Raw genomic sequence first — 57,671 nt, forward strand, 5'->3', positions numbered from 1 at the left:
CATATTTCGTTGGGCCATTTTTCTTGGCGCCGTCATTCTCTCCACCCCCAGCCATGCCGCCCGCTGCGGCGGCGATTTCAATACTTTCATCGCGACGATGTCGCAGGAGGCAGCCGCGGCGGGCGTCTCGCAAGCGGTGATCAGCCAGGCCTTTGCCGGCATCGCGCAGGATCCGGCGGTGCTCGCCTTCGACCGTCGCCAGCGCGGCACCTTCAACAAGACCTTCGAGCAGTATGTCTCGACCCGCGTCGGCCCCGGCCGCATCAACATGGGACGGCAGATGCTACTGCGGCACGCCTCGCTGCTGTCGCGCATCGAGCAGAAGTTTGGCGTGCCGCCGGAGATCGTGGTCGCGATCTGGGGATTGGAGAGCGATTTCGGCAAGGGCGATGTCGGCAAGCTGCCGGTGATCCGCACGCTCGCCACCATGGCGCATGATTGCCGCCGCACCGAGCTGTTTCAGGGCGAACTGCTCGCCGCGCTGAAGATCGTGCAGCGCGGCGATCTGCCTTTGCGCGACCTGATCGGCGCCTACGCCGGCGAAATCGGCCAGACGCAATTTTTGCCGTCGTCCTACATCAAGTACGGCGTCGATTTCGACGGCAACGGCCATGTCGACCTGCGCCACAGCGTCCCCGACGTGCTCGCCTCCACCGCGAACCTCCTGCACACTGCAGGCTTCAAGGCCGGCGCGCCCTATAGCGAGGGCACCGCGAACTTCGAAGCCATGCGCGAGTGGAACAGAGCAACGATCTACCGCAAAACGATCGGCTATTTCGCGGATCGCTTGATGGGGCGTTGATCACACACTGTATCGCCGCACGCACACTGCGCTCCCTCCCCCCTTGCGGGGGAGGGCGGGGGAGAGGGGTAGCCCCGAGCGATACTGCCCGTGTGGCTTACCCCTCTCCCTAGCCCTCCCCCGCAAGGGGGGAGGGAACGCACCGTCCGTAAGGCGATAGCAGGGCCCAACGCAATCGCACATCACTTCCCCCGCCCACCCATCTTCTCGATCCGTTTCGCCAGCACGTTCCAATACGTCGCCGGGCGAAACCGCTGCAGGAGGTCCATGAACTTCGCGTCGTTGCCGATCAGGATGCGTGGCTGATTTTTCTCGATGCCGGCGATGATGCGCTGTGCCGCCGCCGGCGGCGTTGTCTTGGCAACCGCATCGAAGCGATCGATCGAGTCGGCGCGGCGCGCATTGTCGGTGATGCCGCTGCCGGTGCGGGAGTTGCGTACAATGTTGGTCAGAACACCACCGGGATGCACCACGGAAAGTTTGACGGGGCTATTCGCCATCGCAAGCTCGTGCCGCAGGCTTTCCGAAAAACCGCGCACCGCGAACTTGGCGGCGCAATAGGCGGTCTGGCCGGGCGGGGCGACGATGCCGAAGATCGAGGAGAGGTTGACGATATGCGCTTCCGGCCTGCTCGACAGATGCGGCAGGAAGGCGCGCGTGCCGTGCACCACGCCCCAGAAATTGATGTTGATCAGCCATTCCATCTGCGCCTGATCTACCTCGTTGAAGGCGCCGAGCAGGGCGACGCCGGCATTGTTGATGACGATGTTCAGCCGCGGATGGGCGGCGATGGCCGCTTGTGCGAAGGCTTGGATCTCTGCGGGCACGCCGACGTCGACGCTATGCGTCGTGATCTTGCGCTTGTTCGCTTTTCCGATCTCGGCAGCCACTTGCTGCAGCCCCGCCTCGTCGCGGTCAGCGAGCGCCAGATCGCAGCCGCGCGCGGCCAGTTCTGTCGCGAGCGCGCGGCCGATGCCGCTGGCGGCCCCGGTCACGGCGGCGGCGCTTCCAGATATTGCAGTCATGTCGGGGGTGAGCTCCTTGAAGATGATAGCGGGCGGTTCCCGCAAACTTTCGCAAATTGGAACCGAACCGAAAAGCGGTTTCCGCGCTTAGTGTCGATTACCGGACAAAAATGACATCGCCCGATCGACGCGAATCCGAGGAGGCTCACATGGGACAATCAAAACCCTTTCGCGCAACGGCTCTGATCGTCGAAGACGATCCGATGCAACGGGACATGATCTGCCTGCTGCTGGAAGAAAGCGAGGTCGATGTCATCGAATGTGAGAGTGCGGAGGCCGCCGAGCTGGTGCTGGAGCGTGCGGCCGACAGTCTGGTCCTGATGATGACTGACGTGCAGCTTGCCGGCAACATGGATGGCGTCGAACTCGCGCACATCGCGAGGAAGTACAATCCCGAAATGGGGGTGATCGTCACCTCGGGCAAGCCGCTGCATCAGGAATTGCCTGACGGTGTGAAATTCTGGACCAAACCCTGGGTGCCGCTCGACGTGATCCGCGAGGCCGAGCGGATGGTCTATGCGCGGACGCACGGCGAGGGGCCGCGTGCAGGTTCGTAAGCGGCGGCGGTGCTTCCGCGGGCGCTGGGAGCATGATAAAGGCGAGGGATGACGCTGTCGTTTCTCCTGACCTCGCTGATCGTGGTCGCATCCCCCGGCACCGGTGTGCTCTACACGCTGGCGGTAGCGCTGACGCTGGGCGCGCGGCCGTCCGTCGTCGCGGCCTTCGGCTGCACGCTCGGCATCGTGCCGCATATGCTGGCGGCGATGCTCGGGCTCGCCGCCGTGCTGCACACCAGCGCGCTGGCGTTTGCCGCGCTGAAATGGTGCGGCGTGGTCTATCTGCTCTATATGGCCTGGCAGGCGCTGCGCGAGACTGGCGCGCTGTCGGTCGACACGCGCCCAGCCGCCGCCACGCGCTCCAGCCGTCGCGTCATCGTGACCGCGATCCTGATCAACATCCTCAATCCGAAACTGTCGATCTTCTTCCTCGCCTTCCTGCCGCAATTCGTGGCGGTCGACGAGCCGCACCCGCTTGCACGCATGCTGGAATTGAGCGCGGCCTTCATGGCGATGACCTTTGCAGTGTTCGCGGTCTATGGCCTGTTCGCAGCTTCCCTGCGCGACCGCGTCATTACCCGGCCAAAGGTGATGGCCTGGCTGCGCCGCAGCTTTGCCGCAGGCTTCGCCGCGTTAGGGGCGAAGCTGGCATTTGCGGAGCGGTAATTGTTCGCGCGGCCGTCATTGCGGATGCGGCGAAGCGATCCATATGCAGATCGTGCCCGGATGAGCGAAGCGACATCCGGGACCGGAGCCCGACGTCATCCCCGGATGTCGCTGCGCTCATCCGGGCTACACATTCATCGTTTGAAAATAAAAAGGCGGACCTGCGGCCCGCCATTCTCCAAAAACGTATCCCGGAGGTGGGTGCCCGGGCGGAGCTGAGCACTCCACCCGGGCGAAAATTCACTTCTTCTTCGCCTTCTTGGCCTTTTTCGCCTTCGCCTTTTTCGCCTTCTTCGCTTTCTTAGCCATAGTATCCTCTCAAGGTTTTCATGGATTGAAACGCGACACCGAGGCATGCTTGGCGGAGGGCCAGCCTCGCAACATCCTCGCGCATGATCCCAGCAGATTCGCAGGCCTCTGCCGCGTGTCGTCGTGACGTTGTCATCACGTTATCCACAGTTGTTATGCATTTTGATGCGATTTTGTGCCGAAACGCGCGTCACGAGCGCAGTTCGCATCGCGCGCATCATGCTTAACGATGTCCGAACGCGCGTGATCTTCATCAATTCAAAACCAAGGTTTGCATCGGCCGGTGGCGCTCAGAGTCCGTTAAGCGGCACGGTCCACCTTGTCCCTTAAGACGACCGGTATCGTCGCGGGGAGTTTTGAGGCGCGGCCGCCTCGCAAGTCGCGTTAGACAAGAGGGGAGACGGGACATTGCGCGTCCTGGATTCGCGATGCTGAGCGTTCCGACGCTGTGGACGGTGTTCGTCATCAACTTTTTGGCGCTGGGCCTGATCTGGGCCTATGTCATGCGCTGCTATCCCTCGTTCGAAGCCGCGCGGTTCTGGACCGGCTCGGCATTTGCCGGGGCGACCGGCGCAGCGGTCGCTATGCTGCGCGTGGTGATGCCCGATACGCTGGTGCCGCTATTGATCGCCGGCAGCCTGCAGGTGCTGGCAATCTGTCTGGCCGTAATGGGCATCCGCAAATTCTTCGACCAGCCGGTGTCATGGCGCGCCACCGCGTTGATCGTCGGCTTCGGCGCGGCCGGAATGTGCTTTTTCACATTCGTCCATGACAGCGTGCCGGGGCGGATGACTGTATTCACCATCGTCCAGATACTGCCGATGGCGCTCAGCCTGAAGCTGCTGCTCGGCCGCGATGACGGGCGCGTCAATCCGGGGGCGCGGCTGGCCGGCATCGTCACCATCGTCATCATGGTCATTTTTACGGCCAGGCTGTTCGTTACGCTGACCGGTGTGGCCGGTGGCTTCTCCTACATGCATTTCAGCCCGGCGCAGTCGGTGGTCGTCTTGGTGCTGGTGTTCCTGTCGATGGCCCTGAATTTCGGATTCCTGCTGATGGCGATGGACCGCTTGCGCAACGAGGTCGCGGATCTGGCGCTGCTCGACGATCTCACCGGCGTCGGCAACCGCCGCTATCTGCTGCAGCGCCTCACAGAAGAATGCGCGCGCTCCGAGCGCAGCGGCCGGCCGTTCGCGCTGCTCGTCATCGATCTCGATGGGTTCAAGGGCATCAACGACACCTACGGCCATGCGGCCGGCGACGCGTGCCTGCAGCATTTCACGCTGATGGCGCAGACCCGGCTGCGGCCCGGCGACATGCTGGCGCGCACCGGCGGCGACGAATTCTGCATCGTGCTGCCTTCCTCGACGCTGCGCGAGGGCGCCATGATCGCGCGCCGCGTGCTGGAGGTCTGCCGTGCGGATGCCGCACAATGCACCGGCAACGACATTCCGATCGCGGTCTCGATCGGCGTCGCGCAATGGACCCGAGAGATGGAGCTGTACCCCGACCGCCTGATCGCAGCAGCCGACCATGCGCTCTATGACGCCAAGAAGGCCGGCCGGAACGGCTTTGCGACCTATGACCCTGCGCCGCCGCTAGCGCCCGAGGCGGTCGATGCCCAAACGCCCGACATCGCCCTGCGCGAGCGGGCCTAAAGCGTTTTCGAGCGAAGCGGGCTGCCGGTTCGCATCAAGCATGTTATCAAGGCTCGTCACCGGGCCGTGAGACATGAACCTTCGCTTGCTTGTGATGTCGGTTGGCGTCCTCGCATTTTCCACATCCGCCGCTGCGCAGGCGCCTGACCTCGCCGCGATCGCGCGCTCGTCGGGCACACCGGACATCCCTGGCCTGAAGATGGTCTGGCTCGCGCCGTGGGGCGATCTTGCAAAAGCCCATCCTTGGCGAAACATCATCGTGCACCAGACCGAAGGGCCGGCGGGCTCGGCGCGCGGCGGCGCGCTGGCGCAGTCAAAGAATCCGACAAGGCGCGGCGTCATGGTCTGGGTCGAAACCGACGGCACGGTGTACTGGGCGGTCGGTGAACATCTCGTCCCAACCCATGGCGACGGCGCCAATCGCAACGACAACAAATACATCGACAATGGCCCGACCTACCGTCAGGTGGTCGGCAACAATTCGGTTGGCGTAGAGTTCGCCGGCAACTATCCCGATGTGACCCGCGGGCCTACCGATGCGCAGATCGCCGCATGGAAGATTTTGGTGAAGGTGCTGCGCGCGCGTTACGGCATTCCGCTCGACCGCGTCTACGCGCACAACTGGATCGACTATAAGGACGCCCGTTATTGCGAGGGCTGCGCGCTCGCGAAGATGGCGCGGGAGTGGGGGGAGTAGGGGCGGGCGATCGCTTCGCCTGAAGCACGCTCGACTCCACAAACTCGCTCGTCGTCGCCCGGCTTGACCGGGCGATCCAGTATTCCAGAGCCAGGAGTTATTGAGCGCCGCCTCACGGCCGCCGCGGCGTACTGGGTCCCCCGCTTTCGCGGAGGACGACAACGGAGTTGTTGAAGCCGCGCGCGCCCAAAACAAAAAGCCGGCGTTGCCGCCGGCTTTCGTCATCGATACCTCGCTCGCGCGATCAGTGCGCGGCTTCGAGTTCGGCTTCCTGCCGTGCAATCGTGCCCTTGACGGCCGACTGCACCTTTTCGAAGGCGCGGACCTCGATCTGCCGCACGCGTTCGCGCGACACGCCGAATTCGGCGGCGAGGTCCTCGAGCGTCATCGGCTCTTCCGCCAACCGCCGCGCCTCGAAGATGCGGCGTTCGCGCGGGTTGAGCACACCGATGGCGCCGGTCAGCGCCTCGCGGCGATGATCGTATTCCTCGCTCTCGGCCATGACGGCTTCCTGGTTGGGCGAAGTATCGACCAGCCAATCCTGCCATTCGCCGGCTTCACCGTCGTCGCGGATCGGCGCGTTGAGCGACGCGTCGCCGCCAAGGCGGCGGTTCATGTCGACCACGTCCTGATCCGTCACGCCGAGGCGCTTGGCAATCAGCTTCACCTGGTCGGGGTGGAGATCACCCTCGTCCAGCGCGGAGATCTTGCTCTTCGCCTTGCGCAGGTTGAAGAACAGCTTCTTCTGGTTCGCGGTGGTTCCCATTTTCACGAGGGACCAGGAACGCAGAATGTACTCTTGTATCGACGCCTTGATCCACCACATGGCGTAGGTGGCGAGACGAAAACCCTTATCGGGCTCGAATCGCTTGACCGCCTGCATCAGGCCGACATTGCCCTCCGAGACGACCTCGGAGATCGGCAAGCCGTAGCCGCGATAGCCCATGGCGATCTTGGCCACGAGCCTGAGATGGCTGGTGACAAGGTGATGTGCCGCGTCGCGATCGTCATGCTCGCGCCAGCGTTTGGCGAGCATGTATTCCTGCTGGGGCTCCAGCATCGGGAATTTGCGGATCTCGGCGAGGTATCTAGAAAGACCCGATTCTCCATTGAGAACCGGTAACGTAGCTGTACGGGCCATTCGAGCGCCCTCCAGTGGTTCAGGCCCCCGATAGCGGCGGGCCCGGCAGGTGACCGCTGTGTTAAAGCCAATCACGCTGCGATGTTCCGCGTTGGATATTCAACGCACATGCAACATAGCGGAAAACGAACAAATAGGGAAGGAATGCTGACGTCACGTCCCCGTGTCTCAGCTATAACTTATTGTCATAACTAAGGTTTCCTGAAACGGCTGCGTCATAGGGCCGCTTCCAGCGCGCTTTGCAGCCGAACCAAATCCTCCGGCAAAGCCGCCTCCCAGTGCAAAAGTTCCCCGGTCCGGGGGTGTTCCAGGGCCAGCAGATAGGCGTGCAGGGCTTGCCGACCGAGGGCGGTCAGCGCCGCCTGGCCTTGGGGGCCGAGGTGGCTAGCCTTGGTCTTGAAATGCGGACCATAGACGGCATCGCCCATCAGGGGGTGACCGATATGGGCGAGGTGCACGCGGATCTGGTGGGTTCGCCCGGTCTCGAGCTGGCAGGCGAGCAGGGAGGCGACGCCCTTGCCGTCCCGCCCCTGATAGGCCGCCTGCAATTCCCAATGTGTGACCGCCTCGCGGCCGCTCTGGCGCACCGCCATCTTTTCGCGGGCGTGCGGATGCCGGTCGATCGGCGCGTCGAACGTGCCGCGCTGGCGGTTCGGCACGCCCCAGATGAAGGCCATGTAGCCGCGCTGCATCGCTCCGGTGCGGCCGTGATCGGCGAATTGCGCAGTGAGTGATTGATGCGCGTGGTCGTTCTTGGCGACCACCATCAGGCCGGTCGTGTCCTTGTCGAGGCGGTGCACGATGCCCGGGCGGCGGACGCCGCCGATGCCGGAAAGGCTGGCGCCGCAATGGGCGATCAGTGCATTCACCAGCGTGCCGCTCTCATGGCCCGCGGCCGGATGCACGACGAGGCCGCTCGGCTTGTCGATGACGATGATGTCGTCGTCCTCATAAACGATGTCGAGCGCGATATTCTCTCCTAGAGGCTCCGGCGGGGCGGCTTCGGGGATGTCGATTGTGATCGTATCCCCTCGCGCGACATGATAAGCGGGGTCGCGGATGGGGGTGCCCCCAGCGGTGACGGAACCGGCCAGGATCAGCGCCTTCAGCCGCGAGCGCGACAGTTCCGGGCGGAGCACCGCGAGCACGCGGTCGAGGCGGGGCGATCCCTCGTCGCCGCTGACGGTGACCTTCAGCCTTTGACCGCTGTTTGATGATTCTTGTTCCAACGAAGAGCCTTGCATGACCGATACTGTCGCGCCCGATCCGACCCCCGAGCAGGCCGCGCTGATCGCGCGGGTGCGGCGGATGATGCTGATCGCGGGCCTGACCTCGGCGCTGGCGATCGCCGTGGTCCTGATTGCCGTCGGGTACCGTCTTTACCGCGGCGAGGGAAGCCCCAGCGCTGCTACGACCGATATCACCGAAACCCTGCCCAAGGGCGCCCGTATCGTATCGACCACGGTCGCGGGCGAGCGGCTGGTGCTGACGCTGGATATCGGCGGGGCGACCGAAATCCGCACCTTCGACGCCAAGACGCTGAAACCGGCCGGAAAGCTTAGATTCGTCAACGAACCCTAAAAGCAAGTGCAATCGGCTGGAATTCCCCGCCGGCCCGAGCACCCAAGGCAACAGATTTACCCAACTGCGCGGCCACCGTCAGACTTGCCTTGCCCGGCGCACATTTCGCGGCTATTCCCTGAGGCCATGCGCTCCCTTCGTCTAGCGGTTAGGACGCTTATATCCCCCACTGAACCTACCATGTGTGTAAGTTCAAAGGGTTGGATGTGGTAGATCTACCAAGCTGGTGGAAGGTAACGCGCGGTGAAATGTGCGACGAAAGCCTGGAATTAATATGTGATATCAATAGCTTAGCTCCCTTCGTCTAGCGGTCAGGACGCGGCCCTCTCAAGGCTGAAACAGGGGTTCAATTCCCCTAGGGAGCGCCAAAATGCATGATATTCCGCGATATTTTGCGACGGGAGTGCCGATCGGGAGTGCCAGCCCCTCGATCGATTGATCTTGCAGGCGATGGTGGGCAGGTGTCTTGCCCTGGTCGGTGATTGTTTGCCAGTTCTTCGAGGTCTCTTAGACGCCTGTCGACTCTAACGGCGTCCATTCGTCGCCGCACACGATCTGGCTCATTCCCGCTCCATCATGTCGGCGATCGCCTTGATGCGGCCTCGCGCGTATTTCGGCAGGCCGGCGCTCAGCGAATCGCCGCTGTTGAAGGAGCTGTTGCCCATGAGCAGTTGCGCGGGCACGAGGTTTCGCAGAACGGGAGTTTTGCTGTGTTCCCTTTGCTTGTTCAGCACATCGTTTCTGACCGCAATCAGAATGTAGACTGTCGCGATGGCCGCCTCCCGCTCGGTCGAATGCTGTTGCACAACCGCTAGCAGCTTGCCGAACTGGATGACCTGATTGACCCAAAAGATGTTCTGCTCAAGCCCGCCGGTGACTGTGGAGTCGAGCCCGGTCAGGCTCGGCAGCTCGGCAAGCTGCGGCTGCTTGACCAACATCATCTCACTCTGGAACTCGATAAAATCCGGAATGGGCTTCTTGCTCTCCTCGCGCAGCTTGTTGGCAAGCTGGATGCCCGCCGGAATTTTGCCTTCGAACATGTAGCGTGACTGCACGCAGATCGCCTTCGCGCCCTCGCACCAGCGGCGATCCGGTGGACGGTTGTGCGCGGCGCCCGCGTCCTTGTTGGGAACAGCATCGCCCGCCGTGATCGGCCGGTGCTTGACTGCCGGATCGATCTGCTCGAGGAACGCGACATTCGCATACCGCGACAGATCCAATGCCGCTGCCGGTCTTGGAAGTCGAAACCGCGCCTCCGCCTGGTAGACCGAGAGCTTCAGCTTCGTTTGTTGATTGATCGTAGGCTCAGCGAAGCTCGGGTAGAGCGAGAGGAAGCGCCGCTGAACCGGACGAGCGCGGGCCCAATCGTCGAAAGGAATGAGCCCGGTCGAGGAATCGGCGAGCTTGTCGCTGCGTTGGTCGGCGAAAATGACCGTGCGCGGTTTGATTTGTGCGATCGGAACGCTGGCGACGGCGGGCACGTCCTCCAGCTGGAATTCCTGCGCGGCCGCGCCCGTGCAAGTGGCCACGCAGGCGGCGATGAGGATAGCGGCACCGTGGAGTCTCATGGCGTCAATGCTCAGTTCAGCCGCCGCCAGAAATAATCGGGATCGACCCGGAGCGGCGGTCGCGGGAGGCGGTCCTCGTCATCGGGATATCCGCGCCAGGAGGGATATTCGCGCGGACCAAGACGCCAGCTCGGGAATGGAAAGGGCGGCCGGTTATCGCCGTAAAGGCGGTTATCGTGGAACCACTGCTGGAATGGCCCGCCGTCTTCTTCATAACCGCCACGATAGGCGTAGCGTTCTGCACGCGAGACGATCCGAAATTGCGTATCATTGATTCTGCCCGCCGGATCCCTCTTGAGGTACTCGGTGAAAGCGCGCCCGGAGCCGGCCGGTGCAGGATCGCCGGTGTGGGGATCGATCGACAGAGCAACGAGCTGATGCATGGCTTCGCGCGAAGGGCCGTTCAACGCCGTCTTGGGAGCGTGCAGCTCCCAGGCTGCCTGCACGATCGGCTCGAACATCGGCAGCGCCACTTTCGCTCCGGTCTGGCCGCGCCCAAGGGTGCGGCGCCCGCCGTCGCTGTTGTCGTAGCCGACCCAGATGGCAATGGTAACGTCATTTGTGAAGCCGACGAACCAGGCGTCGACCGAATTATCAGTGGTACCAGTCTTGCCGCCGACAAAGGGCGAGAGATGCTTCACCGCGCGCGCGGTTCCGCGCGCGAGCACGCCCTGCAGCATTGATTTCAACTGGTAGAACGATGCACGGTCGGCGGAGCCGATCCAGTCCACCGCACGCGGATCGTGCTGGTAGATGGGGCGGCCGTCCTGTTCGATCATTTCGATCGCATGGGGCCGGGGTCGTGCGCCTTCGTTGGCGATCGCTGCATAAAACGCCGCAAGGTCGATGAGCCGCACAGTTTGGGCACCGAGTACGAACGGGTAGTAGCGCATGCATTCTTTGTAGAGCTGCGCTTCCATCGCGATCTCGCAGACCCGGTCGAGACCTCGCTCGGCGCTTTCGTCGAGGCCGGTCGCGAGCAGTTGCGCGGTGGCGAGATTCCGGGAGTTTTCCAGCGCACGCCGCAGTGTAATGGGGCCCGAAGCGCCGCCGTCGTAGTTCTTCGGCGACCAGAAACCGCGCTGGCGCGCGTAGACTGTCGCGCCGATCGGTGCCAGCGTAATGGGTTCGTCCATCACCAGCGTGTTGGGCTGCAACCCCTTCCGAAGGGCGGCGAGGTAGGTCAGGGGCTTCAAGGTCGAGCCGGGTTGCCGCAGGCTCTGGACGACGCGGTTGAGCTGGCTTGCCGGATAAGAAAAGCCGCCCGCCATCGCGAGAATGCGGCCGGTTTCGTTCCCGAGTACGAGCGCCGCCCCCTGCACGGTCGGTCGAATGCGCAGATCGGCACGCGCCGCTTGCTTACCCTTGGCTTCGCGCACCTGCACATAGACCACGTCGTACGGCTTGAGACCGCGCCCGATCGCGGCGCTCCAGGTGTTCAGCGGCAGGATGCTTCCGTCGGTCAAACCGACGTTGATCGCATGGCCGCGCTTTCCACGCGTATTCTCCAGGACGACCGCCGATTGCCAGTGAACGTCATAGAGAGGTAGCCGCGTCGTCTTCAACGCCACGAGCCAAGCCGGTTCTGTGGTCCTCCGGTCAGCCGCAATCAGACGGACAGCATCGGAAATGTTCGCCTCGGGTCCCTCAAATTTGTAACGACCGGTGTTCAGCTCGTACCGCGCCAAGCCTTCCTGCAGCGTTGCTTCGACTATGCGCTGCAAGGCCGAGTTGACGGTCGAGTGCACCGTGTAGGAGGAATTGGTGAGATTATCGAGGCCGGCGACCACCTTTGCTTCGCGGGCAACGTGATCGACGAAGTGAAAGGCGAAGTCCCGCCGGGTCGGCCGGTACTCGACGAGCTGCGGCAATACTGCTTGCGCCGGGGCTGCGCCGATCATGGCGTCGTCCTGCATGCGGCCCAGCACGTAGGCAAGGCGCTCGCGCGCGCGCTCTGGGTGGTGGTCGGGATTGAAGTAGTTCGGTCCCTTGGCGAGCCCGGCGAGCAGCGCGCCCTCGACTGCGGAGAGCGCGTTGGCTGGTTTGCCGAAATAGCTACGCGCCGCCATCTCGATGCCCCAGGCTCCGCGACCGAGATAAATCGAGTTGAGATAGAGCTCGAGGATTTCCGCCTTGGTCAGGGCGCGCTCCATCCGCGAGGCAACGATCATTTCGCGCAGTTTTCTTTCGTAAGTGATGTCGTTGCCCACCAGCAGGTTCTTGGCGACCTGCTGAGTAATGGTCGAGCCACCCTGCGGCCGGCCCGGCTGCGTGAAGTTGCCGAGGAAGGCGCGGACCAGTCCGCGCTCGTCAATGCCGCTGTGCTGGAAGAAGCGCTTGTCCTCTGCGGCGATGAATGCGTTGCGCACCGCTTCCGGGATATCCGCAAGCTTGACCCAGATGCGGCGATTGTTCGGCGCGTAAATCTCGGCAACGCGCTGGCTCTTGTTATCGAGGATTACGCTGGTGCCAGGAAGCTTGAGATGCTTGATCTGCGCGGCGTCGGGCAGATCCTTGACTGCGCTGTTGTAGAAAGCGATGACCTGACCAAGATCGACCGGAGATCCTTCCACTTTTTCGCCTTTGCAGAACTGCTTGTAGGCCACGTGGAGGTCGGCCAGATTCAGTCCTTTGAGTGCCTTGATCTCGCTGCTCAACGCCTCCTTGTCATCCATGGCAGTGGCAATCAGATCGTCCAGGTTGATGTCCTCGATGTCGAAAGCCTTGCGCATGTGGGCGCAGCCGGCACCCAAAAGCTGCGCCACCTCGAAGCGGTCGCGCGTCGCATCGAATTCCGTCTTGACCTCATCCGGACGGGTAGTGACCTGGCTGAAGGCGAGCGCCGTGGCGAAGATCTTGATGAGAATCGAGTCCATGACCTGCCGACGGTCGCAAACCGCCTCCGTAAGGTCCCTTCTTGTAGGACAATATTAAACAAGGCGGTATTGAGGAAAAAGTTCCTTACGGCCCGGAACCGCCGCTGCGGCCAGTGCGTTTTAGAAAGACCACATCGGCAGCGCACTCATGAATGCCCCTCTCCCAGTCGTGCTTGCCGCGGCGCTTATCAGCGCCGCCATCGCGGCGATGCCTGCGGATGCTGCTCCTCGAAAGAAGAAAACCCGGGCTCTAGCCGCGGTCCCCCCTGCAGCCAGCGTCACTCAGCCGCCCACGGACAGATTTTTGGCCTGCGACGTCCGGGTGCGAGACTATCTTCGCGAAGGCGGAGCGGTGGCACAGGTGACCAAGATCGAAGTGGACGATGCCCGACTGCAGTTGAACATTCATCATGAGTACGGGGAGGCGGGAAAGTCGTCTCGAAAATACCTCCGCGGGGACACTGAAGAAGAAATGCGCAAAAATCTGCGCGGAATATTGGATGAGTTCGCGGCGGCTGCGAAGGCCGCGGCGGCGGGTCGCGCCTGGTATGTGATCGCTGCTCGCAAGGTGATGCCGGACCTCCGCGACGGTTCGGGCGAGAACGCGAGTCCGTGGACGGCTATTGTCCTCGCGGATTTCGATGGAAAATGCAGACCCATCACGTTCTATCAGTCTGTCGATCGGAATAAGCTCAATCCTGAACTGAGCAAGAAACTGGATGAATGAAGCTTTGCGCTTGAATTGATCAGCAGTCGTAGCGACTGCGCCAGGACGCTATGAGTATCTGCGGTCTTCGCCGGATGGTTAGATCCCTTCCAGCAGCTTCCGCGCTTCACCCAACAACGCCTGAATCTGCCTTCGCTCGGCGATCGCATCCTTGGTGAACAGGCCGTGCTTGCGCGCATTCTGGTTCGCCTTTGGCGCGCCGGATCCCGGTGCGCCGCCGTGCTACCATCATGCGGGCGCTGAATGTCAGGTTTTCAGTCGAAAGCAGGTTGCCGATGCGAGCGAAGAAGGCTCGCCGTGTGACGGCGCCTAGCTCACCGCTGTTTACTTCTTGGAGGTGTTGCCAGTCCAAGGAACACGAGCAATGCCTGATTGAGGCGCAAGACATCCTCATCGTCCAGGCGCCCGACGCGCGTCCCGATCTTGGATTTCGGAACGGTGGTTATCTTGTCCACCATGAGACGGCAAGGCACCCGCAATCCGTTGCGCTCATTCGGTGCGACAGGCAGCCGGAACAGTGGTGCATCGGTATCGTCCGTCTTGAACGCGCAGATCGTGATGGAGGCAGTTGCGTCGAAACTGTCGTCCTGAACGATGACGACGAACCTCGCCTTGCATATCCCTTGCCGCCGGCGACGGTCGACGTGTCGCCGCGCTTCATTCATCTCCATCCACGTCATCATTGAATGCAGAGACGGAATCGATGAACGCCTGATCGTCGCGGCCATGAGAACTGGCGGCAACGGCAAGCGACTGACGATGCGCAGCCGCGCGGAACGCCGGCGCACCTACGTCCGGGACCCAAATCTGGATCGGGCGCAGTCCTTGCCTGCGCAGCCTTTCGCGATGCTCCCGTACCTTCATTCGGGAAGACCTTGGCTTCTATGCCGACGCCACGAACACATCTGTGAGCGGCCGTGAGCCTAGCTAGCTAGTCGCGAGTTCGGCCACTGCTGACTGCCCATCGTCGCTCGATGCACGGGGGGCATCGACGGCTACATGAAGAAGCGAAATTGGTAGGGGGCTGAGCCTAGTCCGTCCATTCGTTTGACAACGCGCGCGAGCGTTTTGGCGTAGGCCATCGTCACCGGCAGCATGTCGTACAACGCGTCGTTGTTCCAATCCATCTTCGCGAGCGCGAGAGCCGAGCGGGCGGTTTCGTCCCACGGCCCGTGGCCTGCATGGCGGACCAGTCGGATCGGGCGAGGCGTGCTGCGGCCCCCCTGGTAGTACGAGCGCTCCGCAACTCCCTTCACGTCGCCGTGCATCCAGAGTAGGCACTCTCGGTCCCCGAGCGGGATCAGGGTGCCGCGGTCGACCGGATAACCCGTCGGCTTGCCTTTGCCGCTTTGCCGGTCGCGATCGATGCGGACCCCCCGCCAGCCGATGTCTTCCACGACCTGCACGAGGTCGACCGCTTCGCACAGATGCAGCGCTTCCATGCAGCCTTCGATCTCCTCCTTTTTGAACTCCGTCGTCTTGTGCACCGTCACTCTCCGCGGCGACCGACCTGAGTGCCGTCGTCGGTACAGGTCCAGCGATCGTCCCATCACTCGGAACATCTCCGTTCGGGACATGAACGGATTGTCCCGCTGCACATCGATTTCGTGAGCGTCGTAGGCGACGAACTCAAGACCGGCTCCCTCCGCATCGAACACTTGGCTACAGCAGGTGACGAAGCGCGGTCGGTCCGATTCAGTCGGGCGCAGCGCGTAGGATAGACCGACGTAGGCGGTCGCCGGATCCGAATCCGCGAGTTTCCAGGGAACGCCGCCCGCCTTCGCGTAGATCGCAAGGCCGATCCGCCACATGACGCTCGCACGGTCCGGATAGGCGAGCGCGCGGTCTTCGCGCACAAGCTGGATCGGAATGCGCCGCGCCGCGGTGGCGGCCTTCAGGTGGTCATGAAGGTCGAAGTCGTCGCCGTCCGCTCCCGAGAACCCCGTTGCCCAGCTTTGCGGAATGTAGATGAAGACAATGTCGAACGCGTCGCGGCGGGCTTCCAGCGATCGGATCGCGCGAAGCAAGCGGTCCGCCAGTACGACATGGGGCGCGGCCGAGTCTTTCATTTCGCCCTCGAGCCGATCGTCCAGCTCGATATGGCAATCCTTGACCGCCCCCCGCATGTCGAGATTGAACGCTTTCCGGAAACCGGGCCAGGGAGGCAGGTAGTCCTTGCGCTCCGTCGGCTTGTACAGGGACGCCAGTTCCTTCATGAAGCCGTAGAGTCGGTTTCCCTGCCGTGCCGGTGCGATCGTCGCGATCCGGATGGGATCGGGAACGAGACCGGATGAATAGGGTCCGAACCGCAGCAGTCCGCGTAGAGGATGGAGGTCCACGTCCGACGCGCGGTCCGGGTGGAATGCAAGCCTGGCTTCGGGAAAGAACAGGTGAGGCGATATCTCGCTCGTCATGGGCGGGCTCTCCCGGAGAATGCGGTGACGTCCCCAAGCCTGAAGACGGCATCCACGCCTGCGCTGACCCCGAGCGCCGGAAGGTCGCGCTGCGGGGACGCGAATAGCGTCGACCAGAACTCGAGCAGGGCATTGAGCGCCGGATTGTATCGTCTCACCGTCCGTTTGCGTGCGAAGTCGGTGGCCGCTGCCCGATTCGACTCCGTGAGGCCTTCGAACACCGTGCGCGGCTCGAGCAAAAGCCAAAGTCGCTCGTCCGCCCAATCGAGCCTGATCCCCAGGCCTTCTTGCCATCTCAGTTCGGCTTGCTTCGGCACCGTCCCGCCGAGACTTCCGATCAGCTTCCTCAGCGGCGCCCACTTTTCGTCGTCGATGGACGCCGGCGCCAGCAGGTCGGCGCTTCTGCGGCGGGTGGCGGTCATCCGATGTTCGCGGGTGAGGGCCCGGGTGAGCGCTTCGCGGAGCAGGCCGCGCTCGTGGCTGTCGTAGCGCAGCCGACGAGCTTCGATCGGATGCAGATCGAAGCTCACGATCTCGTATGCGGAGAGGACGGCTTTGACGTCGGCATCGGCACCGAACGCCAGCACGCCCGCTTTCGAACGGGTGCCGATGACCGACAGGCCCGACGCTTCGATCGCCGACTTGACCTCCGCCACGCCGCCGGCGTCGCACACAGCGCGGCGGCACACGGTGGGCGCCCCGGTCACTTCGAGCGCGTTGAGCCGGACGACCGGATAGCCCCGATTCCCGGTCGGGCGCGGGGCGGGGGACCAAACCCTCCGTTCGGATGCGATCTCGTCCAGTACCGTCGTGTCCAGGTCCGGCACGAGCCGCATGAGATCGCGCAACGTCTCGTCGAAATTCTCGATCGGCACGAGACCGCCGTCGATCTCCTTGCGCGCGGCGGCACCAAGAAGCCGTTGGACGCGTGGCAAGGGCAGGTCCTCGCCGCGATGCAGCCAAAAGAGGCCCGCGGGAAAACAGCCATCGCGTTCGAGCGCCGCTTCGAGCGTGTCCATCACGGACTCGTCGCGACCGCTGTAGCCGGCTGCGACGAGGCCCCACCGGCTGCAGGTATCGATCAGCAACGCCCTGAGTTTCGCGTCCTGTTCGCGCAGTTCGTCTCCGGTGTTCTTGAGCCGGCGGGATCGGAAGTCGCCGTGAATTTTGACCTCGACGGGCCAACGTCCCTCGTCGATGGCGTCTCGCCCGAGGCTCCCGGTCTCGATCGCCACCGTGGTCAACTGACCGGTCCCGCCGTAGACCTTCGCGCAACCGTCTGCGACCAGAGGGTCGAAATTGGTCGTCCAGACCAGACGGCAACGCGCGCCTTTCATCAGCGTCGCCAATGCAACGTGCCCGTAGGAAGGCTTGGCGCCGCTGATCTTCGAGGCGATGTATGTCCGACGGTCCGCCTCGCTCGGATAGACGGACTCGAAGAGCGCCGCATATTCGTCGGGCGAACCGGGGACCGGCAGGCTGCCGATGCCGTCGATGAACGTTTGCAGTTCGCGTCGGACGGCCGGATTGGCGAGGTCGGCGACCTGTTTCGGGGAGACGCGTCGTTGGCTGACGTAGAGTTGCTGCTTGAATTCCCAGATCATGTCCCCCGCCGTCGGAATGCCGGCGGCTGCCGAGGCACCGGCTCCGAGCAGCCACATGAGATTTCCGCCGCGCTGGGAGAAGCGGCGTGCAAAATCGTCCGTAGCCACGGTGGGATAGATCGAATCGATTATCACGTGAATATTCTAGTTTCGCGAGCTCGCAGATGCGACTGGGCCTCGCCTGCCCGTCGGGTTATCGCCGCAATCCCCAGAGGCGGTTCTTAAGATAGATTCCGATGTCATTCAGCCTCCCGAGCACATCTCCAAAACCTTGTTGTCGATTTATATAGTTATTTCAATGACACAGTTCGCAGTTTTGTTCTGAGCGGAGCGCCAGCGACCTGCGAAACCAGATCATTTCATCGCCTGCAAAAATTTCCGCGCTTCACCCAACAACGCCTGAATCTGCCTTCGCTCGGCGATCGCATCCCTGGTGAACAGGCCGTGCTTGCGCGCGTTCTGATTCGCCGTTGGCGCACCGGAGCCCGGTGCACCGCCGTGCATGCGGCAGCGCTTCTTGCCGTGCACCGCCGGCGAGCGGCACGCGCCACTGGTGCGGGTTTTGGCGCCACAACGTGGGCTCGCCAGCATCGGGCCGGTATTTCTGATGTGATCGCTCATGCCTGTGCTTCCCGCTTGGCATCAGCCGAACCGTGCCCTCGCCTGGAGCCTGCGGCCTTCCGCGCCGCGGATGCCGGCTTTTTGTCAGAGACGATCACGCGCGCATGCTGCGTGACGTTGCCGACAATGGCCTTGCCGCCGTCCCCGACCGACACGTTCTGCACGGTGATGGCAGGCTCGCCATGGCTCCGGTAGCGGTTCAGCGCCTCGATCTGGGCGGGAAACGTGCGGGCGAGCCTGCCCAGTGCGCGGGCGGCACTGTCGTGCTGGGCGAGATCGTCCGCATTCGCAAGGTGATAGGCACATCGCATCGCCATCACATGAACGGAAACCATCTGCGCCACCAGCATGGCCTCGACGGAATCCCGTGGGCGGATGCTCTTCACCATCGAAATCATAAAGGAGAGGTTGACCTCGTCAGGGCTCTCGCCGCTCACGCTGGCCTTTACCAATTGCCGGAGAATGCCATGCATCGCTTCGCGATCGGCAACCCCGAGCGCATTCGCCATGAGCTGTTCGCCGATTTCAGGGTCTGGATGGTCGATGGAGAATCCGTGCGACAGAAGCTTGATCCGCGGGGCTGCGGCAGCTTTGGTTTGGTCAGTTGCGGCGATCGCCGTTGGCACAGTGATATCAGGAGCGGTGTTCATGTCGAGATTCCTTAGGCCGCGCGCCGCAAGCGCGCGCGGTTCGGCCACGCGCGGCAATCGTCGCCGCGGCGGTCCGGTGCAATTTCAATAGTGGGTGAGGATTGTTCGGCTGCAATCGCGACGGACGCGCCCGCTATTGCGGGGCGACGGGCGTCTACAAGATTGCGGGATGATGAAGAAATGCCGCTGATTTGCCCGACGAGTCAAGTTGCTTTTTCGGATCGCGGCGGTCGCCCGCTACTTTGCATGGGGTTGTTTTCGATATTTTGGGAGCGCACACCTCGAAGCGGAGTTCTCCAACGTCATCCGCAGTCACGCCGGCAAGGACACCTGTACAGCGCCTCAGCTGAGAGACTGGTAGCGGCAGCGTCCGCAGGTGTCGCGTTCATGACGGGCTCGGCGGTAGAGAAGCGTAGGCAGTTCGGTCGGATCCAGCGGCAGAATATTTTATGGGATACCGCTCGCCAAGGGCAATTTCCCCTTTACCTTGGGAGGTTCGTCCAAGCCTCGCGGCGTACCGAACAGGGTCGATCAAGAAATGAGCCGGAAGAATCGCATTCCGCTTTCTGATCGCGTCACCAAAGCGGCCGAAGCGGCGCTTGCCGCGGATCACTTCGTTAGCGCCATCGACGTTCTCGTCGGAATCGGATGGCTTGACCCCGGGGCGGTGGAGCGTTGGCGTCGCGGGCAGATCGACTGCCTTGAGGAAGTTATCCAGACTGGCCCGTCGCGCATCTCCGAAGCCATGCGGTTGTTCCAAGCTTGGGCGACCGCCAGAGGATTGCTCCCAACGGAGACGGCATATGTCGATCGTACACCGCACCGCCGGACGCTGCGCTTCAGCCAAAGCGGAGATCCAGCGATCGAGGCGGCATATCGGACACACTGGGTCTCGCCCGAGCTTTCCGAGAAAAAGCGCGAGCGCATCGCAACAAAGGCAAGCCGCGCGCCGGAACTGGTAGTAATCCAGCCATTGAATACGGAATGGACATGCCATCGCTGCGGCGGCACCGGAGACCTCCTAATGATGGAGAAGCCGGGCCCGGCATGTCTGCGCTGCGTCGGTCTCGATGATCTCGAGTTTCTGCCGGCGGGCGATGCCCTGCTCACACGGCGCGTGAAGGCGAACAGTGCCCGATATGCCGTCGTCGTGCGCTTCAGCAGAACCCGCCGCCGTTACGAACGGCAGGGCTTGCTGGTTGAACCGCGGGCTCTAGCGGATGTGCGGTGATCGAGCCTGGGCATCACGCCTCAGCTTGAAGTGCCCGAACGCCGTAGCGATCGGCTTGGCCGCATCCTCCTGCCACGCCTGGGCCTGGAACGCGACGATGCGCTGGCCCTGCCTGACGATCGAGACATTGGCAAAGCTGTCCAGCGCGCGGCCCGAACGCAGATAGTTGATGGTTAGGCCGATCGGCTTTGGCGGCGTTGCAATGCCGAGCTCGCGCGCCACGCCGACGATCGCCGTGGTCTCCAGGAAGGCGCCGGTGATGCCGCCATGGATTGCGGGAAGGATCGGATTGCCGATGATCTTTGGTGAGAAGGGCATGTGGAGTACGCCGTCTTCCACAACGCGAATGCCGAGGCAGCGGGCGAAGGGGCTTTTGGCGAATGGCCCTGAAGCGTCCTCGGGACAATCCAGAACAGGCACCTCATACGCTTCCCTGTCCTGCAGCATGTTGGTGCGGTTGGCGCCGATCATGAAGCAGGCGGCGGCGGTCGCGATCGGGTCTTGCTCGGTCTCCTGATAGGCAGTCGAGCGCACGAAGGCGATCGAGCGCGTGACATGGTAGCAGATCGCATGCGCCTTGATGTCGAGGCCGGGTTTTGCCGGCTTCTGATAATCGATGCGCAGGTCGAGCGTCGCGATGGCGCGGCTGCCGTCGAGCGCCAGCTGCACGGCCATGCCGCAGCTTTCATCGAGCATCGCGGTGACCACGCCGCCGTGGATCACGCCGGATTCCGTGTCGCCAGCGAAGACGGATTGGTAGGGCAGGCTGGACCAGGCTTCGCCGCGCTCGGCGCGATCGATGCGAAGTCCGCTGGCGCGGCCATAGAGCGATCGGCGTTCTGCAATTGCCTTGGCCAGTTGGTCGAATGGCAGCGGCTGCCCGTCAAGTGTCGAGATTTCAGACATGCCGTCGTTTTAGACCAATGACGCTCGATCGGCCAAGGCCAATGGCTCGCGCGGTTGGCCTACAGGCCGAACGGATAGGTGTCGGGCAACCCCGGCCTGTGGTGCTCAGGGCCGAGGGGCGTCAACGCTGTCGTCTCGTCGAACCAGACATAGGCATCGAACTGCTGCGGCAGCGAGGCCTCCGCGTAGTGGCTGAGCACCTCGGTCTCGGGGCGATAGATCACGCCGATGAAGCGCTCGAGTTTTGGCTCGAGGAGGCGGCGGCGCACGGCCTCGTCGCGCTGCGGATCGAGCAGGAATTTTGCAATTCCTGCGTCGTGGCACAGCCGTTCGTAACTGTCGCGATGCGAGGGCCGCACCCGCTTGATCTCCATCTCGCCGTCCCAGTCGGAGGCGGCCGCCACTGTGCCCGTATGCGTCCCGAACCCGATCAGCGCGGCCTCGCTGCCAAAGCGTTCGCGACAGAGCTGGCCGACGTTCAATTCACCGCGGACCGATCCCATTTCGGTAGAGCGTGCGTCGCCGATGTGGGAGTTGTGCGCCCAGACGATCGCCTTGGACGCGGGCCCTCGCGCCTCCAGCAAATGCTCCAGCGTCTGGAACATATGGGTGTCGCGCAGGTTCCAGGATTCCGGCCCGCCATAATACATGATGCGGTAATAGCGCTCGGCCGAGGCGACCAGCCGCGCATTCTGTGCCGCATTCAGGAATTCATCGCTGTCGTGCGCAGCGTACTCTATCTGCTTTTGCAAGAGTTCCTGGCATTGCTGGACGATGGCCTCCTCACATTTTCGATAGCCGGCACTGAGCACGGCGCGGCCATAGGTTGATGGCTCGCGCTGCCACGGCGTCAGGCAGCCGTATCGCTCGCGCGCGATCTTCGCGGCCTGCGGGTCAACCTCATCCAGGTATTTGAGAACGGAAGCGATGGACGCGCTCATGTTGTAGATGTCGAGCCCATAGAAGCCGGCGCGGCGGTTCATCTCAGCAAGACCGCTGTTGTGATTGCGCATCCATTCGATCAGCGCCGCAACCTCCGTATTGCGCCACATCCAGGTCGGGAAGCGCTGGAACGGCGGTTGCGTGTCGGTACGGGCGTCGCGGTGGCGGACGTAGCGATCGACGACGGCCGCGTCCGGCCAGTCGGCCTCGACTGCAACAATGACGAAGCCGTGTTGCGCAATCAGGTGACGCGTGATCGCGGCGCGGGCGCGATAGAACTCAGCGGTGCCGTGGCTTGCTTCCCCGAGCAGCACCACGCGACGATCGGCAAAGCGGTCAAACAGCCGGCCGAAGGCGGGATCGTCAAAGTTGGGCAACGGCTCCGCGATTTCGGCGATCATCTGCGGCAATGTCAGATTGCGGCTGCGGCCCGGCAGATGGTTCGTGGCCGAGCGCCGCCCATCCTCGCTCCAGCCCTGTTCGCCGATCAGGGGCACGAACATCACGCCGCCGAGCTCTTCTTCCTCGAATTCGTCCTCGCCATGGCGCACGATCTTGATCAGGGTTTGCGCCGGCACGAGCGATCCGACGGGAATGATAAGGCGACCGCCGATCGCGAGTTGCTCCTTCAGCGCTTGCGGCACGGCCGGCCCGCCTGCCGCGACCAGAATGGCATCGAAGGGCGCGGCCTCAGGCCAGCCCAGCGTGCCGTCGCCAACCCGAATTTCGATGTTGTGATAGCCGAGTTTGCGGAAGCGGCCTTGCGCGGCCTGCGCCAACGTGGGCAGCCGCTCGATGCCGTAGATGCGCCGGGCGATCCGGCCCGCCACGGCCGCCGCATAGCCCGATCCGGCACCGACTTCCAGCATGCGGTCGTCCGGGCTCAATTCGGCCGCCTCGAGCATCAGCGCGACGATGTAGGGCTGCGAAATCGTCTGATCTTCGGCAATCGGCAGCGCCGCGTCCTCATAGGCGAATTCTTCAAAGCCGGGATCGACAAATTCTTCGCGGGGAACCTCACGCATGGCTTCGAGCACGCGCCTGTCGCGCACCCCGCGCCGGGCGATGATGTCGACCATCCGCCGGCGGGCCGACACCGTTTTCGGTGAGCCGGGCATCCCACTTTCCTCGATTCCTATTGTCAACTGGGCAGGGAAAAACCCGTTCCAAAGACGAAACGCAGAGCGGCGATATGGGCGGGCCGGTGATCAGCAGGCGTGGATCCGGCACTTGCAGGTCATCACGCGTGCGCTTGAAAACGGAGCGCGCGGATTCGTAGAGGTTAAGCCCCATGGTCCCCGACGAGTCCGCAACGACCGCGCCGCTTTGGTTGCCCCGCTGATAAGACTTGCTGATGTTTGCCGCAGAGTCTGTAGCGCAGCGAACACAGCAACGCTGAACTCAGCGATGTGGCAACGGAGTTACAGTTGGTTCCGGTTGTTGGTCCGCTGGCGAAGCATTCCGCAAGATGGGCAAGCACTTCGCGACCAATGCCAAAGCTCTGGGACCATACGCATGATGCGCCCGCGTCAGCGGAGGTGGCAGTCGGCCTGAAAATCTGCCTCTATTGGCCGAGAGACGGCTCGTGGTGTCTGCGGAGCTGTTGCCGGCCTTTCCGGACTGGCATTTCCGCGTACAGGAGTAGCGATATGGGTGGCTTGGTGATCAGCGGCGGCCGGGTAGTGGATCCCGCAAGCGGGATGGATGCCATCGGCGATGTTGCGTTGCTGGACGGCCAGATCTCCGCCGTCGGCACCGGGCTCGGCAGCGCCGAACGGGTGATCGACGCGACCGGGCTGGTGGTCGCTCCCGGCTTCATCGATCTGCACGCGCATGGCCAGTCCATTCCGGCGGACCGCATGCAGGCGTTCGACGGGGTGACGACAACGCTCGACCTCGAGGCCGGCGTATTACCGGTCGCATCCTGGTATCGGCGCCAGGCCGAAAAGGGACGCGTGCTGAACTACGGCGCCGCCGTCAACTGGGCCTTCGCGCGCATCGGCGCGATGACCGGCTCGAATGCGGAAAGCTCGCTGGAGGCGTTCGGCAATGCCATGCGCGATCGCCGCTGGATCGAGAACGTGGCCAGCGACAGCGAGGTGGCGGGCATTCTCGATCGCCTCGCCAATGGGCTGAAAGAGGGCGGCTTAGGAATCGGTATCCTCAATGCCTACGCTCCGGGGGCAGGCGTGCAGGAGCTGACCGCGGTGTGCCAATTGGCGGCCGCGCATAACGTGGCGACCTTCACACATGTCGCCTACATGTCCCGCATCGATCCGGAAAGCGCCGCCGAAGCCTATATCCGCCTGATCGGCTATGCAGGGGCCACCGGCGCGCACATGCACATCTGCCACTTCAACTCTTCGAGCAAGACGGACGTTGAGCGTTGCGCGGCGCTGATATCAAAGGCGCAGGCACAGGGCTTGCCGATCACGGTCGAAGCCTATCCCTACGGCACCGGCTCGACGGTGCTGGCGGCGGCGTTCTTCAGCGATCCCGACTTCGAGGCGCGCAATGGCACGGGCTACGATTCCGTGCAGCGCGTGACCGACGGGCGGCGCTTCCGCGACCGCGGGGAATTGCTGGCGGCGCAGGCGGAGGAGCCCTCGACGCTGGTGCTGTGGCATATACTGGATACCGAGAACAATCCGCACCATCGCGACCTCCTTGACATGTCGGTGCTGTATCCCGGCGGCGCGATCGCGTCCGACGCGATGCCCTGGACACTATCGGATGGCAGCGTCTACACCGGCGACGCCTGGCCGCTGCCAAAAGATGCCACCTCGCATCCGCGTTCCGCAGGTTGCTTCACGCGTTTCATCCGCGAGTGGGTGCGCGAGCGCAAGGCGGTATCGCTACTGGAGGGCCTGCGCAAATGTGCGCTGATCCCCGCGGAGATCCTGTCTGCAAGCACGCCCGCGATGCGCGCGAAGGGAAGGCTGCAGGTAGGCGCCGATGCGGACATCGTCGTGTTCGATTTCGAGACGCTGACGGACCGCGCGACCTTCTCGGCGATGAACCGCCCGTCGGAGGGCGTCCGGCATCTAATCGTCAGTGGCCAGCCGCTGATATCAGATGGCGTGCTGGATGTGTCGGCGCGGCCGGGCCGGCCGGTGCGCCGGCCGATTGCGCAAGCCTGATGTACGGGAGCTGATCGTGCCGGTCCCGATCCTGCTGGTCACCGGCTTCCTCGGCGCCGGCAAGACCACGGTCGTGAACCATCTGCTGGCGCATGCGGAGGGGCGGCGGATCGCCGCCGTGGTCAACGATTTCGGCGCCATCAATATCGATGCGGAGCTGATCGCCGGCGCCAGCGACGGGGTCGTCAGCCTGAGCAACGGCTGCATCTGCTGCTCGCTGGAAGGCGATCTGTTGCGCACGCTCGCCGCACTGCTGCGGCGCGAGCCACAGCCGGAGTTCATCGTGATCGAAACCAGCGGCGTCGCCGATCCCGCCGATATCGTCCGCAACCTGATGGATCCCCTGATCTGGCGCGAGGCGCCGCTGGAAACGGTGCTGTGCGTGGTTGACGCGACGACAACGCCGGAGACGCTGAACAGCGACGCGTTATTGCGGTCGCAGCTCCGGGCGGCAGATATAGTCGCGCTCAGCAAGCTAGACCTGACGGACGCAGCCTGTAGCGCGACGCAACTGCGCGGGGCCATCCGCGCGCTGCACCCGGCGGCGGTGGTGGTCGATGCCCTGCATGGTGAAGTCCCGGCTGAGCTTCTGTTCCCTGTTGACGTGGACCGCGCTCCGTCGCCCCGCGAGGTAGCGCCGCGACGGCCCTCGGCCGACCGGTTCGAGACGCTGAGCTGGACGTCGGACCGCCCGGTGTCGCTGCCGCGCTTGCAGCAAGCGATCGGCCGGCTCGCGCCGAAGCTCGCCCGTGCGAAAGGACTGTTCGAGACCTTGGAGCAGCCCGGGCGATTGATGGTGTTTCAGTTTGCCGGCGGGCGCGCGACATTGGCGTCAGGCGGTCCGTTGACAGCCGGGGTGCCGCGGACACGGATCGTATTCATTGCCGAGATCGGGGTTCTCTCGAAGGCCGAGATCGACAGCATCATGGAAGGGTGCGTCGAAGGAGGGTGAAGCATGCCAATGCATCGACCTCTACGCGATAGGCGCTGACGGCACGGAAGACGTCGTAGTCTCGACCGGCCCTAGGGTATACTTCATTCGGAAGCCGACCCCTCGCCATAACAGGCCATGCGGCGGCATTTGTCCCAAGGAGTCCCGAATGCATTTGCCGGCCTGCACGATTCTGACGATGGGAATGATTTTGGCCGCCGCGCCGGCATCCGCCCAAACCTACGACCCAAACTACCCCGTTTGCATCCAAACCTATGCCTTTGGAGGCGGACGTATCGATTGCAGTTTCACCTCGCTGGCGCAGTGCGCCGCATCGGCATCGGGCCGTTCGGCACAGTGCTACAATAACCCGTACTTCGCGCAACGTGACAGGAAACCGTCCCGGCAACGCGGCGTTGATTAGGGACGGTTGCCTCGGCTCGCCTCGCAGGCGTAAGGCGCAGTTTTGCCCGTGCCATTGCTTCTACGTATAATGCTGTGAAACCATCTATTCCGTGAGGTCATGTGACTGCCCCCAATCCCGCCGCCGGCAAGCCGGTCGATCCCGCCTCCCTCGTCAACGTACCGCAGCTGGTGACGGCCTATTTCGTATCGAAGCCCGATCCTGCCGATCCCACCCAGCGGGTTGCCTTCGGAACGTCGGGCCATCGTGGGACGTCGTTGAAGAACTCCTTCAACGAAAATCATATCCTGGCGACGACGCAGGCGATCTGCGATCACCGCCGTGAAACGGGGCTCACCGGCCCGCTGTTCATCGGCATCGATACCCATGCCCTCGCCGAGCCGGCGCTGGCGAGTGCAGTGGAGGTGTTTGCCGCCAACGGGATCGACATCATGATCGACGAGCGCGGCGGCTACACGCCGACGCCCGTCATCTCGCATGCGATCCTGAGCTACAACAAGGGTCGCACCAGTGGCCTTGCCGATGGTGTCGTCATCACGCCGTCACATAATCCGCCTGAGGATGGCGGATACAAATATAATCCCCCGCATGGCGGCCCGGCCGATACCGACGTGACGGCCAAGGTCGAAAAGGCCGCCAACGCCTATATGGAAGCCGGCATGAATGGCGTCGCCCGGATGCCGTATGAGCGCGCCCGCAAGGCGCCCTCGACGCATCTGCGCGACTACATCCGTCCCTTTGTCGCCGATCTCGGCAATGCCGTGGACATGGCGCTGATCAAATCAGCCGGCGTGAAGATCGGTATCGATCCGCTTGGCGGTGCGGCCGTTCACTATTGGGCGCCGCTGATCGAGCACTACGGAATCAATGCGACCGTCGTGAACGACACGGTCGATCCGACCTTTCGCTTCATGACGGCGGACTGGGATGGAAAAATCCGGATGGATTGTTCTTCGCCGTTCGCGATGGCAAGCCTGATCCAGATGCGCGACAGGTTCGACGTCGCCTTTGCCAACGATACCGATGCCGACCGCCACGGCATCGTGACACGCACGGGCGGCCTGATGAACCCGAACCATTTTCTCGCGGCGGCGATCGCCTATCTGTTCGAGCATCGGCCGCAATGGGACGGCCGGGCGGCGATCGGCAAGACAATTGTCTCCAGCTCGATCATCGATCGCGTTGCAAGAAAGCTGAACCGCAAGCTGGTCGAAACCCCGGTCGGCTTCAAATGGTTCGTCGAAGGCCTCGGCACCGGTGCATTCGGCTTTGCTGGCGAGGAAAGCGCCGGCGCCTCGTTCCTCAAGCGCGACGGCTCGGTCTGGACAACCGACAAGGACGGCATGGTGATGGGGTTGCTCGCCGCCGAAATCCTGGGACGTACCGGGCGCGATCCGAGCCAGTTGTTTGCCGCGCTGACCACGGAGCTCGGCGTGCCCTTCTACGAGCGGATCGACGTGCCGGCGACGCCAAAGCAGAAGAGCGCGTTGAAGGCGCTCGGCCCGGAGCAACTCGACATGCGTCAGCTCGCCGGTGATGCCGTCACTGCGGTTCGGACCCGGGCGCCGGGTAACGATCAATCCTTCGGTGGCATCAAGGTCGAGACGGACGCCGGCTGGTTCGCTGCGCGGCCATCGGGCACCGAGGACGTCTACAAGATCTACGCCGAGAGTTTTCGGGATCAGACCCATCTGAAAGCCATTCAGCAGGATGCCCAGCGCGCCATCGCAAAGGTATTCTGAATTCCAAGCGAGGCGGTTACGACATTCGGGCGGCCGCAGAGCGACCGGGGAACCATTGCGCCAGGTGCGCCAGTTCGACACACCGATGATCAGGGGGGACTGCCGAGCTGGACTCGTGAGACGGCGCGCTTGCGATCACGCTGAAATCACGAAAGCCCACGCAGTGTTAGGCTCGGGACATTAGCTACCAGCAAGCTACCCGGAGGCGGGGGCCCTGTAAGCTTTCATGAGGTACCGGGGGATAAAGAAAATGAGTGCGGAATCGGTCGTTTATTATCTGAATCGCGAGCCTGAGAGCGATCCGAATGACCAAACCGAATGGCTTTTGACGGCGTTGGGGCAATACACCGGCGCGGAACTGCGTGAACTGCTCTATGTCGCGGAAGAGCCGGGCTTCTTTGAACTGATGCGCGCGCTGTTTGCGCTCTCCGATGAGAACCGGGCCGTGCTGCAGCATTTTCTTGAAGCCGGCCACCCGCAGGCCATGAAGGCGGCGATCGACCTGAAGGGACGGTTGACCATCGAGCAGGTTAACGCCGAGCAGCGGGTCAAACTGCTCCCTGTGATCGCAAATTAGCGTCCGAAGCTCTCTCGGGTTGTGTTAAGGTTTCCCAACCTTAAACGGTTGGGAGCCTGCCGATGGCAACGAGACAGTCTGGCCCGCTTGATGTGATGGTGGGTGCCAGGATTTGCATGTTTCGGGTCAACCGCGGCATGAGCCAAACCACGCTGGCGGAACGAATCGGCGTCACTTTCCAACAGCTACAGAACTACGAGCGCGGCACTAGCCGAATTGGTGCCGGCCGGTTGTCACTGATCGCGTCCGTGCTGGGCGTTTCGGTTGGCGAGTTGTTCGAATACTCCGGGGCCGGATCTTCCGGTTTGAACTCACCGATGCGCTTGCTTGCCGAACCGGACGCCTTCCGCGTCCTCAACGCCTATGCGCGAACGACCGATCCGCGCGTGCGGCTTTGCCTCAACAAGCTCGTTGAAGCATCGCCTACGGAGCTCTCGGAGCGAAGTCCACGGTCGAGCGGCTGAATACCGTCAGCCGGTCGCGCGAATCGCAAGCCGGTCCGGCCTGCTTCCCGGAATGAACTCACCGATCCAGTCACGGCGTGTCGCCTCGATATGCCAGGACATCGCTTCGGCCGAGTAGGGCGCGGGATCGGGAATATCCTTTCGGATCTCCTTGCCGTCGAGCCAGCCGCAGCTATGCGAGTAGCGGGCCTTGCAGACGAGGTGAATATCGCCATGGTCCTGCAGCAGCGCGTATCCATCGGCTGGAAAAAACGTGCCCGCAAGCTCGATCGCGCCCGGCGGCTGACGCACCAGCAGGAATGTGCTGGTGGCTTGCTTTTCCGATTCTGAAACCAGCAAACCGACCATACTATGAATCGGCGCAATTGACTGTGGTGCAACCAGCGCGAGAGACTCCGTGATGGGCCCCGCCGTTGCAATCGAAAGATACTCGCCCTCCGGTCCCCAACGGCAGGCGATCAGCCACTCGCGGCTTCGGCCACGAATCAAGGTCGGCTTGGCGTAATCCGATCGGGCAATATCTGCCGCCATGGCTATGACGAAGGCTTTCGCGAGCATAAAGTTCCTCCAAGGCGAGGGCGGGACTTGCCTCTCGCCCTCAAGTTTGCGCATCAAGTCGTGAGGTCACCGTGAGCGGTACCGTAAATTCGATGCAGGAATTGTTTGCGCAGGCGGCATCGTTGCTTCTTGGCAACGCATTGGACGCGGCCAAAAATCACGAAGCCAAAAGTGTGCTGGAGGCGCTGGAATATGGGGTGGAATCTGGCGAGCGAATTGATCCGAAGAACACGAATCGCGCGCATTTGCTTCTCGCGGCATCACGGTTCGCGCGGGTTTTCGAATTGGCCTCACCCGATGCGCCCGGTCTGATCAGCTTTGGTGCGCAATTCGATCCGGCGCTTGCCGATCCCTTGCATAGCGGAAGTCCGCTCGTCAGTGTTTCCGGCGTTGGTCTCACGTTGCAGGAAGCGTTTCAGGGCTGCATCGGCGAGGGAATCGAATATCTCTCTCAGTTGCAGACCGGAACTGACCTGTTGTTCAAACCGGGTGTCGACGATTGGAGTGGAAAACTCAATCCCAACGCGCTGGAATTGGTGGTACGCCTTTCGGAACGCCGCTTGCAACCGGAGCGGGCGCTTTCCTGGTGTCGTGCAACACGTCAGGCGGACGGCGGCGCGGTGTGGCTTCCGGCGGATATCTGCCTGCGCCGTCCACCTGTGCAACGCGACTTCGTACCGCCTTTCCCCTTGAGTATCGGATCGGCCGCCGGACCGTCGCGGGACGCTGCAGCACTGCATGGCCTTCTGGAGTTGATCGAACGCGACGCAGCCAGTCTCTGGTGGAGGGGCGGTCAGTTGGCGCGATCGATTCCGGCGCAGGATCCAGCCTGCATCGTGGCGGAAGAGTTGTTGGAGAAACTTCGGCACGGCGTATCGTCGCCGCGCAGGACGTGGCTGCTCGATATTACGACTGATATCGGCGTGCCCTGCGTCGCTGCCGTCTCCTGCCGGGCGGATGGCTCCGGCTTTGCCTGCGGCCTCGCCGCGCGGCCGGCGCTGGACACAGCCGCGCGCTCCGCGATTGTGGAAATGTGTCAGGGCGAACTGGCCGACGCCATTGTCGCGGCCAAACGCGGCGAGCGTGGTGATGATGCGCTGAACGTGCAGGATCGCACCCATCTGCGGCGTGCGGCGATCAACGCCGATCAGTGCAAACTGCTGCAACCGACCGCAGAGTACGCGGCCCATCTGCCGCTTCACGCAACTGAAGCGAGCGTCATATTCGAACTGATCGTGCAGCGTTTGGAACAACTGGGAATCAATGCATTTTGTATCGATCTGACACGCGAATGCTTCGCCGTTCCGGTGGTGCGTGTGATTGTCCCGGGCCTGCAGCTCGAGCCATCGGAAATCGTCACCGCGAGGCTGCAGGATACGGTTGCCCGAACCGGCGGCGGGTCAATCTATACCGGGGGTGTCCCTTTGATATAGACTGAAGCAATTAACCAACCGGTTCCGGAAAATCGTTGCAATGCCGGCCAGTGCTAACGCCATCACAGCAGACAAGACCGCGCCAGCGCCCGAAAGCACACCGCGTCTGGCGGTATCGCTGGTTGGGCGGCTCGGTGTGCGATTCAACGGCCGGCCCGTCGAACTGCGAACCCGCAAAGCCGGCGCAGTTCTGAGCTACCTCGCTCTATCGGAGGCGAAGCAGGAAAGCCGTGAGCGGCTGGTCGGTCTGCTCTGGAGCCGGTCGGATGAGGAAAGGGCGCGTGCCTCGTTGCGCCAGGTCGTTCGCGAACTGCGATCCATGCTCGAGGAGGCCGGCTATGACGGCTTTATCGCGGAACGGCTGATGATCGGCCTCGACGTTGAACGAATCGAAGTCGATATCGAAAGCGTGATTCAGCTTGCCGAAGGCGGACGCGTTCACCCGCTGCTGCTCGATACGCCGCAGCTCGACGGGCGGCTGCTCGAAGGAATGGACGATCTCGACCCTTCGTTCCGGGTCTGGGTGCTGGCCAAGCGTCAGACCATCCACGAACGGCTGATGCGAAGCCTCGACGAGGGCCTGACTTCTCCCAGCGTGCCCGCCGACGCCAAGAAAAGGATTGCGGCGGCGATCGTCAATCTCGATCCGACCCACGAATTTGCCTGCCGCTATCTGATGCGGGCACATGCGGAAGAAGGCGACACGGCCGGTGCGCTACGCATCTACAAGGCGCTGTGGGATCTGCTCGATCGCGACTATGCCATGGAGCCGTCATCGGCCACCGAAGAACTCGTTGCCAACATCAAGCTTGGCATTCTGGAGCGCGCGCCTGCTGATCGGGCCGCTTCGGCAGCGAACGACGAATTCGCCATCAGGATGGTCAGGGGCACCGCCCCGCAGCCGGTGATCCCGATCACGCCAGCGGTCAATCCGCCTGCGAAGACGCGCCTGGTCTTGCGGCCCTTTGCGATGCACGGGGTCGACGAGGATCACAGCCATCTGGTGCAGGGATTCTCCCAGCATCTTGCCGCCTGCCTCGTGCGCTTCCGCGAATGGAGCGTCGTCGACCGTCCGCCGGCTGCCGTCGTGCTTCCCGCGCCAGACGCGGCGCCGCAATATTGCATCGAAACCACCGCCTACCAGGCGGGCGCCGAAATCAATATCGTGATGGTGCTGCGGGATGACACCACCGGGATCTACGTCTGGAGCGAAAGCTTCCGGCTCGGCCTCGGCAACTGGTTCGAAACGCAGCAGCGTATTATCCGCCGGATCGCGACCGCGCTGAACGTGCAGCTCTCGACCGAACGCCTGATGCGGCTCGCCGGCGAGCCCGACGTGTCGCTCGAACTGCACGACCGCTGGCTGCGCGGACAGAACCTCATGTCGAAATTCGATCCCGAGAGCTGGCGGCGGGCGGTCGCGATCTTCCGCGACGGGATCCGCGACAATCCAGGGTTCTCGCCCTGCTACAGCAGCCTCGTGCAGATGAACAACATCGAGCATCTGGTGCATCCCGGGGTTTTCCGCGATCTCGACAAGGCCAAGGCTACCCTCGAACTGGCGAAGACCGCCGTTCAACTCGATCCGGTCGACTCCAGGGCGCATCTGTGCTGCGGCTGGTCATATGTGATGGCGCTGCGCGAGTCGGAAGCCGCGCCGCATATGGAGCTGGCGTGTGAGCTCAACGACAACGATCCCTGGACGTTGCTGTCCAGTGCGCACTACTCGGCAATCTGCGGATCGATCGATGACGCGCGCATTCGCGCCGAGCGGTCGCTCGCACTTTCACCGGCGCCGTCCTATTTGGAATGGGCCTATCACAGCACTGTGCGATTCTTCTGCGGTGACTATGAGGGAACTATCGAGGCGTGCGATCGTGCGCAAAGCATCAACAAGGTCGTGCCGGCATGGCGGGCCGCCGCGTTGTATCGGCTTGGGGAACGCATGCTGGCGCAGCAGGAAGTGCAGCGCTTCGTGAATGGCCTGCGTTCATTCTGGGTCGGATCGTCTCCTCCGACCGATGAGGCGGCGGCGCGCTGGGTCATGCAAGCGCATCCCATCAGCGTGAAGGAGCGATGGGAAGCCCTGCGCCAAAGTTTGGGTGGCGGAGGACTTCCTGTCGATGGCATCGTTCACCTGACACGGAGCTAGATCATCAGGCGCAGTAGCTGATCGTGTAGTCGCCGATACGCTCGGCATGCACCTTGAACTTTTCGGCTTCCGGAATCATCGGATCCATCCCGTTGAACAGCCGCTTGTAGAACGGCGGCAGAGGATAGGTCGCACCGGGCTTGCTCAGCTTCTCTTCGGAATCTGCGATTGCCGCGGCGGGCGGCAAGCGCACCACGATCGTGTCCAGCTCCTGTTCGACGAACTTCACCCTCTTGAAGCGGTCCGGAACCGTCATGAACACCTGGGCCTTGGCCAGCTGCTCCTTGAACTCGTCAACAGTAGTCGGGATCGGATACTCGTTGTCATCTTCGAGATAGTTCTTGCCCGTCGACCAGGTCTTTACCAGATTGCCCCAGCGCTCATGATTGGTGACTTGCATTCTCTCTAGTGCCATTGACGTTACTCCTCCGGGTTGCGTGAAGCGGAAAATCCGGCTTCACAGAAATGCGGGCACGGCCTGCCGCAGCTCGGCAATTTCGGTGGTGAACTCCACGAGCTGCGCCATGTTCGAGATGTCTGGAATTTCCTGAAGTACGTTCGCCAGGTAAAGTTCGCGGGAAACGATGTCGAATTGATCGGCGAGCGAGCCGCCAAGGACCGATTGCGGGTCGCTGGCGAGCGCGCCGAATATCACCTCCGAGACGATGATCGAACCGAGCAACCCGAGTTGCAGGCCATCCGTCTGCTGCATCGCCTCGAACAAGATGAAGAACGGCAGCGGAGGATCATTCGAAAGCGTTTCGATGTCCTCATCCGTGAGTGCACCGTAGGCCCGCGCCGAGACGAACCATTCGCGAAGCTGATCGACGCGGTAGGCGCGGTCGGCAAGCAGGCGCGACATGGCGATGAAATGCGGCCGCCGGGTGCCGATCTCGGCGATCAAAGCGTCCACCGACCACATGCCAGCGAGGCTCGCGCCGAGCAGATCGCGATAGAGCAGGCCGACGCGTTCGGTTTCGTCGAACGCCGGAAAGATCTGGTCATTGCCAAGCCCGTCGCTGAGATGCGGTCCGATGCGGCGGCTGAAGTTCGGTCTCGACCCGTTGATCTCGAAAAAGCGCGACCATTGTACCATCCATGTTTCGTCGAGCGGCATGTTTGCCGGGTCGTTCATCGAGCTCTTTTCGAGCGTGTTGTTGAGATCGTGGAGAGACAGGTCGTTGATCTGGTATTCGGGACGCACCATGGCGTGGCCGAAGCGGAACGCGCCGTGCGAAAACTCGAGCGGAATTTCCCAGTCGCCGATCGCTCCGTTCCTGGAGGGACCGGGACGGTCGATGAAGTCCGGAGCGGACCCGGAATAATTTGCGTGGATCGCCGGATGAAGTATCCGCCGCATCAGATCGTTACGGATGACGTTGTGATAGATCGCCGTCAATGCGCCGCGGGCGCACAGGAAGCGCTTGTAGGCGGCGCCGAACTGGCCATTCGGCCCCGCATTGCCTTCATGGTGGCGAATGATATCGACGAGTCCATTGTGCAGTAGCGCGAACAGCGCAGTGAGCTGCGACATGACGGCATGGTCGTCGTTGCGGGGATCAGCGACCAGTGCCTCGGTGAGGGCGACGCGAATGCCGGCAATGCTGCGGTCGACGCCTGTCACATTCTCGGCCTGGGCCCGGGCGATGTCGCGGAACGGGCAGCCGCTCGCGGGCTCGTTCTCCTTCCAGCGCATGCGGCCAAGCCGCAGCTTGGTGCGACGGTCGTCGTTCGGCGCGTCGAGAGCATAGATGTGTGGAGATCCGACAGGACCACTGCCGTACAGCGTCTCCAGCCGAAGCGGCGTGCGACGCGCGTTGGTCGTTCCGCGGCCGAGCCCTCCCGCCACCGAAAGCGGAATTGCCGAGTGAACCAGATCATGCGCAATGAACTGCAGCAGATAGGTGTAGCCCGAAGGAATGAGGGGATTTTCCCAATGTTCTGCCGATCGAACCTGGTGTGGCGGCCATTTGATTGCAGCGTCCATTCGCCGCGACAGGCGATGCATCAATCCGCGCAGCCTTGCATGATCCGATGGTGAACTGATCGGATCGACGCCGAAAGCGCGGAAGCGCTGCGAAGGAGACGGCGTGCCGAGGAAGTGACGAAAGCCGGAAGGCACGGCAGCGGGATTAGAGTCGTGCGCAGTGAGCTCGGAAGCTCGGAGAGTGAGTGTGTCAGCGACGTTCTGCACAGTCATCAAAACTGCTCTCGCGCTTGGTCAAGGCGACGAGGTTGCGAAGAAAGTCGTGAAATTATCGTGAGTTAAATCGGTAGAACCTGTGAACATCTGTGGACATCTTTTGGCCCTTCCACGCTGCCGGATAGCACGCAACGCGCGCGTCTCGTGATGGTTACCCGCTGAGCGATGCCACGATGTGATCCGACACTTCTTCGTGTCCGTTGCCAAAAGAAGCGCGCGTAAAACATACTACAACAGCATCCACAGCGCGATACATCCTCGCAATGCTCGTGTTGATAATTGTTATTTTCGACGTTGTGAAAAAGTCGAACCGGTCTTCTCTTGTCACGCCGGGCGAGTTGCCGAAGACAGCCGTTTCCGGATAGCCATGGCAAATGACGGCTTCCAGTGAGGCATCCTTCCATGGCTGATTTCCACGGCGTCTTTCCCTATCTGGTGTCTCCGATCGATGCTTCCGGTGAAATTCGCACCGAGGTGCTGGGTCGGCTATGTGACGATCTCATCAAGGCGGGCGTGCATGGATTGACACCGCTGGGGTCGACTGGCGAGTTTGCCTATCTCAACCAAGCGCAGCGCGCGGCCGTGGTCGAGACCACGATCGAGGCTGCAAGTGGTCGCGTGCCTGTTGTTGCCGGCGTTGCCTCGACGTCGACGGCGGACGCTGTTGCCCAGGCAAGAGAGTATCAAAAGGGCGGTGCCGACGGCATTCTCGCGATCATGGAAGCCTACTTTCCGGTCGCTGACGCACAGGCCGAGTCCTACTTCCGCGCGATTGCCGATGCCGTCGACATTCCCGTCGTGATCTACACCAACCCGCAATTCCAGCGGTCCGACCTGACGCTCGACATCATCGCTCGGCTCGCGACCCATCCGCGCATCGGCTACATCAAGGATGCTTCGACCAACACCGGCCGACTGCTGTCGATCATGAACCGTTGCGGCGACAGCATCAAAGTCTTCTCCGCTTCCGCCCATATCCCTGCGGCGGTGATGCTGATCGGCGGACTGGGTTGGATGGCAGGCCCGGCCTGCATCATCCCGCGGCAGAGCGTCGAGCTTTATAACCTCTGCAAAGCCAAACGTTGGGACGAGGCAATGGCGCTGCAACGCAAGCTATGGCGCGTCAATGAAGCATTTGCGCGCTTCAATCTGGCAGCCTGCATCAAGGCCGGGCTCGACATTCAGAGCTACGCGGTGGGCGATCCCGTTCCGCCGCAGGCGGCGTTGACGGCGGAGCAGCGCAAGGTCGTAGAGGCGGCGCTGCGCGATATTGTGTAAGAGCTTCCTGCGAGATGCCGTAGCGTGGGCAAAGCGAAGCGGGCCCGCCATCTATCAATGAAGCGACGTTAATGGTGGGCACGCTTCGCTCTGCCCACCCTACAATTCCTTCCTTCTTGGCTTAAACCGCCCGCAGCGCCTCCTTCGGCGTTTCGCGGATCAATGCCTCGAGATCGCTCTGCTCCAGCGTCTCCTTCTCGAGCAGCTTCTTCGCTGCCCGATCCAGGATCGCGCGGCGCGCTTTCAGGATGCCTTGCGCGCGCTCGAACACACGGTCAACGATAGAGCGAACCTCCTCGTCAACCGCAGCGGCAGTCTCGTCGGCATAGTCGCGCTCGCGCACGGGGTAGGGGCGGTCGGCACCCGCCAGGAAATTGCCGGGATCGCGCTCATAGGCGACGCCGCCGAGTTTTTCGGACATGCCGTAGCGCGTCACCATGCTGCGGGCGATGTCGGTGACGCGGCGAAGGTCGTCGGCGGCGCCGGTGGAGAGATGATTGAACACGATCAATTCCGCGGCGCGGCCGCCGAGCAGCACCGCCATCTTGTTCTCAAGTTCTTCCTTGGTCATCAGGAAGCGGTCTTCGATCGGGCGCTGGATGGTGTAGCCGAGCGCACCGACCCCTCTCGGAATGATCGATACCTTGTGCACGGGATCGACCCCGGGCAGCGACAGCGCGATCAGGGCGTGGCCCATCTCGTGATAGGCAACGATCTCGCGCTCCTTCGGATTAAGCAGTCTGTTTCGCTTCTCCAGTCCTGCCACCATGCGCTCGACCGCATTGTTGAAGTCGGTCATGGTGACGGAGCTGGCGCCGCGACGCGTCGCGAGCAGCGCCGCCTCGTTGACCAGATTGGCGAGATCCGCACCCGTGAAGCCGGGCGTGAGCGCCGCGACGGCCTCTGCGTCGACGCTTGTGTCAAGCTGCACTTTCTTCATGTGTACTTTGAGAATTTCGACGCGGCCCTTTTTGTCGGGGCGATCGACCAGCACCTGACGGTCGAAGCGGCCGGCACGCAGTAGTGCCGGGTCGAGAATTTCCGGCCGGTTGGTCGCGGCCAGGATGACAAGGCCCGAACGCGAGTCGAAGCCATCGAGTTCGACCAGCAGCTGATTGAGCGTCTGCTCCTTCTCGTCATGCCCGCCTGCGAAGGGGCCGATGCCGCGGGCCCGGCCCAGCGCATCGAGCTCGTCGATGAAGATGATGGCTGGCGCTTTCTCATGCGCCTGCTTAAACAGGTCGCGCACCCGTGCCGCGCCGACGCCGACGAACATCTCGACGAACTCCGAACCGGATATCGAGAAGAATGGCACCTTGGCCTCGCCGGCCACAGCCTTGGCCAGCAAGGTCTTGCCGGTGCCGGGCGGGCCGACCAGCAATACGCCCTTGGGCATGCGTCCGCCAAGCCTGCCGTAGTCGGTCGGATTCTTCAGGAAGTCGACGACCTCGCGCAATTCGTCCTTGGCTTCGTCCACGCCCGCGACGTCGGAAAAATTCACGCCGGTATTGGACTCGACATAGATCTTGGCCTTGCTCTTGCCGATCGCCATCAGCCCGCCGCCAAGACCCCCGCCTTCCGCAGCGCGTTTGGCGATGTACCACCACAGGCCGAAAAACAGGAGCACCGGCATGACCCAGGAGAGCAGGTCACGCAGGAACGTGCTCTCGATCTGGCCGGTGAATTTTACGTTATATTTCTCAAGCTCCTGTGCGGTCTCCTGATCGACGCGGGTGGTGACGAACTGCTTTTGTCCGCCAGGCAGCGGCTCCTTCAAGGTGCCCTGCACTGTGCGGTCCGAGATACCGACGCTCACGACCTTCCCGTCCTTCAGCAACTGCTGATATTCGCTGTAGGGAATGATCGCGATCTGGCTCGCCGTGGAGATGAAGTATTGAATCAAGAAAACGGTGAAGATCGCGGCGATCGCATAGCCGACATTGAAACGCGTCTTGTTGTTCATGATCGAACTCCGGGCGCACACCCCAACGGGAAACCGCGTCGGCACACTCGCCTGAATCGGAAAAGCCGTGTCAGGACCCTCGATTGCGGCCTCCTGACAATGGGAACAGACAGGTTTGGTTTCAATGGCTGCCGTCGCTTGCGCGACAAATCGCGCTACCCTAGATCATGCATAGCGCGCACCTCCAGTGCGCCAACAAGTCTCTGAAAGAGCAGAAACTTTTGGCCGGCCGACGCGTTTGGTCACGCGGACGCCCGAAAGGGCCTGCAAGTCCTGCCTCCCGTTTCGCTCCTTTTTGAGGCGAACGGCATTGCCAGATGAGTGATCGATGAGCCGTCGCTTCGCGCTTTCCCTAGCCGTCATCGCAGCCGTGCTGCTGGCCCTGACGATTTCCAATATCCGCTACAGCCCGTGGACCAATACTTCAGCCCGTAGTGTAGACCAGCGCGGGCCGCTCTCCGAGGGCGAGCGTGCCAACATCGAACTGTTCGAGCGCGTGTCTCCGTCGGTCGTGCAGGTCGCCGCGCGGTCTGCTGCCGCCAATCCCTTGGCCGAGGACGAAGGCGGCGGGGCCGGAGCCGCCTCGGGCACTGGCTTTATCTGGGACAATAATGGACATGTCGTCACCAACAATCATGTCGTGCAGAACGGCAGCGAAGTTGCGGTTCGCTTTGCATCGGGCGAGGTGGCGCAGGCCGAAATCATCGGCGTTGCGCCCAACTATGACCTTGCGGTGTTGCGGATCAGGAGTGCACGCAAGCTGCCGCCGCCGGTGGCGCTCGGCAGTTCAAGCGACCTGAAGGTCGGTCAATCGGCATTTGCGATCGGCAATCCCTTCGGGCTCGATCAATCGCTGACCAGTGGCATCATCAGCGCACTCAAGCGCCGGCTGCCGACCAGCAGCGGCCGCGAGATCGCCAACGTGATCCAGACCGACACCGCGATCAATCCCGGCAATTCTGGCGGGCCGCTCCTCGATTCAGCGGGACGATTGATCGGCGTCAACACGGCGATTATCTCGCCCTCGGGCTCCAGCGCCGGTATTGGATTTGCGATCCCCGCCGACATCGTCAATCGCATCGTCCCCGAGCTCATCAAGAACGGTCGCGTGCCGACGCCCGGAATCGGTATTGTCGCTGCCAGTGAGGCCGTTTCGACCAGGCTAGGCGTCGAAGGTGTGATCGTCGTGCGCACCGCGCCCGGAAGCCCGGCCGAACGCGCCGGCATCCGCGGCGTCGATTTCAACTCGGGTGCGCTCGGCGACGTCATCGTCCAGGCCGACGGCAAGCCGGTGCATCGGCTTTCCGATCTCACCGATCAGATCGAGCAGGTCGGTGCCGGCAAGAGCATCCGCATCAGCGTGAAACGGGGCTCGCAGACGCGCGATCTCAACATCGACATCGTGGACATCAGCCGCAGCTGATAGCCCTGTTCTTTGATGGCAGAGTCATACCCGGGCGGGCGCGGCGGGACCGCGCCGGTGAGCTGGTGCATTTACTGCAGTGAAATTGAATGCGTTGCCTCCTGCGGAAAAACCGCTAAAACCCCGGCCAATCCGACAAGAAGCTCGAAGGACATGCTGATGAATATTCTTCCCGGCAATATGCGTTTTGGTGCAGGCCAGCCGGTCAAGCGTTTGGAAGACCAGCGACTGCTCACCGGGAAGGGGCAGTTCATCGACGACAAGCCCGAAGAGGGGGCGCTGTGGCTCTATCTACTTCGCTCTCCCCATGCCCACGCGAAGATCGTCTCGATCGATACGGAAGCTGCGTCCGGGATGCCCGGCGTCGAGGCCGTCTATACGGGGGCCGACCTGATCAAGGACGACATCGGCACGATTCCCACACTCGCCATCTTCAAGCGGCCGGACGGCTCACCGATGACCGTGCCACAGCGGCGGCTGCTGGCGCACGAGGTCGTGCGGTATGCCGGCGAGGCGGTCGCCGCCGTGGTCGCGACCTCTCGGGTGCTGGCGCAGACGGCGGCTGAAGCCATCGTCGTCGATTACGAGGTGTTGCCCTCGGTGGTCGATCCCCTGGAGGCAATCAAGCCCGGTGCCCCGCTGGTGTGGCCGGAGGCCCCCGACAACGTCGTTGCCGCCATGAGTTATGGCGACGCGGCCAAGGTCGAGGAGGCCTTTGCCAATGCCGCGCACAAGGTCTCGCTCGATCTGGTCAGCCAGCGGCTCGTGCCGTCGGCCATGGAGCCGCGCTCGACGATTGCCGAGATTGAAAAGAAGACCGGACGCCTGATCCTGCACGTACAGTCGCAAACTCCCGGCTCGACCCGCGATCTGCTCGCCGAATCCATTCTGAAGCGTCCGAAGGACAGTGTGCGCGTGCTGGTCGGCGATATCGGGGGCGGCTTCGGGCAGAAGACGAGCCTTTATCCTGAAGACGGCGTCGTTGCTTACGCCGCGACCAAGCTGAACAAGAAGATCCGCTGGCGCGGCGACCGCACCGACGAATTTGTCGGCGGCACCCATGGCCGCGATCTCACTTCGACCGGCGAATTCGCGCTCGACGCCAAAGGCCGCGTGCTGGCCTATCGTGTGCGCTCGATCGGCGGCACTGGAGCCTATCAGTCGGGAACGGCGAACATCATTCCGCTTGTGCTTGGACCCTTCGTGCAGACCGGTGTCTACGACCTGCCGCTGGTGCATTTCGAAGTAAAGTCGGTGATGACACACACGGCGCCGGTCGGCGCCTATCGTGGGGCGGGGCGGCCGGAGGCCGTGTTCATCGTCGAGCGTCTCATGGACGCCGCCGCGCGCCAGATCGGAATGGACCCGCGCACCATCCGCAAGATCAACTACATCAAGCCGGCGCAGCTGCCCTACACCAACGCCGTCGGTCAGGTGTACGATTCCGGCGCGTTCGCGCACATGCTGTCGCGCGCCGCCGAGCTTGCGGACTGGGATGGCTTTGCCGCGCGCAAGAAGGCGGCGAAGAAGAAGGGCCTGCTCTACGGGCGCGGCCTCACCAGCTACATCGAATGGACCGGCGGGCGCGCGCACACTGAAAAGGTCAGCCTGCATGCGACCGCGGAGGGCCGCGTCATCCTGCATTCCGCCACTATGGCGATGGGGCAGGGCCTGCAGACCACCTACTCCCAAATGGTATCAGATACGCTCGGCATTCCCCTGGACAAGATCGACGTCGTGCAGGGCGATACCGATCTTGCCACCGGCTTCGGCAGCGTCGGCTCGCGCTCGCTGTTCGTCGGCGGCACGGCGGTGGCCGTCTCGGCCAATGACATGATCAACAAGGCGCGCGAGAAGGCGTCGAGCGTGCTGGAGACGTCCGTCGAGGATATCGAATATCGCGACGGATGGCTGACGGTAGTTGGCACCGACAAGCGCATCAGCCTGTTCGAGATTGCGAAGAAGGAAGACGGCGCGCGCCTCTCCGTCGATTCCGAAGGCGAGGTCGACGGGCCGAGCTGGCCGAACGGCACGCATATCTGCGAAGTCGAGATCGATCCGGAAACTGGCGTCACGCGGGTGGTGCGCTACACGACGGTCGACGACGTCGGCGTTGCCGTCAACCCGATGCTGGTGACGGGACAGGTGCATGGCGGCGTCGCCCAAGGCATCGGGCAGGCGCTCTGTGAGGGCGTCGCCTACAGCGAGGAAGGTCAGCTACTGACCGCGAGCTATCAGGATTACTGCATACCGCGCGCCGACGACGTTCCGCCGATCACGGTCACGCTCGATGATTCCGCGCCCTGCCGCACCAATCCGCTCGGCGCCAAGGGTTGCGGCGAATCGGGCGCGATCGGCGGTCCGCCCTGCGTCGCCAACGGCGTGATGGATGCCTTGAGCGAGCTCGGCATTACCCAGCTCAATACGCCGCTAACGCCGGCCAAGGTATGGCAGGCGATCCGCGATGCCAGGGCGGCGGGAATGTGATTTGTCCGTCATTCCGGGGGCGCGCATCAGCGCGAACCCGGAATCTCGATGTTCCGGGTTCGATGCTCCGCATCGCCCCGGAACGACGGTGCGAGTGGCCCTACAGCCCCAACACCATCTTCGCGACGATGTCCCGCTGGATCTCCGACGAACCGCCGAAGATCGTGTACGCCCGGCCGTTGAGATATTCGGGCACCACAGGCAGCATTTCCTCCGGAATGCCTGGCGCCTCGTTGAGGCGGTACAGCGGCCGCATCGGTTCGACGTAGAGACCGTCATTGCCGATCACGTCGACGCCGAGCCGCGTCACCGCCTGGCGGATTTCGCTGACGCGCAATTTCAAGAGCGACGACACTGCGCCGGGATTTTGTCCGGTCTGCAATGCGGAGAGCACGCGCAGCTCCGTCATTTCAAGCGCGTCGATGTCAACTTCGATTTCGGACATCCTGACCGCGATATCGGGATCATCGATGGCGCGGCCGGTGGATTCCGATTCAGCGAGATCGGAGATCGTCTTCAGCGCATCGCGCAGCTTTGCCGAGGCGATGCCGGAGCCGCGCTCGAACTCCAGCAGATACTTGCCGTAAGTCCATCCCTTGCCTTCCTCGCCGACCCGGTTGGCGACGGGCACGCGCACATCATCGAAGAACACCTGGTTAACCTCGTGATCACCGCCGATAGTAAGAATCGGCCGCGTCGTGATGCCCGGGCTCTTCATGTCGATCAGGATGAAGGAGATGCCGTCCTGCTGCCGTTCGGTCTCGTTGGTGCGCACCAGCGCGAACATCATGTTGGCGTGGTGGGCATGTGTGGTCCAGATCTTGGTGCCGTTGATGATGTAGTCATCGCCGTCACGCACCGCGCGGGTTCTCAGCGAGGCGAGATCGGAGCCGGAGCCTGGTTCGGAATAGCCCTGGCACCAGTAATCTTCGCCCGCGATAATCCGCGGCAGATAATAATTCTTCTGCTCGGCCGAACCGAAACCGATGATGACGGGGCCGACCATCTTGACGCCCATCACGTTCACATTGGGCACGCCGGCGCGGGCGCATTCGGTCTCGAAGATCCAGCGCTGTGCCGGCGTCCAGTCCGGCCCGCCATGCTCCACCGGCCAGCCCGGCGCGCCCCAGCCCTTGTTGTGTAGCGCGCGCTGCCAGGCCATGCCGATGTCGGGGTCAGAGAACACTGACGGCGTCAGGGCGGTGGCGCGCTTCATCTCGGGCGTGAGATTGGCCGCGATGAAGTCGCGGACTTCCTGCTCGAAGGCGCGTTCTTCGGCGCTGAAGGTTAGATCCATGATGGCGCTCCTTGTCAGGCCTGAATGGCACGGCCGCCGAGGGCGGCGTGACGGCGGTAATGATGGGCGCTGCCGCCGAACAGTGTGTCGAAGGCGAGCAGCCGTTTGAAGTAGGAGCCGATATCGAGCTCTTCGGTGACGCCCATGGCGCCGTGAAGCTGGACCGATTGCTCGGCGACGAAGCGCGCGCATTTGCCGATCTTGGCTTTCGCCCCTGACGCCGCGCGGCTGCGCACGACCGGTTCGGCGCTCGCCATCAGCGCGGCACGCAGCGCCATTGAGCGCGCCTCGTCGCATTGCATCGCCATGTCGGCGAGGCGATGGCGGATCACCTGATTGGCAGACAGCGGCCGGCCGAACTGCTTTCGGATTTTTGTGTATTCCAGTGTCTGATCCAGCAGCGTCTGCATGATGCCGACGGCTTCAGCCCCAAGCGCGGCCATCGCGCGGTCGACCGCAGCTTCGATCACCGGCAACGCGTCGCTTCCGTCACCGAGCAACGCATCGCCGGGAAGTCGCACGCCGTCGAGTTCGAGATTGCAGGCGCGGCCGCCGCCAAGCCGCGGGTAGTCACGTAACGTGAGACCGCGCGTGCCTTGCGGTACCAGGAACAGGCATAGCAAGCCCGGCTTGCCGGATCCGTCATCGACGCGCGCCGAGACAGCGATCTGGCCCGCGGCGTTGCCGTCGAGCACGGCGGTCTTGTGTCCGTCAAGGCGCCAGCCGTCAGACGTCTTCTTCGCCGTGGCCCGGACATTGGCGAGATCGAAGCGCGCCTGACGCTCCGAATGCGCGAATGCCAGGTACAGCGACCCGTCGGCGATCTTCGGCAGCAGCGCCTGCTTCTGCGCCTCGGTGCCGCACTCTGATATCAACGATGCGCCGATCACGACGGTGGAGAGATAGGGCTCGGCGACGAGGCCGCGCCCGAACGCTTCCATCAGGATTCCGATCTCGATCGCGCCGCCGCCAAGGCCGCCGTAGGCTTCGGGGATCGGCAGCGCCAGCCAGCCGAGGTCGGCGAACTGCTTCCATATCTCGGCGCTGAAGCCGAGCGGATCGTTTGTGATCCGGCGGCGGTGATCGGCGGTATAGGTCTCGCTGACGAAGCGATCGGCACTTTCGCGCAGCAATCGCTGCTCATCACTCAAGGTGAGGTCCATCTGATGTTCTTTGCTTTCTCTATTTCATGGGTGCCGATTTTCGAACCGAGGGATGAAGGCCCGCAGGATCGACGATCATTCCGAACTCTTGAAGATTATGCGCGTGGCAAAGCTGATGCAGCGCGAATGCCTGCTCGATCGCTGCCGGCTGGCCCATCACGTCGACGGAACGATTGACGGCTTCCTTGGTCAGCTTCAGCGCGAAGGAAGGTTTGGCCGCGATCCGTTCGGCGAGCTTCATCACAAAAGAGGACAGCTCGTCGCGCGGCACCACATGATTGACCATGCCGAGCCGGTGCGCTTCCTCCGCGCTCCAGACATCAGCAGTGAACAGCAATTCTTTCGCTTTCCGCGGTCCAAGCTCCCAGGGATGCACGAACCATTCGACGCCGCAGACGCCCATGGTGACAACGGGATCGCAGAACTCAGCATCATCGCTCGCGACGATGAGGTCGCAGGCCCATGCCAGCATCAGGCCGCCGGCGATGCATTTGCCGTGCACCTCCGCGATTGTCGGTTTTGCAAGATTACGCCAGCGCCGCGTGATCTGCAGATAGATTTCCTGCTCGCGGGCGAAGCGGCCATGCGCGTTAGGTTCGGCGAATCCGCCCCAATTTCCAACCGGCGGAAAATCCACGCCGGCGGTGTTCTTGCCGCCGGGGCGCAGGTCGTGCCCTGACGAAAAATGCGGACCCGCGCCCGCGAGAATGATGACCTTGACCGCATCGTCCTGCACCGCCTGGTCGAAGGCGGCATTGAGATCGTAGGTCATCTGCAGGTTCTGCGCATTGCGCGCCTCTGGCCGGTTCATCACAATCCGCGCAATGCGCGGCTCCGGCCGTTCCACGACGATGGTCTCGAATGGCATTTACGTCCTCGCGCTTCCTCAATTGTTGGCGGCCATGTTGTTATTTCGGCAAGTGATACGCAAGTGCTGTCGCTTGCAAAACGGCCTGCAGATTCGGCCTGACCCGGGCCTGCGCCTGCATACCCCACGCAACCATTCTGCTATGCTGGCGTTTGATTGTTTTTGAGGAGAGTTCAATGCGCAGATTCTGGACTGTGCTGGCAGCGCTGGCGACATTGAGTCTGACCAATTGCGGCTACAACGCGATCCAGACCAATGACGAGCAGGTCAAGTCGGGCTGGTCGGAAGTGGTCAACCAGTATCAGCGCCGCGCCGATCTCGTGCCCAACCTCGTCAATTCCGTGAAGGGGTTTGCGCAGCAGGAAAAGGACGTGCTGCAGGGCGTCACCAATGCCCGCGCCAAGGTCGGCAGCATCCAGGCGACGCCGGAAGTGCTGAACGATCCTGCTGCGTTCCAGAAATTCCAGGCGGCACAGAGCGAATTGACGAGCGCGCTGTCGCGGCTTTTGGTCGTGACCGAGAATTATCCGCAGCTCAAATCGGATGCGCTGTTTCGCGACCTGATGGCACAGCTCGAAGGCACCGAGAACCGCATCACCGTGGCGCGCAACCGCTACATCAAGGCGGTGCAGGACTACAACGTCGGTATCCGCACCTTCCCGAATAATCTGACGGCGATGGCGTTCGGCTACAAGGAGAAGCCGGGTTTTTCGGTTGAGAACGAGAAGGCGATTTCGACTGCACCGAAGGTGGATTTCAATCCGACACCGGCGCCCGCGAAATAGCGGGTGAGCAGACAACCCGCGATGAACGCTGCAAGAGCCTCCATTCTTGCGCTGTTGCTGTGCTGGGCCTGTTCGGCGCTGGCGCTTGTCGCGGTGCCGCCGCTGACGGGCCGGGTCGTCGACCAGACCGGCACGCTATCGGCTGGCGATATCGCTTCATTGACGCAGACGCTGAAAGATCTGGAAACGCGAAAGGGCAGCCAGATCGCGGTGCTGATCGTGCCGACGACAGACGGCGAGGCGATCGAGCAGTTCTCGCTCCGCGTCGCGGAAGCCTGGAAGATCGGCCGCACGAAGATCGACGATGGCGCGCTGCTTGTTATTGCCAGGAATGATCGCCGTTTGCGGATCGAGGTTGGCTACGGCCTCGAAGGCGCGCTCACCGACGCCACCACCAAGCGGATCATTGACGAAGATATCACGCCCAAATTCAAGGCCGGCGATTTTGCCGCTGGCGTCGCGGCGGGCGTCAACCGGATGATCCGGGTCGCCGAAGGCGAGAAGTTGCCCGAACCGGCGCCGCCGCATTGGGAAACGCCCGATCTACTGAGCTATCTTGATCTAGGCAATCCGCTTGTCATCTTCGGGCTGATCGTTCTTGCAGCGGTGCTGCGCAGCTTTCTCGGCCGGTTCATCGGGGCCGCGGCCGTCGGCGGCATCGTCGGGGTATTTGGCTGGTTCGTGTCAGGATCCCTTGCCGCGGCGATGCTGGTCGGATTGGCGGCCTTTGTCGTCACGTTTCTGTTCCAGAATCTGGATTCGAGTGGCCCAACCATGCGCCGCAGCCGATATCAACGCGATCCCGGCGGTTGGGTAATCGGCGGCAGCGGTGGCTCCTGGGGCGGTGGCTCTCGCTCCAGCGACAGCGGCAGCTTCAGCGGAGGCGGTGGCAGCTTTGGTGGCGGCGGCGCGTCGGGGAACTGGTAGGCATGAGCATTGGACGCATCATCAGGCATCTTCTCCAGCATCACTGGCGGCGGCGTCTGGCATTTCCGCCGGCGACGCTGGCGAGAATCGAGCAGGCGATTAGGGCCGGCGAGGCCACGCATGCGGGACAGCTTCGCTTCGTGGTCGAAGGCGCGCTCGACGGCGCTCCGCTGTTTCACAACCAGCCGGCGCGGGAGCGGGCGTTGGATGTGTTTTCCCAGCTTCGCGTCTGGGACACCGCGCACAACAACGGCGTTCTGATTTATCTGCTGCTCGCCGACCGCGATGTCGAGATTATCGCCGACCGCGGCATCAACGCCAAGGTCGGCACCGAGGGGTGGGAGCGGATCTGCCGGGAAATGGAAACGGAATTCAAGGCAGGGAATTTCGAGCGCGGCGTGATCAAGGGGGTCGAAGCCGTGTCACGCGAACTGGCCACGCATTTCCCAAGGACGGGCGGCGAGGCGAATGAATTGCCGGATTCGCCAGTCGTGATGTAGCCGGCCGCCACTTAAACCAATGGATAGTCGGCTCATCCGTTTCCGTTGCGGGAGCCTACCTCAGTTCAGTTTGGCAATACCTGCGCGCAATGGCGTCAGCGGGCACCGGGTGGTACTCATCAGATCAGTTCTAGTAACCGCAATGCAAGCAACGGAACCGGACCCCATGAGCCGGCAGTTGCAAGACAAGGTCGGCGGCGTAACGCCCGCCGGCCTTTTCTCATGATCGATCGGTCTACAACCCGATTACAATGCGTTCACGCCCTCGCCGAAGGCCTCTCAGCTACGCGCGCCATCCACACCACGATGTTGAGGCATGGCGATGTGCAGCGTGCCGGCTGGTCTAGCTGTCGTCGAGTTTGTTGAGGTCGCGAACCGATTGCATGATGGGCTCGAAATTTGCTCGCGCATCCAGCGCGTCGAACAATTGCGCGGTGTCGGACAGCAGGCCATGCGAACGCTGGATCGCGATCCGCACGTCCTGCTGCGGCGTGTCGGATAACCGCCCGTGGCCGGAGAGCAGGATCTTGGAATCCAGGCCCTTCAGCCGCTCCAGCGACTGGATGTAATCCGCGATGCTGCCGGAGCCGAACACGCCCCCCATCACGCCACCAGGCATCAAGGTGTCGGAGGCGAACAGCAATCCCTTGTCCTGGTCGAATAAGGTAATGCAAGCCGAGGTGTGGCCGGGCGTGTACATCACGTTGAGGCGGAAATTGCCGAGGTCGATCAGGTTTCCTTCCTCCAGCCAGAGATCGATGTTGATCGGCACGTTCGGCTCGTTGAACATCTTGCGCAGCATCGAGAAGTCATCGCGCAGCATGATCTTGTTGGCGGCCAGCCGATGCGCGGCGATGAAGGCGCGACCGTGGAAATGATAGGCGGCGCCGATGTGGTCGAGATGCTCGTGGCTCAGCACCACCATATCGATATCGTCGGGCTTCACGCCGACGTGGTCGAGGGACGTCAGCAGATGCGGATAGTTTGACGACAGCCCGACATCGATCAGGATGGTGCGCGAGCTGCCGCGCACTAGATAGGCGTTAGCCCCGCGGTTCTTGAAACGTATCTGATAGACGTTCTCGGCCGCCTCGATCAGCGTACAGACGTCGCTGTCGCGCAGCGTCTTGAACGGACTCGGTTTACGTTCGCTCATGAAGCAGCCGCGGCTTTGTAGGCGACGGTATTGGAGGCCCGCAAACGCTTGCTGAGTGCATCCATGATCATCAGCGCAAAGGCCGGCTGCTGGCTGACCAGATAGACGAAGCGGGCGTGGTTGATCCGCATCACGCGGGTGTTCGGCGCGGCTGCAATCGCCGTTGCCGATCGGGACGAGCCGTCGATCACAGCCATCTCGCCGAAGAACTCACCCTTGCCGAGCGTGACGATCACCGTCTTGCTGGCGCCGTTCATCTTGGCGATTTCCACCTTGCCGTCGAGCACAACGAACAGTTCCCGCCCGGTCGAGCCTTCCTCAAAAATGACGTCATCTACATCAAACTCGTTGATGCATTTCTCGATGGTCATGGTGGCCACCTGCCTTTCTGGCTGGTCGGTTGCGTCCATGTTAATCGGGAAACAGACCGGCGCAAACGGAAGCGACAGGGATGCCGCAGGGCAGCATAGGGATTTGGGATCGGGCCGGCCGACGTTTGGCGCCCAACACCCGTTCGGATGAGTTCCTAAAATTTCGGTAAGGCCGGGCCCGGTAACGATTTCGCAAGCAATAAAAGTTACCAAATGGTCAATCAATTCTGGAGAATCCAACGTGAACGATCAGCAATCCCAGCCCACCAGCGGTGAAACCATAACTTCTGGCGCGGGGCCGACCGTTCCGGAGATGACCGCGGCGGGCGAGCCGGTAGTGGCTGCGGCAGAGGTCGAGGCAGCAAAACTGGCGCCCGAGCAGGAAGAGACTTCGCCGAAGCCTGACGCGCCCAAGGTCGAGGCCGCGAAGATGGAAGCACCGAAGGTCGAGGCGCCCAAAGCTGAAGTGCCTAAGGCTGAAGCTCCGAAGATCGATACCGTGAAGCCGGAGGCGCCGCGCTTTCCTGGCAATATCATGATCATGTCGCCCGGCGAGCGCGTCGGCACTGAAGCGAAGGCTGCGCCCGCCGAGGCAGCGACGGGCAAGCGCAGGATCGGCGCCATGGCCGCGGTGGTGGCGCTGGCGGCGGTAGCGGGTGCGCTGGGCGGCACGCTCGCGACCGCTGGCATCGGCAAGCTGATGGCAGAAGAGCCGGCCGCCCAGGCATCAGTGAAGGACAGCGTGCTCGAAGCCGCGGTAGCGCGGATCGACGCCGACATCACGGCGCTGAAGGCCAGCCTCGAACACACCGCCAAGACCGGCGTGACCCAGTTCAACAAGACCAATGACCGTCTCGACAAGGTCGAGAAGGCGCAGGCCGAACCGGCTGCAAAACTCGCCAAGCTCAGCGAGGCCGTCGACAAGCTCCGCGCCGCCCAGGCGTCGGTGACAACCGCTGCCGCCGCGCCGGCTTCCGCGAAGGAGAAGGACGTGACCGGCACGATACCGCAACAGGCCGCTGCGGTACCCGCGCCCGCCCCTGCGGCGCCGCCCAAGCCCGAGGTTGCCCGGCTGCCCACCGTTGAAGGTTGGGTGCTGCGCGACGTCGGCAACGGCAGCGCGCTGATCGAGAGCCGCCGCGGCATTTATGAGGTCTATGCCGGCGATCCCGTGCCGGGGCTTGGCCGCGTCGACGCCATTCGCAAGCAGGATGGCCGTTGGGTCGTCGTAACCAGCCGGGGCCTGATCGTCGCGCGCTGACCGGACGACAAACCATTAGAAGGCGCTTCACGGCGACGTGAAGCGCCTTTTTTCTTGAATAGACCTCTTTGCGCGGTGTTAGTTGAGGCATGGGCTGCGCGTCACGATTTTTAGCCATCCTGCTTGTTCTGCTGTGCGGCGCGTCGTCGGTGCACGCGGCACAGGATGTGGCGCTTGAGCGCGGCGCTGCCATCACCGATCCTGCGACGCTGCGCGCACTCGATAGTGGAAAGTTGCGCCTCGATCGCATGCTATTTTCGGAGCGATTGGCGGACAGTTCGCTCGCGAACAGCGAATTGTTCGCCATGCCGTCAATGGTGCCAATCCGCCAGGCGATCGATGGCGAGTTCGATCGCTATGTCGCGCGACACAAAGCGAGCCTGCCGAATGAGACGATCGGCGTCGGCGATGGCTTTGACTTCCAGTTGTTCGAGCGCGCGCTGCTCCACTCAACAGACACGCGGTTCGTGCTGGCCGGCATTGTCAATCGCATGGACCGTATTTACGCCGCGGAAGCAAGCTGCGGCGAGATCCGCCTGATCTACCGCCTGACGCGGATCAACAAGGCGGCCAGCAACGACGCCTCGCCGCGGCTGCCGATGACGCTGAACCTCGTGGTAAAGGCGAAGGGCGAAGGGACCGCGATCACCTGCTCCGAAATTGCCGCCCGCTGGCTCGCCGTGTCACCCGGAGGCGCCGTGTCGGCGAGCAGTGGCCCGCTCGACCTGATCAGCGCCGAGAACATCGACCGCATCGAGACCAATCTCCAGATTGCGCATGCGCCGAAATCCACGGTGCGCGATTTCCGCACTGACTATCTGTTGAAGGTGTTTCGCTACGATCGGAACGCGCGCGCGTTCGCGGAAGCGCCGATGGAAAACCAGATCGATCGCGCGCGTCTTCTGGCGGATGATGGCCTCAAGCGCGAGTTCAGGGCGTGGTTGCTTGATCCCGTCAATCTCGCCGCGTTCGATCGTGGCACCGTGCTGATCCCGGAAAAATTCCTTGCGAGCGGCGCGATTGCGCCGACGCCGGTAGGGTTCGATCCGTCAGACCTGGAGCCTGAATTCGGACTGGTGCAAGGCGAGGGTGCTGTGTTCAGCGAGGCCGATGTCGTGGCAGCGCTGAGGAAGGCGACCGAAGGTGGCCTGAAGCTGCAGAACATCCGCTCGCTGGCGGGGTTCGAACGACGCCTCAACGACGTGACCTGCTCCGGCTGCCACCAGACGCGCGGCATCGGCGGCTTTCATTTCCCAGGCGTGGACTGGATGGCAGACAAGCCGTCGAACACGGCCGTCGTGCCGGCCTCGCCGCAGTTCTTCGGCGACCAGGCTCGCCGCCGCGATATTCTCGCAAGCCTGCGCGACGGCAAGCCGCCGGATTACTCGCGCGGCTTCGCCAGCCGTCCACAGCTGCGCGGCAGCACCGAACTCGCCGGCACCAACTACTACGATGGCTGGGGCGCGCATTGCTATGTGCAGGGCAAGCCGGCCGCCAACAACGACCCAAGCTTTCGCGACTGGACCTGCGCCGAAGGCCTGAGCTGCCAGGCCGCCGGCAAGACTTCGCGCATCGGCATGTGCTTCGTCAAAAGCCGCTAACGGTCACTTGGCGTAGTGCGTCAGGCGCTTGCCGGGCAGCAGGTCGTAGGCCGATTTCCAGCCCGGCAATTGCGCCATGCGCTTAAGCCACGCACTGATCGCTGGATGGGTCGCCGCCAGATCGTAGCCGGTCTCGTCGGCGGGATAATGCAGATAAGCCATCATCGAGATATCAGCCACCGTCGGCCGTTCGCCGATCGCGAATGCATTCTTCTGCATGTGCTGCTCGAGGATGGACAGGAAATCGTCGAGACGCCGGCGGAAATGCTTCAGTACGTGCTCGTCTGGCGACGGCGTGAACGTTCGGTAATAGCGGTAGGTGGCCATGTACCCGGTGAGCTTGTGGTTGTCCCAGAACAGCCAGCGCAGCAGCTCGAACTCTTCCTGTTCGGTCTCGCCGCCGAACCGGCCGAACTGCCGTGCGAGCTTGAGCAGGATCGGGGCGGTCTGCGTGAGGCGTTCGCCGTCGACCTCCAGCACCGGAATTTCGCCCATCTCGTTGACGTCGCGCCGCCATTCCGCCGTCCGCGTCACGCCGCCGCCGAAATCGGTCCAAACTCCTTCGAAGTTCTGCCCGCACAGCGTGAGCATCAGCGCGAGCTTGTAGCTGTTTCCGGATTCCGGAAAGTAATGCAGGCGATAGCTGGGCATGGTTTATTGCCTCACGCCACTGCGCCGCACGCGCGCAACCTGCCGATCGCGGCATCGTCATAGCCGGCGCCGCGCAGAATTTCGTCGCTGTGCTCGCCGATGGCGGGTGGCTTGCGTGGCTGGACTTTCTTGCTGCCGTCCACCCAGATCGGGCTGTTAATCGTCAGCATGGTGTCGTTCTCGAACGGCACCAGCACCTCGTTCTCGATCATCTGCTTGTCATTCGGAATATCGTCGAGGATGCCGACGACGCCGAACACCAGGCCGTTGCCATCGAGGATCTTGCGCCATTCGGCGAGGTCCTTGGTGGCAAAGACCTCATCGAAGATCTTGATCAGCTCGACCGAGCGCGCGTGGCGGTCCTTCTTCGCCTCAAATCGGGGATCGATGATGAGATCCTCGCGGCCGAGGCAGCGCGCCAGCGTCGGCCACTGCCGGTCTTCGTTCAGCAGCGAGAGGATCAGCCAGCGGCCGTCCTTGCACTGGTAGTGATTGGTGACCGCATTCAACGCGCGCTCGCGCGGGCGGCGCTCGCCGAATTTCGCGCCGACCAGCTTGGCCTGCGCCAGCACCGAAGCCGCCCAGATGCCGTTCGCCATCAGGTTGGAGCTGACATGCGAGCCCTTACCGGTGCGCTCGCGCTTGTAAAGCGCGGTGACGATCGCGCCATAAAATGCCATCGCGCAGGGATGGTCGCCCATGCCGGCGATCGACCGCGCGGGCGTGGTGTGTTCGTCCGCCCGCACTAGGTCCATCAGGCCCGAGCGCGCCCAATAGGCGTTGGAATCGAAGCCCGGTTTGTTGGCTTCCTCGCCCTTTTCGCCGTAACCTGTGAAGGAGGCGTAGATCAGTCGCTCATTTTGGGGCGCCAGATGGTCATGGGTAATGCCGAGCCGTTCGCGCACCTGCGGCGGATAGTTGGTAATGAAGATGTCGGCTTGCGCCGCCAACCGATGCAGCACCGCCTGGCCTTCGGGCTTGGAGAGATCGAGCGCAAGGCTCCTCTTGTTGCGGGCTTCCAGCATCCACGCAAAGTTATGCTCGCTATGCGGGTAGCCAGGCAGGTTCGGCAGATTGCGATAGGGATCGCCGGCGCCAGGCGGCTCGATCTTGATCACGTCGGCGCCGAAATCGGAGAGCACGGTGGCGGCCGCAGGTGCAGCGATGAAGCTCGCGCAATCCAGAACCTTGAGGCCTTCGAAAATACCCTTGTCCATCGTGGCGCCGCTCCGTGACGTTTCTCGCTCTTGTTGAATTATCGCTGTCCGCGATCAGGTTCAAACGTCATTTGGCCCATCTTGCAGGGTGATGCAACTATTCCCCGCCTGACATCAGCGCTGCATTTCCGCCGGCCGCCGCCGTATTGACTGTCACCGTCTGTTCGGTTGCAAAGCGTGCGAGGTAATGCGGTCCGCCAGCTTTGGGACCGGTGCCAGATAGCCCATGTCCGCCGAACGGCTGCACGCCGACGACCGCGCCGATCATGTTGCGGTTGACGTAGATATTGCCGACCTGGAGCTTTTCGATTGCATCCTCCACCGTGTCATCGATCCGGGAATGGATGCCGAGCGTCAGCCCGTACCCGGAACGCTCGACCGATTGCAGCACCTGTTCGAACCGGTCGGCGCGATAGCGCACCACATGCAGCACCGGGCCGAATACTTCCTCCGTGAGCTCGTCGGCAGCGGACAATTCGAAGATATGCGGCGCGACATAATTGCCTTGCGGCGCGTTACCCGCGAAGTGCAGCCGGGCTTCTTTCTTCATGCGCTCGATATGCGCATCCAGCCGCTGCTTGGCCTCGGCGTCGATCACCGGGCCGATATGGGTTGCCGGATCGGAGGGATCGCCGATGACGAGTTCGCGCGCTGCCCCCGCGATCGTCTCGATCATGCGCTCGGCGACGTCGTCCTGCAGGAACAATAGCCGCAGCGCGGAGCAACGCTGGCCGGCGGAGCGGAACGCCGACGTCACGACATCGTCGGAAACCTGCTCGGGCAGGGCGGTGGCATCGACGATCATCGCATTGATGCCGCCGGTCTCGGCGATCAGCGGTACGATCGGTCCATCCTTCGCGGCGAGCGTACGGTTGATCGTGCGCGCGACTTCGGTCGAGCCAGTGAAAACGACGCCGGCAATATCGGGGTGCGCCACCAGCACGCCCCCGATCCGGCCGTCGCCGGCGACCAAGTGCAGGGCTGACGTGGGCACACCGGCTTCATGCAGCAGCCGTACGGCTTCCGCCGCTATCAGCGGCGTCTGCTCGGCGGGCTTGGCCACGACAGCGTTGCCCGCCATCAATGCCGCGGTGACCTGACCGAGGAATATGGCCAGCGGAAAATTCCACGGCGAGATCGCGACGAAAACGCCGCGCCCGCGCAGGCGGAGCACATTGCTCTCGCCCGTCGGTCCCGGCATCGGCTCGGCTTCGCCGAACAACTCGCGGCCTCGCGCTGCGTAGTAACGGCAGAAGTCCACGGCCTCGCGGACTTCGGAGATCGCGTCGTCGAGCGTCTTGCCGCCCTCGCGTTGTAGCAGCGCGATGAAATGCGCCGCGCGCGCTTCCAACAGATCGGCGGCTTTCTCCAATGCGGCTGCACGCGTCTCGGCTGATGTCGCGGCCCAGTGCTTGAAGCCGGCGCGCGCGGCCTGCACCGCCGCATTGGCTTCGCTCTCGGAGGCGTCGGCGATGCTGCCCAGTGCAGGCAGTGATGCCGCGGCGATATCCGAGATGAGTTTTGCCAGCGCCGCGCGCTCGCCGAGTTCAATGCCGCGGGAATTTTTTCGTTTCGGCCCATAGAGATCGCGAGGCAACGGAATGTTCGGATGGTTGGCATTCTCGGCACTGCCGATGATATCGGCCGGCCGGCGCAGCAATTGCGAGACTGGTACCGCCTCGTCGGCGGCGAGCGCGACAAACGAGGAGTTCGCGCCGTTCTCCAGCAATCTCCGCACCAGATAGGCGAGCAGATCGCGGTGGCTGCCGACGGGCGCGTAGGTCCGATGGGCGATGTCGGGACGGTCTTCGCCGAGCTTTGCGTAGAGCGCTTCGCCCATGCCGTGCAGGCGCTGGAATTCGAATCCGCTTCTGTCGGTGGCCAGTTCGAGAATGGTCGCGACCGTCAGCGCGTTGTGAGTGGCGAATTGCGGAAATATCCTCGGCCGCAGCTCCAATAATTGCTGCGCGCAGGCGAGGTAGTTCAGATCGGTCATCGCCTTGCGGGTGAACACGGGATAGCCGTCGAGCCCACGTTCCTGCGCGCGCTTGATCTCGGTGTCCCAATAGGCGCCCTTGACCAGTCGCACCATCATTTTGCGATCGAGGCTGCGTGCGAGACCGTCGACGTAATCGATCACGTCGGAGGCGCGCTTCTGATAGGCCTGGATCGCCAGTCCAAACCCATCCCATCCCGCAAGTGACGAATCGCCGAATGCTGCCGCGATCACGTCGAGTGACAATTCCAACCGGTCCGCCTCCTCAGCGTCGACGGTGAAATTGAGGTCGTAGGATTTGGCTTGCCTTGCGAGATCGATCAGCCGCGGGACCAGTTCGTTCATCACCCGCGCGCGGCTCACGGCTTCGAAGCGCGGATGCAGCGCCGAAAGCTTGACCGAGATGCCGGGCCGGTCGGGCAGGGGATGATCGCCGGCGGTACGGCCGATTGCCTCGATCGCGCTTGAGTACGAATTGAAGTAGCGCGTGGCGTCATCGGCGGTGCGTGCGCCTTCGCCGAGCATGTCGAAGGAGTAGCGTTGATGGCGCGAGGAATGTGGCTGCGCGCGCGACAGCGCCGCTTCGATGGTCTCGCCGAGGACGAAGTGGTTGCCCATCAGCCGCATTGCCTGGCGCGTCGCTGCCCGCACCGCCGGAGCGCCAAGCCGCTTGGTCAGCCGACCGATGGTTCCCTGCGGCGTCTCGCCGGGCTGGATCACCCGGGCCGACATGCCGAGCGCCCAGGCCGAGGCATTGACGAGGAAGGCGCTCGACTTCGTTTCATGGTGGACGAAGTCGCCCTGGGCGAGCTTGTCTTCGATGAACTGGTCGGCCGTGCGCGCGTCCGGAACCCGCAGCAGCGCTTCCGCCAGCACCATCAGCGCCAGCCCCTCCTTGGTCGACAGCGCGAACTCGCGCAGCATGTCCTCGACCCCGCCGAGCGGATCGTCGTTGGCTCTGATCGCCTCGATCAGCCGCGTCGCCGTGCGGTCAATCCGTCTCTCCTGCGCCGCATCCAGCCGCGTGGCCCGGAGCAGGCGGGCGGCCATGGCACGATCATCGGGCGCGTAGGGCGCGCTGAAGGGCGGAAGGGACGCGGAGGGAATCGGCATGGGATTCTCTTGGTT

At 62.9% G+C, this 57,671-nt stretch carries 48 protein-coding genes, 1 tRNA gene and 1 pseudogene; 25 read left to right on the top strand and 25 right to left on the bottom strand.

All coding sequences use genetic code 11. From position 1 onward, the window contains the following. The first annotated feature begins 1 nt into the window (after window position 1). Entirely contained in the window at window positions 2–802 is an 801-nt protein-coding gene (locus J6524_RS30235; RefSeq protein ID WP_225677509.1) for a lytic murein transglycosylase, read from the top strand. 182 nt (window positions 803–984) lie between these two features. On the opposite strand, the gene J6524_RS30240 is transcribed toward J6524_RS30235, so the two are convergent. Then, window positions 985–1,827, bottom strand: a complete 843-nt coding sequence (locus J6524_RS30240) for an SDR family NAD(P)-dependent oxidoreductase (protein ID WP_225677511.1) — start codon at window positions 1,825–1,827, stop codon at window positions 985–987. A gap of 149 nt (window positions 1,828–1,976) precedes the next feature. On the opposite strand from J6524_RS30240, the gene J6524_RS30245 reads away from it, so the two are divergent. The 4 genes from J6524_RS30245 to J6524_RS30260 all read left to right on the top strand — a co-directional run bounded on the left by J6524_RS30245 (window position 1,977) and on the right by J6524_RS30260 (window position 5,714). After that, window positions 1,977–2,384, top strand: coding sequence for a response regulator (locus J6524_RS30245; protein ID WP_225677514.1), 408 nt, complete (start codon window positions 1,977–1,979; stop codon window positions 2,382–2,384). Window positions 2,385–2,432: 48 nt separating this feature from the next. Continuing rightward, window positions 2,433–3,050: a LysE family translocator gene (locus J6524_RS30250; protein ID WP_225677516.1), complete on the top strand. Its 618-nt coding sequence runs from the start codon at window positions 2,433–2,435 to the stop codon at window positions 3,048–3,050. A 737-nt stretch (window positions 3,051–3,787) separates the two neighbouring features. Next, window positions 3,788–5,017, top strand: coding sequence for a GGDEF domain-containing protein (locus J6524_RS30255; RefSeq protein WP_225677518.1), 1,230 nt, complete (start codon window positions 3,788–3,790; stop codon window positions 5,015–5,017). Window positions 5,018–5,090: 73 nt separating this feature from the next. Beyond that, entirely contained in the window at window positions 5,091–5,714 is a 624-nt protein-coding gene (locus J6524_RS30260) for a peptidoglycan recognition protein family protein (protein WP_376712095.1), read from the top strand. A 244-nt stretch (window positions 5,715–5,958) separates the two neighbouring features. Here the strand turns inward: J6524_RS30260 and rpoH are convergent, their stop codons facing one another. Together rpoH and J6524_RS30270 are read right to left on the bottom strand one after the other, a co-directional pair. Further along, window positions 5,959–6,855 carry an RNA polymerase sigma factor RpoH gene (gene rpoH / locus J6524_RS30265; protein WP_225677520.1) on the bottom strand — a complete coding sequence of 299 codons (897 nt, stop codon included), beginning with the start codon at window positions 6,853–6,855 and terminating at the stop codon, window positions 5,959–5,961. A gap of 215 nt (window positions 6,856–7,070) precedes the next feature. Next, window positions 7,071–8,099, bottom strand: coding sequence for an RluA family pseudouridine synthase (locus tag J6524_RS30270; RefSeq protein ID WP_225677523.1), 1,029 nt, complete (start codon window positions 8,097–8,099; stop codon window positions 7,071–7,073). Here J6524_RS30270 and J6524_RS30275 point away from each other — a divergent pair. Both J6524_RS30275 and J6524_RS30280 read left to right on the top strand, forming a co-directional pair. After that, window positions 8,098–8,436 (top strand): hypothetical protein, encoded by a 339-nt coding sequence (locus tag J6524_RS30275; RefSeq protein WP_225677525.1) that lies wholly within the window; start codon window positions 8,098–8,100, stop codon window positions 8,434–8,436. The genes J6524_RS30270 and J6524_RS30275 overlap by 2 nt on opposite strands. A gap of 293 nt (window positions 8,437–8,729) precedes the next feature. After that, window positions 8,730–8,804 (top strand) — tRNA-Glu (locus J6524_RS30280). A 192-nt stretch (window positions 8,805–8,996) separates the two neighbouring features. Here J6524_RS30280 and J6524_RS30285 read toward each other — a convergent pair. Continuing rightward, the gene (locus tag J6524_RS30285; RefSeq protein WP_225677527.1) at window positions 8,997–10,004 is read right to left on the bottom strand and encodes a hypothetical protein; all 1,008 of its coding nucleotides are present in this window, start codon (window positions 10,002–10,004) and stop codon (window positions 8,997–8,999) included. 11 nt (window positions 10,005–10,015) lie between these two features. Continuing rightward, complete coding sequence (locus tag J6524_RS30290; RefSeq protein WP_225677529.1) at window positions 10,016–12,880, bottom strand: penicillin-binding protein 1A; 2,865 nt, start codon at window positions 12,878–12,880, stop codon at window positions 10,016–10,018. A 148-nt stretch (window positions 12,881–13,028) separates the two neighbouring features. Between J6524_RS30290 and J6524_RS30295 the strand changes: the two genes are divergently transcribed. Continuing rightward, complete coding sequence (locus J6524_RS30295; protein ID WP_225677531.1) at window positions 13,029–13,607, top strand: hypothetical protein; 579 nt, start codon at window positions 13,029–13,031, stop codon at window positions 13,605–13,607. Between the two features lie 401 nt (window positions 13,608–14,008). Here the strand turns inward: J6524_RS30295 and J6524_RS30300 are convergent. The 6 genes and pseudogenes from J6524_RS30300 to J6524_RS30325 form a co-directional block, all read right to left on the bottom strand. After that, window positions 14,009–14,268, bottom strand: a pseudogene (locus J6524_RS30300) (type II toxin-antitoxin system PemK/MazF family toxin); the annotation flags it as partial. Beyond that, window positions 14,265–14,471 carry an antitoxin MazE family protein gene (locus tag J6524_RS30305; protein WP_225677533.1) on the bottom strand — a complete coding sequence of 69 codons (207 nt, stop codon included), beginning with the start codon at window positions 14,469–14,471 and terminating at the stop codon, window positions 14,265–14,267. The pseudogene J6524_RS30300 and the gene J6524_RS30305, both read right to left, overlap by 4 nt. A 131-nt stretch (window positions 14,472–14,602) precedes the next feature. Further along, a complete protein-coding gene (locus J6524_RS30310; RefSeq protein ID WP_225677535.1) occupies window positions 14,603–16,021 on the bottom strand; it encodes an argonaute/piwi family protein in 1,419 nt (472 codons plus the stop codon). Continuing rightward, window positions 16,018–17,760, bottom strand: a complete 1,743-nt coding sequence (locus tag J6524_RS30315) for an SIR2 family protein (RefSeq protein ID WP_225677537.1) — start codon at window positions 17,758–17,760, stop codon at window positions 16,018–16,020. The genes J6524_RS30310 and J6524_RS30315 overlap by 4 nt, the downstream gene beginning before the upstream one ends. Window positions 17,761–17,979: 219 nt before the next feature. Beyond that, entirely contained in the window at window positions 17,980–18,246 is a 267-nt protein-coding gene (locus J6524_RS30320) for an HGGxSTG domain-containing protein (RefSeq protein ID WP_225677539.1), read from the bottom strand. After that, window positions 18,243–18,896 carry a hypothetical protein gene (locus J6524_RS30325; RefSeq protein WP_225677631.1) on the bottom strand — a complete coding sequence of 218 codons (654 nt, stop codon included), beginning with the start codon at window positions 18,894–18,896 and terminating at the stop codon, window positions 18,243–18,245. Before J6524_RS30325 ends, J6524_RS30320 begins: the two co-directional genes overlap by 4 nt. Before the next feature lie 538 nt (window positions 18,897–19,434). Here J6524_RS30325 and J6524_RS30330 point away from each other — a divergent pair. Then, the gene (locus J6524_RS30330; RefSeq protein ID WP_225677541.1) at window positions 19,435–20,127 is read left to right on the top strand and encodes a hypothetical protein; all 693 of its coding nucleotides are present in this window, start codon (window positions 19,435–19,437) and stop codon (window positions 20,125–20,127) included. Here the strand turns inward: J6524_RS30330 and J6524_RS30335 are convergent. After that, window positions 20,110–21,033, bottom strand: coding sequence for a hotdog domain-containing protein (locus tag J6524_RS30335; RefSeq protein WP_225677543.1), 924 nt, complete (start codon window positions 21,031–21,033; stop codon window positions 20,110–20,112). The genes J6524_RS30330 and J6524_RS30335 overlap by 18 nt on opposite strands. Window positions 21,034–21,092: 59 nt before the next feature. After that, on the bottom strand, window positions 21,093–23,093 hold the full coding sequence (locus J6524_RS30340; protein ID WP_225677545.1) for a protein-L-isoaspartate(D-aspartate) O-methyltransferase: 2,001 nt from the start codon (window positions 23,091–23,093) through the stop codon (window positions 21,093–21,095). 372 nt (window positions 23,094–23,465) lie between these two features. Between J6524_RS30340 and J6524_RS30345 the strand changes: the two genes are divergently transcribed. The 6 genes from J6524_RS30345 to J6524_RS30370 all read left to right on the top strand — a co-directional run bounded on the left by J6524_RS30345 (window position 23,466) and on the right by J6524_RS30370 (window position 29,253). Beyond that, complete coding sequence (locus tag J6524_RS30345) at window positions 23,466–25,115, top strand: amidohydrolase family protein (RefSeq protein WP_225677548.1); 1,650 nt, start codon at window positions 23,466–23,468, stop codon at window positions 25,113–25,115. 16 nt (window positions 25,116–25,131) lie between these two features. Further along, window positions 25,132–26,067: a CobW family GTP-binding protein gene (locus J6524_RS30350; protein ID WP_225677550.1), complete on the top strand. Its 936-nt coding sequence runs from the start codon at window positions 25,132–25,134 to the stop codon at window positions 26,065–26,067. A 148-nt stretch (window positions 26,068–26,215) separates the two neighbouring features. Then, window positions 26,216–26,470 (top strand): DUF3551 domain-containing protein, encoded by a 255-nt coding sequence (locus tag J6524_RS30355; RefSeq protein ID WP_225677552.1) that lies wholly within the window; start codon window positions 26,216–26,218, stop codon window positions 26,468–26,470. Window positions 26,471–26,571: 101 nt separating this feature from the next. Then, on the top strand, window positions 26,572–28,212 hold the full coding sequence (gene pgm, locus J6524_RS30360) for a phosphoglucomutase (alpha-D-glucose-1,6-bisphosphate-dependent) (RefSeq protein WP_225677554.1): 1,641 nt from the start codon (window positions 26,572–26,574) through the stop codon (window positions 28,210–28,212). Window positions 28,213–28,462: 250 nt separating this feature from the next. Next, on the top strand, window positions 28,463–28,789 hold the full coding sequence (locus J6524_RS30365; RefSeq protein WP_225677555.1) for a hypothetical protein: 327 nt from the start codon (window positions 28,463–28,465) through the stop codon (window positions 28,787–28,789). 62 nt (window positions 28,790–28,851) lie between these two features. After that, complete coding sequence (locus tag J6524_RS30370) at window positions 28,852–29,253, top strand: helix-turn-helix domain-containing protein (protein WP_225677556.1); 402 nt, start codon at window positions 28,852–28,854, stop codon at window positions 29,251–29,253. A gap of 6 nt (window positions 29,254–29,259) precedes the next feature. Here J6524_RS30370 and J6524_RS30375 read toward each other — a convergent pair whose 3' ends face one another. Further along, window positions 29,260–29,811, bottom strand: a complete 552-nt coding sequence (locus J6524_RS30375) for a hypothetical protein (RefSeq protein ID WP_225677557.1) — start codon at window positions 29,809–29,811, stop codon at window positions 29,260–29,262. A gap of 71 nt (window positions 29,812–29,882) precedes the next feature. Here J6524_RS30375 and J6524_RS30380 point away from each other — a divergent pair, with 71 nt between their 5' ends. Next, a complete protein-coding gene (locus J6524_RS30380; RefSeq protein ID WP_225677558.1) occupies window positions 29,883–31,244 on the top strand; it encodes a YcaO-like family protein in 1,362 nt (453 codons plus the stop codon). Window positions 31,245–31,284: 40 nt separating this feature from the next. Beyond that, entirely contained in the window at window positions 31,285–33,396 is a 2,112-nt protein-coding gene (locus J6524_RS30385) for a BTAD domain-containing putative transcriptional regulator (RefSeq protein WP_225677559.1), read from the top strand. A gap of 4 nt (window positions 33,397–33,400) precedes the next feature. Here the strand turns inward: J6524_RS30385 and J6524_RS30390 are convergent, their stop codons facing one another. Next, window positions 33,401–33,811 (bottom strand): hypothetical protein, encoded by a 411-nt coding sequence (locus J6524_RS30390; RefSeq protein ID WP_225677560.1) that lies wholly within the window; start codon window positions 33,809–33,811, stop codon window positions 33,401–33,403. A 42-nt stretch (window positions 33,812–33,853) separates the two neighbouring features. Beyond that, window positions 33,854–35,596: a peroxidase family protein gene (locus J6524_RS30395; RefSeq protein ID WP_225677561.1), complete on the bottom strand. Its 1,743-nt coding sequence runs from the start codon at window positions 35,594–35,596 to the stop codon at window positions 33,854–33,856. A 405-nt stretch (window positions 35,597–36,001) separates the two neighbouring features. On the opposite strand from J6524_RS30395, the gene J6524_RS30400 reads away from it, so the two are divergent. After that, window positions 36,002–36,877 carry a dihydrodipicolinate synthase family protein gene (locus J6524_RS30400; protein ID WP_225677562.1) on the top strand — a complete coding sequence of 292 codons (876 nt, stop codon included), beginning with the start codon at window positions 36,002–36,004 and terminating at the stop codon, window positions 36,875–36,877. Between the two features lie 121 nt (window positions 36,878–36,998). On the opposite strand, the gene ftsH is transcribed toward J6524_RS30400, so the two are convergent. Beyond that, complete coding sequence (gene ftsH / locus J6524_RS30405) at window positions 36,999–38,840, bottom strand: ATP-dependent zinc metalloprotease FtsH (RefSeq protein WP_225677564.1); 1,842 nt, start codon at window positions 38,838–38,840, stop codon at window positions 36,999–37,001. A 328-nt stretch (window positions 38,841–39,168) separates the two neighbouring features. Between ftsH and J6524_RS30410 the strand changes: the two genes are divergently transcribed. Then, window positions 39,169–40,263 carry a S1C family serine protease gene (locus J6524_RS30410; protein WP_225677565.1) on the top strand — a complete coding sequence of 365 codons (1,095 nt, stop codon included), beginning with the start codon at window positions 39,169–39,171 and terminating at the stop codon, window positions 40,261–40,263. Window positions 40,264–40,422: 159 nt separating this feature from the next. Beyond that, the gene (locus tag J6524_RS30415) at window positions 40,423–42,750 is read left to right on the top strand and encodes a xanthine dehydrogenase family protein molybdopterin-binding subunit (RefSeq protein ID WP_225677566.1); all 2,328 of its coding nucleotides are present in this window, start codon (window positions 40,423–40,425) and stop codon (window positions 42,748–42,750) included. A 100-nt stretch (window positions 42,751–42,850) separates the two neighbouring features. Here J6524_RS30415 and J6524_RS30420 read toward each other — a convergent pair whose 3' ends face one another. The 3 genes from J6524_RS30420 to J6524_RS30430 are packed head-to-tail and all read right to left on the bottom strand — an operon-like array spanning window position 42,851 to window position 46,078. Further along, a complete protein-coding gene (locus tag J6524_RS30420; protein ID WP_225677567.1) occupies window positions 42,851–44,047 on the bottom strand; it encodes an acyl-CoA dehydrogenase family protein in 1,197 nt (398 codons plus the stop codon). A gap of 14 nt (window positions 44,048–44,061) precedes the next feature. Continuing rightward, entirely contained in the window at window positions 44,062–45,210 is a 1,149-nt protein-coding gene (locus tag J6524_RS30425; RefSeq protein ID WP_225677568.1) for an acyl-CoA dehydrogenase family protein, read from the bottom strand. Window positions 45,211–45,229: 19 nt separating this feature from the next. Beyond that, a complete protein-coding gene (locus tag J6524_RS30430) occupies window positions 45,230–46,078 on the bottom strand; it encodes an enoyl-CoA hydratase (protein ID WP_225677569.1) in 849 nt (282 codons plus the stop codon). Window positions 46,079–46,254: 176 nt separating this feature from the next. Between J6524_RS30430 and J6524_RS30435 the strand changes: the two genes are divergently transcribed. From J6524_RS30435 to J6524_RS30445, 3 genes are read left to right on the top strand one after another with little or no spacing between them, the layout of a single operon-like run. Beyond that, on the top strand, window positions 46,255–46,863 hold the full coding sequence (locus J6524_RS30435; RefSeq protein ID WP_225677570.1) for a LemA family protein: 609 nt from the start codon (window positions 46,255–46,257) through the stop codon (window positions 46,861–46,863). A gap of 21 nt (window positions 46,864–46,884) precedes the next feature. Further along, window positions 46,885–47,790: a TPM domain-containing protein gene (locus tag J6524_RS30440; RefSeq protein ID WP_225677571.1), complete on the top strand. Its 906-nt coding sequence runs from the start codon at window positions 46,885–46,887 to the stop codon at window positions 47,788–47,790. Window positions 47,791–47,792: 2 nt separating this feature from the next. Continuing rightward, on the top strand, window positions 47,793–48,290 hold the full coding sequence (locus J6524_RS30445; protein ID WP_225677572.1) for a TPM domain-containing protein: 498 nt from the start codon (window positions 47,793–47,795) through the stop codon (window positions 48,288–48,290). 343 nt (window positions 48,291–48,633) lie between these two features. On the opposite strand, the gene J6524_RS30450 is transcribed toward J6524_RS30445, so the two are convergent. Both J6524_RS30450 and J6524_RS30455 read right to left on the bottom strand, forming a co-directional pair. Beyond that, complete coding sequence (locus J6524_RS30450; RefSeq protein WP_225677573.1) at window positions 48,634–49,446, bottom strand: MBL fold metallo-hydrolase; 813 nt, start codon at window positions 49,444–49,446, stop codon at window positions 48,634–48,636. Continuing rightward, the gene (locus J6524_RS30455; RefSeq protein WP_225677574.1) at window positions 49,443–50,057 is read right to left on the bottom strand and encodes a Crp/Fnr family transcriptional regulator; all 615 of its coding nucleotides are present in this window, start codon (window positions 50,055–50,057) and stop codon (window positions 49,443–49,445) included. The genes J6524_RS30450 and J6524_RS30455 overlap by 4 nt, the downstream gene beginning before the upstream one ends. A gap of 1 nt (window position 50,058) precedes the next feature. On the opposite strand from J6524_RS30455, the gene J6524_RS30460 reads away from it, so the two are divergent. Together J6524_RS30460 and J6524_RS30465 are read left to right on the top strand one after the other, a co-directional pair. Then, entirely contained in the window at window positions 50,059–51,078 is a 1,020-nt protein-coding gene (locus J6524_RS30460) for a hypothetical protein (RefSeq protein WP_376712096.1), read from the top strand. Window positions 51,079–51,167: 89 nt separating this feature from the next. Next, on the top strand, window positions 51,168–52,679 hold the full coding sequence (locus J6524_RS30465) for a hypothetical protein (RefSeq protein ID WP_225677576.1): 1,512 nt from the start codon (window positions 51,168–51,170) through the stop codon (window positions 52,677–52,679). A gap of 3 nt (window positions 52,680–52,682) precedes the next feature. Here the strand turns inward: J6524_RS30465 and J6524_RS30470 are convergent, their stop codons facing one another. From J6524_RS30470 to putA, 3 genes are all read right to left on the bottom strand, one after another. Further along, on the bottom strand, window positions 52,683–53,330 hold the full coding sequence (locus tag J6524_RS30470) for a glutathione S-transferase family protein (RefSeq protein WP_225677577.1): 648 nt from the start codon (window positions 53,328–53,330) through the stop codon (window positions 52,683–52,685). 11 nt (window positions 53,331–53,341) lie between these two features. Further along, window positions 53,342–54,547, bottom strand: coding sequence for a CaiB/BaiF CoA transferase family protein (locus tag J6524_RS30475; protein WP_225677578.1), 1,206 nt, complete (start codon window positions 54,545–54,547; stop codon window positions 53,342–53,344). A 97-nt stretch (window positions 54,548–54,644) separates the two neighbouring features. Then, window positions 54,645–57,656 (bottom strand): bifunctional proline dehydrogenase/L-glutamate gamma-semialdehyde dehydrogenase PutA, encoded by a 3,012-nt coding sequence (putA, locus tag J6524_RS30480; protein ID WP_225677579.1) that lies wholly within the window; start codon window positions 57,654–57,656, stop codon window positions 54,645–54,647. Between the last annotated feature and the right edge of the window lie 15 nt (window positions 57,657–57,671).

The sequence above is a fragment of the Bradyrhizobium hereditatis genome, assembly GCF_020329435.1.
In the GTDB taxonomy this organism is placed as follows: domain Bacteria; phylum Pseudomonadota; class Alphaproteobacteria; order Rhizobiales; family Xanthobacteraceae; genus Bradyrhizobium; species Bradyrhizobium hereditatis.

Bases quoted from the DNA above. Each gene is read 5' to 3' on its own strand.
- J6524_RS30240 (WP_225677511.1), bottom strand. From the start codon at position 1,827: ATGACTGCAATATCTGGAAGCGCCGCCGCCGTGACCGGGGCCGCCAGC.
- J6524_RS30245 (WP_225677514.1), top strand. From the start codon at position 1,977: ATGGGACAATCAAAACCCTTTCGCGCAACGGCTCTGATCGTCGAAGAC.
- J6524_RS30250 (WP_225677516.1), top strand. From the start codon at position 2,433: ATGACGCTGTCGTTTCTCCTGACCTCGCTGATCGTGGTCGCATCCCCC.
- J6524_RS30255 (WP_225677518.1), top strand. From the start codon at position 3,788: ATGCTGAGCGTTCCGACGCTGTGGACGGTGTTCGTCATCAACTTTTTG.
- J6524_RS30260 (WP_376712095.1), top strand. From the start codon at position 5,091: ATGAACCTTCGCTTGCTTGTGATGTCGGTTGGCGTCCTCGCATTTTCC.
- rpoH (WP_225677520.1), bottom strand. From the start codon at position 6,855: ATGGCCCGTACAGCTACGTTACCGGTTCTCAATGGAGAATCGGGTCTT.
- J6524_RS30275 (WP_225677525.1), top strand. From the start codon at position 8,098: ATGACCGATACTGTCGCGCCCGATCCGACCCCCGAGCAGGCCGCGCTG.
- J6524_RS30270 (WP_225677523.1), bottom strand. From the start codon at position 8,099: ATGCAAGGCTCTTCGTTGGAACAAGAATCATCAAACAGCGGTCAAAGG.
- J6524_RS30285 (WP_225677527.1), bottom strand. From the start codon at position 10,004: ATGAGACTCCACGGTGCCGCTATCCTCATCGCCGCCTGCGTGGCCACT.
- J6524_RS30290 (WP_225677529.1), bottom strand. From the start codon at position 12,880: ATGGACTCGATTCTCATCAAGATCTTCGCCACGGCGCTCGCCTTCAGC.
- J6524_RS30295 (WP_225677531.1), top strand. From the start codon at position 13,029: ATGAATGCCCCTCTCCCAGTCGTGCTTGCCGCGGCGCTTATCAGCGCC.
- J6524_RS30305 (WP_225677533.1), bottom strand. From the start codon at position 14,471: ATGAAGGTACGGGAGCATCGCGAAAGGCTGCGCAGGCAAGGACTGCGC.
- J6524_RS30310 (WP_225677535.1), bottom strand. From the start codon at position 16,021: ATGACGAGCGAGATATCGCCTCACCTGTTCTTTCCCGAAGCCAGGCTT.
- J6524_RS30320 (WP_225677539.1), bottom strand. From the start codon at position 18,246: ATGAGCGATCACATCAGAAATACCGGCCCGATGCTGGCGAGCCCACGT.
- J6524_RS30325 (WP_225677631.1), bottom strand. From the start codon at position 18,896: ATGAACACCGCTCCTGATATCACTGTGCCAACGGCGATCGCCGCAACT.
- J6524_RS30330 (WP_225677541.1), top strand. From the start codon at position 19,435: ATGAGCCGGAAGAATCGCATTCCGCTTTCTGATCGCGTCACCAAAGCG.
- J6524_RS30335 (WP_225677543.1), bottom strand. From the start codon at position 21,033: ATGTCTGAAATCTCGACACTTGACGGGCAGCCGCTGCCATTCGACCAA.
- J6524_RS30340 (WP_225677545.1), bottom strand. From the start codon at position 23,093: ATGCCCGGCTCACCGAAAACGGTGTCGGCCCGCCGGCGGATGGTCGAC.
- J6524_RS30345 (WP_225677548.1), top strand. From the start codon at position 23,466: ATGCCAAAGCTCTGGGACCATACGCATGATGCGCCCGCGTCAGCGGAG.
- J6524_RS30355 (WP_225677552.1), top strand. From the start codon at position 26,216: ATGCATTTGCCGGCCTGCACGATTCTGACGATGGGAATGATTTTGGCC.
- J6524_RS30365 (WP_225677555.1), top strand. From the start codon at position 28,463: ATGAGTGCGGAATCGGTCGTTTATTATCTGAATCGCGAGCCTGAGAGC.
- J6524_RS30370 (WP_225677556.1), top strand. From the start codon at position 28,852: ATGGCAACGAGACAGTCTGGCCCGCTTGATGTGATGGTGGGTGCCAGG.
- J6524_RS30375 (WP_225677557.1), bottom strand. From the start codon at position 29,811: ATGCTCGCGAAAGCCTTCGTCATAGCCATGGCGGCAGATATTGCCCGA.
- J6524_RS30385 (WP_225677559.1), top strand. From the start codon at position 31,285: ATGCCGGCCAGTGCTAACGCCATCACAGCAGACAAGACCGCGCCAGCG.
- J6524_RS30390 (WP_225677560.1), bottom strand. From the start codon at position 33,811: ATGGCACTAGAGAGAATGCAAGTCACCAATCATGAGCGCTGGGGCAAT.
- J6524_RS30395 (WP_225677561.1), bottom strand. From the start codon at position 35,596: ATGACTGTGCAGAACGTCGCTGACACACTCACTCTCCGAGCTTCCGAG.
- J6524_RS30400 (WP_225677562.1), top strand. From the start codon at position 36,002: ATGGCTGATTTCCACGGCGTCTTTCCCTATCTGGTGTCTCCGATCGAT.
- ftsH (WP_225677564.1), bottom strand. From the start codon at position 38,840: ATGAACAACAAGACGCGTTTCAATGTCGGCTATGCGATCGCCGCGATC.
- J6524_RS30410 (WP_225677565.1), top strand. From the start codon at position 39,169: ATGAGCCGTCGCTTCGCGCTTTCCCTAGCCGTCATCGCAGCCGTGCTG.
- J6524_RS30415 (WP_225677566.1), top strand. From the start codon at position 40,423: ATGAATATTCTTCCCGGCAATATGCGTTTTGGTGCAGGCCAGCCGGTC.
- J6524_RS30420 (WP_225677567.1), bottom strand. From the start codon at position 44,047: ATGGATCTAACCTTCAGCGCCGAAGAACGCGCCTTCGAGCAGGAAGTC.
- J6524_RS30425 (WP_225677568.1), bottom strand. From the start codon at position 45,210: ATGGACCTCACCTTGAGTGATGAGCAGCGATTGCTGCGCGAAAGTGCC.
- J6524_RS30430 (WP_225677569.1), bottom strand. From the start codon at position 46,078: ATGCCATTCGAGACCATCGTCGTGGAACGGCCGGAGCCGCGCATTGCG.
- J6524_RS30435 (WP_225677570.1), top strand. From the start codon at position 46,255: ATGCGCAGATTCTGGACTGTGCTGGCAGCGCTGGCGACATTGAGTCTG.
- J6524_RS30440 (WP_225677571.1), top strand. From the start codon at position 46,885: ATGAACGCTGCAAGAGCCTCCATTCTTGCGCTGTTGCTGTGCTGGGCC.
- J6524_RS30445 (WP_225677572.1), top strand. From the start codon at position 47,793: ATGAGCATTGGACGCATCATCAGGCATCTTCTCCAGCATCACTGGCGG.
- J6524_RS30450 (WP_225677573.1), bottom strand. From the start codon at position 49,446: ATGAGCGAACGTAAACCGAGTCCGTTCAAGACGCTGCGCGACAGCGAC.
- J6524_RS30465 (WP_225677576.1), top strand. From the start codon at position 51,168: ATGGGCTGCGCGTCACGATTTTTAGCCATCCTGCTTGTTCTGCTGTGC.
- J6524_RS30470 (WP_225677577.1), bottom strand. From the start codon at position 53,330: ATGCCCAGCTATCGCCTGCATTACTTTCCGGAATCCGGAAACAGCTAC.
- J6524_RS30475 (WP_225677578.1), bottom strand. From the start codon at position 54,547: ATGGACAAGGGTATTTTCGAAGGCCTCAAGGTTCTGGATTGCGCGAGC.
- putA (WP_225677579.1), bottom strand. From the start codon at position 57,656: ATGCCGATTCCCTCCGCGTCCCTTCCGCCCTTCAGCGCGCCCTACGCG.